The sequence below is a fragment of the Psychromonas sp. genome (assembly GCF_047632995.1).
GTDB lineage: Bacteria > Pseudomonadota > Gammaproteobacteria > Enterobacterales > Psychromonadaceae > Psychromonas.
Genome location: NZ_JBLIEK010000002.1, coordinates 1 through 57671 on the forward strand (window position 1 = coordinate 1; position 57671 = coordinate 57671).

The 57671-nt window shown below is 41.4% G+C and carries 49 protein-coding genes (1 of these 49 running past the window's edge); 14 read left to right on the plus strand and 35 right to left on the minus strand.

Annotated features, from left to right (window positions below; all coding sequences use genetic code 11):
* The 3 genes from ACJAT7_RS00655 to ACJAT7_RS00665 form a co-directional block, all read right to left on the minus strand.
* The coding region (locus ACJAT7_RS00655; RefSeq protein ID WP_415224867.1) for an AMP-binding protein at window positions 1-1139 on the minus strand (1139 nt) is incomplete at its 3' end.
* Between the two features lie 314 nt (window positions 1140-1453).
* The gene (locus ACJAT7_RS00660) at window positions 1454-2623 is read right to left on the minus strand and encodes an HD-GYP domain-containing protein (RefSeq protein ID WP_415224868.1); all 1170 of its coding nucleotides are present in this window, start codon (window positions 2621-2623) and stop codon (window positions 1454-1456) included.
* 105 nt (window positions 2624-2728) lie between these two features.
* Complete coding sequence (locus tag ACJAT7_RS00665) at window positions 2729-3679, minus strand: LysR family transcriptional regulator (RefSeq protein ID WP_415224869.1); 951 nt, start codon at window positions 3677-3679, stop codon at window positions 2729-2731.
* Between the two features lie 146 nt (window positions 3680-3825).
* Here ACJAT7_RS00665 and ACJAT7_RS00670 point away from each other — a divergent pair, with 146 nt between their 5' ends.
* Window positions 3826-4461: a carbonic anhydrase gene (locus ACJAT7_RS00670; RefSeq protein WP_415224870.1), complete on the plus strand. Its 636-nt coding sequence runs from the start codon at window positions 3826-3828 to the stop codon at window positions 4459-4461.
* A gap of 384 nt (window positions 4462-4845) precedes the next feature.
* Here ACJAT7_RS00670 and ACJAT7_RS00675 read toward each other — a convergent pair whose 3' ends face one another.
* Together ACJAT7_RS00675 and aspS are read right to left on the minus strand one after the other, a co-directional pair.
* A complete protein-coding gene (locus ACJAT7_RS00675) occupies window positions 4846-6012 on the minus strand; it encodes an HD-GYP domain-containing protein (RefSeq protein ID WP_415224871.1) in 1167 nt (388 codons plus the stop codon).
* A 437-nt stretch (window positions 6013-6449) separates the two neighbouring features.
* Window positions 6450-8225, minus strand: a complete 1776-nt coding sequence (aspS, locus tag ACJAT7_RS00680; protein WP_415224872.1) for an aspartate--tRNA ligase — start codon at window positions 8223-8225, stop codon at window positions 6450-6452.
* 235 nt (window positions 8226-8460) lie between these two features.
* On the opposite strand from aspS, the gene cmoA reads away from it, so the two are divergent.
* Both cmoA and cmoB read left to right on the plus strand, forming a co-directional pair.
* Entirely contained in the window at window positions 8461-9192 is a 732-nt protein-coding gene (cmoA, locus tag ACJAT7_RS00685; protein WP_415224873.1) for a carboxy-S-adenosyl-L-methionine synthase CmoA, read from the plus strand.
* A 32-nt stretch (window positions 9193-9224) separates the two neighbouring features.
* Entirely contained in the window at window positions 9225-10211 is a 987-nt protein-coding gene (gene cmoB / locus ACJAT7_RS00690; protein WP_415224874.1) for a tRNA 5-methoxyuridine(34)/uridine 5-oxyacetic acid(34) synthase CmoB, read from the plus strand.
* Here the strand turns inward: cmoB and ACJAT7_RS00695 are convergent.
* The 5 genes from ACJAT7_RS00695 to ACJAT7_RS00715 all read right to left on the minus strand — a co-directional run bounded on the left by ACJAT7_RS00695 (window position 10173) and on the right by ACJAT7_RS00715 (window position 18059).
* Window positions 10173-10337: a flagellin gene (locus tag ACJAT7_RS00695; protein ID WP_415224948.1), complete on the minus strand. Its 165-nt coding sequence runs from the start codon at window positions 10335-10337 to the stop codon at window positions 10173-10175. The genes cmoB and ACJAT7_RS00695 overlap by 39 nt on opposite strands.
* 209 nt (window positions 10338-10546) lie before the next feature.
* Window positions 10547-12652 (minus strand): EAL domain-containing protein, encoded by a 2106-nt coding sequence (locus ACJAT7_RS00700; RefSeq protein ID WP_415224875.1) that lies wholly within the window; start codon window positions 12650-12652, stop codon window positions 10547-10549.
* 11 nt (window positions 12653-12663) lie between these two features.
* On the minus strand, window positions 12664-15450 hold the full coding sequence (locus ACJAT7_RS00705; protein ID WP_415224876.1) for a response regulator: 2787 nt from the start codon (window positions 15448-15450) through the stop codon (window positions 12664-12666).
* Between the two features lie 5 nt (window positions 15451-15455).
* Window positions 15456-16010, minus strand: a complete 555-nt coding sequence (locus ACJAT7_RS00710; protein ID WP_415224877.1) for a YfiR family protein — start codon at window positions 16008-16010, stop codon at window positions 15456-15458.
* An 18-nt stretch (window positions 16011-16028) separates the two neighbouring features.
* Window positions 16029-18059 (minus strand): TonB-dependent receptor plug domain-containing protein, encoded by a 2031-nt coding sequence (locus ACJAT7_RS00715; RefSeq protein WP_415224878.1) that lies wholly within the window; start codon window positions 18057-18059, stop codon window positions 16029-16031.
* A 453-nt stretch (window positions 18060-18512) separates the two neighbouring features.
* Here ACJAT7_RS00715 and ACJAT7_RS00720 point away from each other — a divergent pair, with 453 nt between their 5' ends.
* A complete protein-coding gene (locus ACJAT7_RS00720; RefSeq protein ID WP_415224879.1) occupies window positions 18513-19106 on the plus strand; it encodes a CoA pyrophosphatase in 594 nt (197 codons plus the stop codon).
* Between the two features lie 652 nt (window positions 19107-19758).
* Complete coding sequence (locus ACJAT7_RS00725; protein ID WP_415224880.1) at window positions 19759-20334, plus strand: hypothetical protein; 576 nt, start codon at window positions 19759-19761, stop codon at window positions 20332-20334.
* 417 nt (window positions 20335-20751) lie between these two features.
* Here the strand turns inward: ACJAT7_RS00725 and ACJAT7_RS00730 are convergent, their stop codons facing one another.
* Entirely contained in the window at window positions 20752-20949 is a 198-nt protein-coding gene (locus tag ACJAT7_RS00730; protein WP_415224881.1) for a DUF2892 domain-containing protein, read from the minus strand.
* Window positions 20950-21139: 190 nt separating this feature from the next.
* Between ACJAT7_RS00730 and hflX the strand changes: the two genes are divergently transcribed.
* Window positions 21140-22480: a GTPase HflX gene (hflX, locus tag ACJAT7_RS00735; RefSeq protein ID WP_415224949.1), complete on the plus strand. Its 1341-nt coding sequence runs from the start codon at window positions 21140-21142 to the stop codon at window positions 22478-22480.
* 73 nt (window positions 22481-22553) lie between these two features.
* On the opposite strand, the gene ACJAT7_RS00740 is transcribed toward hflX, so the two are convergent.
* The 4 genes from ACJAT7_RS00740 to ACJAT7_RS00755 all read right to left on the minus strand — a co-directional run bounded on the left by ACJAT7_RS00740 (window position 22554) and on the right by ACJAT7_RS00755 (window position 25604).
* A complete protein-coding gene (locus ACJAT7_RS00740) occupies window positions 22554-23102 on the minus strand; it encodes a DJ-1 family glyoxalase III (RefSeq protein WP_415224882.1) in 549 nt (182 codons plus the stop codon).
* 98 nt (window positions 23103-23200) lie between these two features.
* Window positions 23201-24226, minus strand: coding sequence for an acyltransferase (locus ACJAT7_RS00745; protein WP_415224883.1), 1026 nt, complete (start codon window positions 24224-24226; stop codon window positions 23201-23203).
* A gap of 160 nt (window positions 24227-24386) precedes the next feature.
* Window positions 24387-25412, minus strand: coding sequence for an adenosine deaminase (locus ACJAT7_RS00750; protein WP_415224884.1), 1026 nt, complete (start codon window positions 25410-25412; stop codon window positions 24387-24389).
* Window positions 25413-25604: a hypothetical protein gene (locus tag ACJAT7_RS00755; RefSeq protein ID WP_415224885.1), complete on the minus strand. Its 192-nt coding sequence runs from the start codon at window positions 25602-25604 to the stop codon at window positions 25413-25415.
* A 429-nt stretch (window positions 25605-26033) separates the two neighbouring features.
* On the opposite strand from ACJAT7_RS00755, the gene ACJAT7_RS00760 reads away from it, so the two are divergent.
* Window positions 26034-27863: an ABC transporter ATP-binding protein gene (locus ACJAT7_RS00760; protein WP_415224886.1), complete on the plus strand. Its 1830-nt coding sequence runs from the start codon at window positions 26034-26036 to the stop codon at window positions 27861-27863.
* 167 nt (window positions 27864-28030) lie between these two features.
* Window positions 28031-28789 (plus strand): substrate-binding periplasmic protein, encoded by a 759-nt coding sequence (locus ACJAT7_RS00765; RefSeq protein ID WP_415224887.1) that lies wholly within the window; start codon window positions 28031-28033, stop codon window positions 28787-28789.
* A 162-nt stretch (window positions 28790-28951) separates the two neighbouring features.
* Here ACJAT7_RS00765 and ACJAT7_RS00770 read toward each other — a convergent pair whose 3' ends face one another.
* From ACJAT7_RS00770 to ACJAT7_RS00820, 11 genes are all read right to left on the minus strand, one after another.
* Window positions 28952-29743, minus strand: coding sequence for a M48 family metallopeptidase (locus ACJAT7_RS00770; protein ID WP_415224888.1), 792 nt, complete (start codon window positions 29741-29743; stop codon window positions 28952-28954).
* A 549-nt stretch (window positions 29744-30292) separates the two neighbouring features.
* The gene (locus ACJAT7_RS00775) at window positions 30293-30850 is read right to left on the minus strand and encodes a hypothetical protein (RefSeq protein ID WP_415224889.1); all 558 of its coding nucleotides are present in this window, start codon (window positions 30848-30850) and stop codon (window positions 30293-30295) included.
* A gap of 81 nt (window positions 30851-30931) precedes the next feature.
* The gene (locus tag ACJAT7_RS00780) at window positions 30932-34060 is read right to left on the minus strand and encodes an efflux RND transporter permease subunit (protein ID WP_415224890.1); all 3129 of its coding nucleotides are present in this window, start codon (window positions 34058-34060) and stop codon (window positions 30932-30934) included.
* On the minus strand, window positions 34057-35499 hold the full coding sequence (locus ACJAT7_RS00785; protein WP_415224891.1) for an efflux RND transporter periplasmic adaptor subunit: 1443 nt from the start codon (window positions 35497-35499) through the stop codon (window positions 34057-34059). The genes ACJAT7_RS00780 and ACJAT7_RS00785 overlap by 4 nt, the downstream gene beginning before the upstream one ends.
* 9 nt (window positions 35500-35508) lie before the next feature.
* A complete protein-coding gene (locus ACJAT7_RS00790; RefSeq protein ID WP_415224892.1) occupies window positions 35509-36807 on the minus strand; it encodes a TolC family protein in 1299 nt (432 codons plus the stop codon).
* 176 nt (window positions 36808-36983) lie between these two features.
* Window positions 36984-37343 carry a hypothetical protein gene (locus ACJAT7_RS00795; RefSeq protein WP_415224893.1) on the minus strand — a complete coding sequence of 120 codons (360 nt, stop codon included), beginning with the start codon at window positions 37341-37343 and terminating at the stop codon, window positions 36984-36986.
* A gap of 226 nt (window positions 37344-37569) precedes the next feature.
* A complete protein-coding gene (locus ACJAT7_RS00800; RefSeq protein ID WP_415224894.1) occupies window positions 37570-37944 on the minus strand; it encodes a DUF3316 domain-containing protein in 375 nt (124 codons plus the stop codon).
* Window positions 37945-38208: 264 nt separating this feature from the next.
* A complete protein-coding gene (locus ACJAT7_RS00805; protein WP_415224895.1) occupies window positions 38209-38538 on the minus strand; it encodes a c-type cytochrome in 330 nt (109 codons plus the stop codon).
* 331 nt (window positions 38539-38869) lie between these two features.
* A complete protein-coding gene (locus ACJAT7_RS00810; RefSeq protein ID WP_415224896.1) occupies window positions 38870-40240 on the minus strand; it encodes a heavy metal sensor histidine kinase in 1371 nt (456 codons plus the stop codon).
* Entirely contained in the window at window positions 40237-40923 is a 687-nt protein-coding gene (locus tag ACJAT7_RS00815; protein ID WP_415224897.1) for a heavy metal response regulator transcription factor, read from the minus strand. The genes ACJAT7_RS00810 and ACJAT7_RS00815 overlap by 4 nt, the downstream gene beginning before the upstream one ends.
* 190 nt (window positions 40924-41113) lie before the next feature.
* Window positions 41114-41581, minus strand: a complete 468-nt coding sequence (locus ACJAT7_RS00820) for a plastocyanin/azurin family copper-binding protein (protein WP_415224898.1) — start codon at window positions 41579-41581, stop codon at window positions 41114-41116.
* A gap of 480 nt (window positions 41582-42061) precedes the next feature.
* Between ACJAT7_RS00820 and ACJAT7_RS00825 the strand changes: the two genes are divergently transcribed.
* The 6 genes from ACJAT7_RS00825 (at window position 42062) to ACJAT7_RS00850 (ending at window position 46760) form a co-directional block, all read left to right on the plus strand.
* On the plus strand, window positions 42062-42412 hold the full coding sequence (locus tag ACJAT7_RS00825) for a P-II family nitrogen regulator (RefSeq protein ID WP_415224899.1): 351 nt from the start codon (window positions 42062-42064) through the stop codon (window positions 42410-42412).
* A 156-nt stretch (window positions 42413-42568) separates the two neighbouring features.
* Window positions 42569-42706 carry a hypothetical protein gene (locus ACJAT7_RS00830; protein ID WP_415224900.1) on the plus strand — a complete coding sequence of 46 codons (138 nt, stop codon included), beginning with the start codon at window positions 42569-42571 and terminating at the stop codon, window positions 42704-42706.
* 247 nt (window positions 42707-42953) lie between these two features.
* A complete protein-coding gene (locus tag ACJAT7_RS00835; protein ID WP_415224901.1) occupies window positions 42954-45491 on the plus strand; it encodes a heavy metal translocating P-type ATPase in 2538 nt (845 codons plus the stop codon).
* Window positions 45492-45500: 9 nt separating this feature from the next.
* A complete protein-coding gene (locus ACJAT7_RS00840) occupies window positions 45501-45869 on the plus strand; it encodes a cupredoxin domain-containing protein (protein WP_415224902.1) in 369 nt (122 codons plus the stop codon).
* A gap of 57 nt (window positions 45870-45926) precedes the next feature.
* Window positions 45927-46292 (plus strand): cation transporter, encoded by a 366-nt coding sequence (locus ACJAT7_RS00845; protein ID WP_415224903.1) that lies wholly within the window; start codon window positions 45927-45929, stop codon window positions 46290-46292.
* 78 nt (window positions 46293-46370) lie between these two features.
* Complete coding sequence (locus ACJAT7_RS00850; RefSeq protein WP_415224904.1) at window positions 46371-46760, plus strand: MerR family transcriptional regulator; 390 nt, start codon at window positions 46371-46373, stop codon at window positions 46758-46760.
* A gap of 246 nt (window positions 46761-47006) precedes the next feature.
* Here ACJAT7_RS00850 and ACJAT7_RS00855 read toward each other — a convergent pair whose 3' ends face one another.
* The 9 genes from ACJAT7_RS00855 to ACJAT7_RS00895 all read right to left on the minus strand — a co-directional run.
* Window positions 47007-47450 (minus strand): DUF411 domain-containing protein, encoded by a 444-nt coding sequence (locus tag ACJAT7_RS00855; protein WP_415224905.1) that lies wholly within the window; start codon window positions 47448-47450, stop codon window positions 47007-47009.
* A 50-nt stretch (window positions 47451-47500) separates the two neighbouring features.
* Window positions 47501-47818 carry a hypothetical protein gene (locus tag ACJAT7_RS00860; RefSeq protein WP_415224906.1) on the minus strand — a complete coding sequence of 106 codons (318 nt, stop codon included), beginning with the start codon at window positions 47816-47818 and terminating at the stop codon, window positions 47501-47503.
* 228 nt (window positions 47819-48046) lie between these two features.
* Window positions 48047-48400, minus strand: a complete 354-nt coding sequence (locus ACJAT7_RS00865) for a DUF4405 domain-containing protein (RefSeq protein WP_415224907.1) — start codon at window positions 48398-48400, stop codon at window positions 48047-48049.
* 197 nt (window positions 48401-48597) lie between these two features.
* On the minus strand, window positions 48598-49854 hold the full coding sequence (locus ACJAT7_RS00870; RefSeq protein WP_415224908.1) for a sensor histidine kinase: 1257 nt from the start codon (window positions 49852-49854) through the stop codon (window positions 48598-48600).
* A 2-nt stretch (window positions 49855-49856) separates the two neighbouring features.
* The gene (locus ACJAT7_RS00875) at window positions 49857-50531 is read right to left on the minus strand and encodes a response regulator transcription factor (protein WP_415224909.1); all 675 of its coding nucleotides are present in this window, start codon (window positions 50529-50531) and stop codon (window positions 49857-49859) included.
* On the minus strand, window positions 50525-53680 hold the full coding sequence (locus ACJAT7_RS00880) for an efflux RND transporter permease subunit (protein ID WP_415224910.1): 3156 nt from the start codon (window positions 53678-53680) through the stop codon (window positions 50525-50527). Before ACJAT7_RS00880 ends, ACJAT7_RS00875 begins: the two co-directional genes overlap by 7 nt.
* A gap of 5 nt (window positions 53681-53685) precedes the next feature.
* A complete protein-coding gene (locus tag ACJAT7_RS00885) occupies window positions 53686-54882 on the minus strand; it encodes an efflux RND transporter periplasmic adaptor subunit (protein WP_415224911.1) in 1197 nt (398 codons plus the stop codon).
* On the minus strand, window positions 54879-56237 hold the full coding sequence (locus ACJAT7_RS00890) for a TolC family protein (RefSeq protein ID WP_415224912.1): 1359 nt from the start codon (window positions 56235-56237) through the stop codon (window positions 54879-54881). The genes ACJAT7_RS00885 and ACJAT7_RS00890 overlap by 4 nt, the downstream gene beginning before the upstream one ends.
* Window positions 56238-57035: 798 nt before the next feature.
* A protein-coding gene (locus tag ACJAT7_RS00895) for a cation-transporting P-type ATPase (RefSeq protein ID WP_415224913.1) crosses the window boundary here: on the minus strand, window positions 57036-57671 show its 3' end. 2058 nt of this gene lie beyond the right edge of the window; 636 of the gene's 2694 nt are visible here — the last part of the coding sequence; its start codon lies beyond the right edge, outside the window; the stop codon is at window positions 57036-57038.

A 57671-nucleotide genomic window follows, 5' to 3' on the forward strand; every position in this document is an offset into this window, starting at 1 on the left:
CCGGGGGTATTGTGACCCGGATAGTTAGCGGTTAACACGGGCGATGTTTCAGTCAGTCCATAGCCCTGATAGACATCCACTCCGGCATTGATAAAAAAACGACAAAGAGCCGGATCAAGTGCGGCTCCTCCGACTATCACGGTCTTTAATTTTCCTCCCATACCTGAACGGATCTTTTTAAAAAGCAGCGAGTCTGCGATTGCCCGGCTCAGGCGAGGGGGATTACTCTCAAGGCCGACCCGACAGCCCCACTCGCCGAGTATTTTGATAGGGGTTGTCGCGTGCGCAATCTTCTCCTGCAATTTGGCAAAGATCTTCTCCAAAACACGCGGAACCATACTCATCACAGTGGGCTGAACTTCGGGAAGGTACTCTCTTAACTTTTGTATATCATCTGCAAAATAGACAGGGATCCCCTGGCAAAAATAGGTGTAGACCACAGTTCGTTCAAAGCAATGTGCAAGCGGCAGCGCACTTAGGGCGCGATCCTCTCCATGATCCAGTGGATAACGTTGTATCGCAGCAGCGATTTGACTGCACAGATTGCGGTGGCTAAGCATAACGCCTTTCGGGAAGCCGGTGCTCCCCGACGTATAGATAAGTGTCGCGATATCATCGGCTTGCAGGGACTCACAAAGGTGACGGTATAATAACGGCTGATCAAGCGACAATTGGTCACCTTTTTTAAGCAGCTCGTTAAAAGTAAGTATGCCCTTTTTTTGGCTATGCTCAACATCCCGCAGGATAACCTTTATATTAGAACAGGCCGTTTTGGCAAAGGTCCATAACTCTTGCGTATCAATGTAAACAAAACGGCTAGCGGAATCTTTGAGCTGGTAGACTAAGTTTTTTTTACTAATTTTTGGAAAGACAGCACTACTGCGCCCTCCCGCCAGCATAATCGCCAGATCAACCATCAACCACCAAGGACTCGAAGGCGCAATAATCGCCACCACATCACCGCGTTTTAAACCGAGCGCGCGCAACCCTAAGGCCAAACGGCGAATAGTCTCTAAAAACAGCTCTGACGAGAGTGGTTCAAATCCATCGCCTCTGCGATAAAAAAAAGCGCCACTGCTACGAAAGGTAGTAAAACATTGATCCACAAGCAACGGTAAAGTTGTATCTGCTTTAACCATAAAAATCCCCATAAGTTTTATAGCCGATAGCCAATCCACTTGAAAATATCTATTTTATAGTTCGCTTTATTCTGATATTCGGGCGAGCATATTCAGGTAGTTTGGGTATAAGTATAGAGCGGCTTTGCAATTGGGCAAACATCTGATCAAGTAATTTTACAGCTAATAAGAGTAAGATTTAACAAGGTTTTTTATCGGGGCAATAAAGGAGAGTGACTGTCTGCCCAGTAAATAGAAGACCGCCGATTAGCCGCTCATTAACAAGGGATGAACCGTTATTAGGCACACGGACCGCTGTAATAAATTAGTCCCAGTTAACCTTCATGGGCTAAAAATTCAATAATCAACTCCATATCCAAATCAAAATCATCCGCGCGTACACATTTTACAATCTGCTCATCTTTGCTTATCGATAAATCAATATCTTTTGCGGCTGTAAAATATTTCGGCTGTAAACAGTAAAAGGGTTTTACTTTCGGCCGGATCGGATCTTGGCGATTCTGACTTTCAACAATAGCCAATCTATTTGAATCAAGCTGTACCAGTGCCCCAACAGGGTAAACCCCCATGCACTTGATAAATGTATCGACTAACAGGGCATCTAAGTGCTTATTCTCTGCGAGGGCGCGCAAAATAGTGAATGCTTTAACGTGAGAATAGCCCTGTTTATAGCAACGGTTTGATGTGAGTGCATCAAATATGTCGCAGATAGAGATCATTCGTCCATATCTTGATATTTTTTCTGCTTTAACGCCAGAAGGATAACCTTCCCCATTAAGTTTCTCATGGTGTAGCCTCACCACCTCTAAGCTCAATGCACTGATCCCCGGGCTCATTTTAACTATATTGATAGAATGGGATGCATGCTCCTTCATTATTTCAAATTCATCATCCGTTAATTTACCCGGTTTATTGAGTATTTGATCGGGCGTTTTGATCTTACCAACATCATGCAGAAATGCGCCAATGGCTAATTCTCTTACTGTCTCTTTTTCTATCTGCATGTAAAAAGCAAAAATAGTGATCAGTACAGATACAGCGACAGAATGCTCTAATAAATACTCATCTTTTCGACGAATATTGATCACACAGGCAAGGGCATCGGGATTATTAAAGATAAGATCAATCGCTTCATCGGTTATCTTTCTGACTGGTTGCAAATCGAGAGGCGCGCCGTTTTGGGCATCATGAAACACTTTTTTTTGAATGTTCTTCGACTCATCAAAAACACTTTTTGCTCTAATAATCTCTTCCTGGAAAAATTTCCGATCCGGATCTGTTCGCCACGACACTGTATCAAGTGAAATTCTTTGCTTGCTGGTATCAATCAGCATGCGTTCAATGCCTTTGTTTATAAACCCCTCAATGATTTTTTCAGTTTCTACCCAGCCAGGCTTAATAATATGAAACTTGCCTTTGGGCGCGCTAATCTCCAAGAGATACATACCAACACGGAGATCTACTATACTCAGTTCCACAATCATAAATCAAAACCCCACTTGGCAAAAAACAGCTGCGCACAGTCCCTTCTCTTCTTTAACTGACATCTTTGCTGTGATAACGCAGATAATATATAGCACTTTTTATCTTTAATTATGATGATCTTTCTCTACAAAATGTCTTTCTAAGAAACGATTACATAATCCCGCGACATTTTCTTCGGGTGATAAGGCAAAACTGATAAATGCTTGAGCGATAGGCGATAAATGCTTGCCCTCATGATGTACTAGATACCAGCTTTTCAGTAAAGGGAACGCCTCAATATCCAACTCTACCAGACAGTTTGTTGCAAGCTCTAAGGTTACACTATGGCGAGAAAGCGCGGAGATCCCTAAATCCGCCATCACCGCCTGCTTGATCGTTTCACTGCTGCCTAAGACCATATTGGGTTGCAGCGTTAACCGATGCAGTTGCAGAAAATCTTCTAACGCCTTGCGCGTACCCGAGCCCTTTTCCCTGAAAATAAAGGGATGCTGCGAAAGCTCCCCTAACTTAATATTTTTTTTACCTGCTAACGGATGGTTGGGACTGGCAACAATCACAATCGGATTATCCACAAACGGATGGGCGATGAGCGACATAGAATTAGGTACTAACCCCATAATAACCAGCTCATCTTTATTTTCCTGCAAACGCTGAATCATCTGCTCGCGGTTCACTATATCCAAATCAAGATTAACTTTCGGGTAACGTTTATGGAAAGCCCCCAAAAGATGCGGGGTAAAGTATTTGGCACTGCTTACTGCTGCAAGGTGGAAATCGCCTTCTAGACTCCCTTTCAATGCGCTTAATGTCATATCCATACTGTCGAATCGGGCAAACAGCTCATCACAAAAGTGATTTAATGCTTCTCCGGCGGGCGTCAAAAAAAGTTTTTTGCCTATTTTTTCAAATAGGGGTAAGTCAATATTACCCTCAAGCTGTTTAAGTTGAATACTAACGGCAGGTTGAGTCAGGCCTAACTGCAGGCCTGCTTTGGTGTAATTCATTGTCAAAGCCACTTGTCGAAAAACCTTTAACTGGTGTAATGTTGCACGCATAACCAATGACCATAAATAAAAATTATGGTTCAGATAATATATATTAATTTTTATTAATACAATTATTCTACTATTATAGATTAAGTTTATCGGCAGTATTGATTAATAAAGATCAGCATCTATGTCGATTCAAAAAGGAAAGAATCATGGCAGCAACAGACAAGTTAATTGCGGGATACCAACGTTTTAGAGAGGGTTATTATGAGCAGCACAAAGCCCAATTACAGACACTGGCCGAGCAGGGACAATTCCCTAAGATAGCGATTGTAAGCTGTTCCGACTCGCGGGTTGATCCGACAATTATTTTAGACTGCGCACCGGGCGATCTGTTTGTTATCCGGAATGTCGCCAACTTAGTTCCCCCGCTCGAAAGCTGCGATAGTTTTCACGGCACCAGTGCCGCGCTGGAGTTTGCAGTTAATGAGTTGCAGGTAGAAAGTATTATTATACTCGGGCATACGCATTGCGGCGGCATTAAAGCCTTGATGGATACCGATCCGACGGCGCTGCCGCAAACATTTATTTCAAAATGGATGAAGCAGCTGGAAAATGTCCGCAAGGAGATATTAGAGAATGAAAATTGCACAACGAAAGAGCAGCATTACCATCTCTGTGAGCAAAAAGGGATAGTACAGTCTCTGGCTAACTTAATGACCTTTCCCTGTATACAAAAACGGGTCGCAGCAGGCACTCTCAAACTGCACGGTTGGTGCTACGACTTAAATAGTGCGGAGCTGTTCGCGATGCAGCAAGGCAGCGGTGAATTTCAAAAAATAAGTTAAAGCAGATACGTTAAAACAGACAGTCATCTTATTCTTAAAAGAGTGACTCTATACCCAAGCTACCTCAATATGCAGATTCAGAGCTTCGCCCGGATGCTAGAGTAAGGCGCAACATGATGACCTTTCGAGCGATTAACTGCGTTAATCCTCTATCGGTAGATGTTAAATGCAAGCATTTAACATCTTGAATGGTTATTCCCTTTTCAAGTGTTGCAACGCAGCACTAGCTTTCGGACGAAACTCCCGAAGGGCAAGACGATAAACGATGATCTTCGTTGTTAGAAGGCTTTGATTTAGAATAACTAGATCATCAGCCTTCTGCCTAGAATTCCATCATTTATCGTCTTGCTGATTCCTGCATCTTAAAATAGTTTGGGTATATGCTTAACCTTGATCGGCGAGGAACGCAATAATCTGCTCCATATTCAAATCAAAATCATCAGCGCGTACACATTTTACAATCTGTGCCTGCGTAATAGCGGATAAATCAAGATTGTCTTCCACTGCAAACTGGTTCGGCCCGAGACTGTAAAAAGGTCTCACTTTAGGCCTGATTGGATCTAGACGATTTTGACCTTCAACAATAGCAAGCTTATTGGAATCAAGCTGCACTATGGCGCCAACCGGATACACCCCCATGCACTGGATAAACTGCGCAACTAACTGTTTATCGAGATGGTTGCAGTCGGCTAAGCTGCGTAAAATACTGAACGCTTTAACTTGGGCATAGCCCTCTTTATAACAACGACTGGAGGTGAGCGCATCGAAAATATCACAAATCGCAATCATTCTGCCGTAGCGCGATATCTTCTCCGCCTTAACGCCATTAGGGTAACCTTCCCCGCTCAGTTTTTCATGATGCAGAGCGGCGACTTCTAAACTTAACGGGCTTATTTTCGGTGTTTTTTTAATAATCTCAATGGAATGAGAGGCATGTGACTTCATAATTTCAAATTCAGAATCGGTCAGTTTTCCAGGCTTATTGAGAATCTGATCCGGAACCTTAATTTTACCAACATCATGCAGAAAAGCGCCAACCGCTAATTCTCTCACTATTTCTCTATCAATTTTAAGATGGGAAGCAAACATACTGATTAATACCGAAACCGCGACTGAATGCTCGAGCAGATACTCATCTTTATTACGAATATTGAGCACGCAGGAGAGAGCGTCAGGGTTATTAAAGACAAGTTCGATAGACTGATCTGTGATATTGCTGACCGACTCTAAGTCCAACGGGCTATTATTTTCAGCAGCGTGAAATAATTTTTTCTGAATGTTTTTTGACTGATCAAAAACGCGCCGAGCTTTAATAACTTCCTGCTGAAAAAACGTGCCTTTTGTTTTTATGCGCGGTTTTTCTTGAGGCTGTTTTACACTTTTACTTAAATCTATCAATACGCGCTCAATGCCTTTTGCTTTAAAGCCCTCAATAATAGTGCTGTTTTTGATGATGCCCGCTTCAGTAAGTTGAAACTTACCCTTTGGCAGGGTGATCTCCAACAGGTACATACCAATACAAACCTCTGAGAGATTTTTTTCCACTATCATCTATTGAAACTCCACTTATACACTCTATCAACACTAGTCTGGCAGATAATAAAACTAGCGTGACTTTTTATGCGCGTATGATTTTTTATTTAAATCGTGACCCTTTAAAAACTTAATGTGTGTTTACAGTTTTCAAAATGATGCCATCAGGATATTAACCCTAATTGATAATTTATAACATTAGATAAGGTAAAACCCATTGGCATTGATAATAAAAATCGCCATGTCGCTCACAAACTTATACAAAATTAAACGCTTTCTCTGAATATTCGCTCTATCGACTCATACTCTTAGAATTTTTTTAATCTAAAGGGATAGATGCAGAGGCAGGCGGTTTCAATGCGACTATTAAAAACGGGTTTTATAAAAAAAAGACGCCGGCGAATGCCAGCGTCCTTTTTGATACATTTATTGCTATTTACAAGCAAATAACTGTTTTATGCTTGTTGTTTTTTTTCTTCTTTCACAACCGCAATATTAAGCTCTGCCAATGCGGCAGGATTGGCAAAGCCGGGGGCATTCGTTAACGGACAAGCCGCTGATGCTGTTTTCGGGAACGCAATCACTTCACGAATTGAACTGGTGCCCGTCATTAACATAATTAAACGGTCTAAACCAAACGCTAACCCTGCATGCGGAGGCGTACCATATTTTAGCGCTTCGAGCAGGAAGCCGAATTTATCTTGTGCTTCTTCATCGCTGATATTTAAAATACGGAAAATAGCCGCCTGCATATCCTGTTTGTGAATACGCACACTGCCGCCGCCCAGCTCACAGCCGTTTAAGACCATATCATATGCGTTGGAGATGGCGCCAACAGGATTGGCTTCAAGCTCTGCAACGGTCAAACCGATAGGTGCGGTAAAGGGATGGTGCAGCGGTGTTAATGCACCGTCTTCTAAAGGTTCAAACATTGGGAAGTCGATCACCCAAAGCGGTTTCCACTGATCCTTAATTAGGCCAAGATCTTCTGCCACTTTCAGACGTAAGGCACCGATCGCCTCGCTAACGATATTGGCTTTATCAGCACCAAACAGGAGAATATCGCCATCTTGTGCGCCGGTACGCGTTAGGATCTCAGTAACAATCTCTGCACTTAAGAATTTAGCTATCGGTGATTGCACACCTTCAAGCCCTTTAGCAGCCTCATTGACTTTCATCCATGCCAGTCCTTTAGCACCGTAGATAGTGACATATTTACCGTACTCATCAATATTTTTACGGGAAAGCTTAGCTCCGCCCGGCACACAGATAACGGCAACACGGCTGTCTGCATCATTAGCTGGCCCGGAGAAAACTTTAAATTCAACCTCTTTCATTAAATCAGCAACATCAAGCAGTTCAAAATCGATACGCAGATCCGGTTTATCACTACCAAAACGGGTCATTGCATCAGCGTAAGTCATTTTCGGGAAGCAGCCTAAATCAACATCAAGCATCTCTTTGAAAAGATTAACGATCATCTCTTCCGTGATTTCCATCACTTGATCGGCTGACATAAATGAGGTTTCAATATCGATTTGGGTAAACTCAGGCTGACGATCAGCACGTAAGTCTTCATCTCGGAAACATTTAACGATTTGGTAATACCTGTCCATACCCGACATCATCAATAACTGCTTGAACAGTTGCGGAGATTGCGGCAGCGCAAAGAACTGACCTTTATGCGTGCGGCTTGGCACTAAATAATCACGAGCGCCTTCCGGTGTCGCTTTAGTTAAAATCGGCGTTTCCACATCTAAGAAACCATGGTCATCGAGGAAACGACGCACAAAACTGCTAACTTTAGCGCGGAACTGCATACGTTGTGCCATTTCAGGGCGACGCAGATCCAAATAACGATAGCGTAAACGCTGCTCTTCAGAATTCTTCTGATTACTATCCAGCGGCAGAGGCTCGCTGCGGTTTAAAATTTCCAGCTCCAGACCCAGTATCTCTATCCCACCCGTGGTCATCTCTTTGTTCACTTGACCTTCCGGGCGCGCGCGAACTAAGCCTTTAATTTTAATACAGAATTCATTACGGATAGTTGTCGCAAGCGCAGTAGTTTCAGCTGTATCCGAGTCAAAAAACACTTGTACTATGCCCGCACGATCACGCATATCCAAGAAGATAACACCGCCCAAATCACGCTGTTTGTTCACCCAACCTACTAACTCAACTTCCTGACCAATGACAGCTTCGGTCACTTCACCACAATACATAGTGCGCATTATCGATTCCTGTTTTAAATATGAGATAAAATAATTGCGCGCATTATAACCCTAAGCAACCTAAAAATGCGAGTTCGGCGCATCTCAAGGCGCTTAAAATAGGGCTTATTTACGCTTCACCGAGCGCCTAATTTTAAAGTGACGATTACTGTTAAATAAAATACTGATCATCTCGACTAATTTGCGTAAAATACGCACTCAAAAATGCGAAGACAGAAATCAGCAGGCAATTCACATGAGTAAAACAGACAATATCTATAACCAACCGCTTGAACAGGTCGGAGGATTTACCTTCGATGAGCAGGTTGTGCAGGTGTTTCCGGACATGATCAAACGTTCGGTACCCGGTTATGAACAAATCATTCAGACGATAGAGATGATCACTGAGCGCTGCGCAGTACAAAACAGCAACCTCTACGATCTAGGCTGTTCGCTTGGGGCGGCAACATTGTCGATGCGCCGCGGCCTTAACAATAAAAACGGCTGCCAAATTATTGCCGTGGATAATTCAGAGGCGATGGTCGAACGCTGTCAGCAATATATCCACGCTTATAAATCAAAGCAGCCCGTTTCTGTGATCTGTGCTGATATTTGCAATATAAAAATTGAAAATGCTTCTGTGGTTGTACTGAATTTCACCCTGCAGTTTTTAACCCCTGAAAAACGGTTAAAACTGTTAACTGATATTTATAACGGTTTGTTGCCGGGCGGTGTATTAGTGCTCTCTGAAAAGTTTGTCTTTGACGATCCGGTCAGCCACCAGCTTTTAATCGATCTGCATTTAGACTTTAAGCGCAGTCAAGGCTATAGCGAACTTGAGATCAGCCAAAAACGTTCTTCACTGGACAATGTATTAATTGCCGATACCGTTGAGCAACACTACCAGCGTTTGCAACAAGCCGGCTTTATGCACAACAATCTCTGGTACCAGTGCTTTAATTTCGGCTCAATTATTAGCATCAAGTAATCAGTATCAAATAATCGTTCACAAGGTTCACCATGATTGACTTTACCAATTTCTACAGCAGCATAGCTAAAAACCGTTTAAGCCACTGGTTACGGGTGTTACCGACACAGCTTTATGAGTGGGAAAATAGCCATGTACACGGCCAACTGAGCAACTGGATTAAAATATTAAATAAATTTCCAGCGATCAAAACAGACCATATAGAACTCAAAGAGCGCGTTGCCATCGGCAGCGGCAATGAGCTTTCTGTGGGGGAAACAAAAAAACTTGAGAGCCTGCTGCAAAAATTTCATCCCTGGCGCAAAGGCCCGTTTGATATTCATGGTATCCATATTGATACCGAATGGCGCAGTGATTGGAAATGGGATCGAGTATTGCCGCATATCAGTCCGCTTAAATACCGCTATGTCTTAGATGTGGGCTGCGGCAGTGGTTATCATATGTGGCGTATGCGCGGTGAAGGCGCGCAGTTTGTCGTCGGTATCGATCCCAGTGATCTTTTTTTATGCCAGTTTGAAGCGGTGCGCCACTTTGCTAATAACGATCAGAGCGTCAATCTGTTACCTTTAGGCATTCAGGAATTACCCAAACTTGAAGCCTTTGACACGGTATTTTCAATGGGCGTTTTATACCACCGGAAATCCCCTATGGATCATATCACCCAGCTGCAGGACCAATTAGTCGAAGGCGGCGAACTGGTGCTGGAAACCTTAGTGATTGCAGGGGATGAAAACGCCGTATTAGTGCCGCAGGACAGATATGCAAAAATGCGCAATATCTGGTTTCTACCCAGTGCTAGCGCATTGAAACTTTGGCTGGAAAAGTGTGGCTTTATCGATGTCCGTATTGCAGATATCAACGATACCTTAACCGGCGAGCAGCGCAGTACCGCCTGGATGACCAATGAATCATTAGAAGATTATTTAGATCCCAATGATCCGACAAAAACAGTAGAGGGCCATCCCGCCCCAAAACGGGCGTTACTGATCGCTAAAAAAGCGTTTAAATCGCTGAGTTAATACCGACGATGTTGACGCATTGGCCTGCGTCATCACAGTCATGCTGACCTGCTGTAGAATGTGTAACTTGAATATTTTAATCATTTTAAAAGGTAAATCGGCATCGTTAATACCGGATCGACTGATATTCGCGACGCAAACAAAGAAGAGATATCAGTAACAACTGAATTAGTCATTTATAATCCCTTTAATTCATCAGAGCACAGTTCCCGTATTGGTGGGTTATCAGAGACTATTGGGAAATCTTTATAATTAATTATAAAGTAGGCCAACTACCGCAATGACAATCAACAAAATAGTCTCCAGCAGGAAAAAATAGCAAAGATAAACAGCTCTTAATCTAAGTAAATAATTTTACAATCGTCGACATCTGATTTAAATATAAGTTGATTACCTTCGATCATAGATTCAATTTTTTCTGCTGAAACAGGTTCAGAATAGTAATACCCTTGTATCAAATCACAACCATAACTACGGATACAGGCAAGCTGTTCAAACGTTTCAACGCCTTCGGCCACAACTTCTAATCCAAGATTTTTAGCTAGGCAGATAATAGATTTAATAATGGCAACATCTGGTTTGTTTTCAGGAATATGTTCGATAAATGATTTGTCAATTTTTAACGTAGAGAGCGGCAGGTTTCTGAGTTGTGAAAAAGAAGAATAGCCCGTACCAAAATCATCAATGGACATTTTGATACCCAGCTCACTCAATCTTCTCAATGTTTCTTGAGCGTTTCCGTCCTGATAACTTGGCACTAAATGATCTTCAGTGATCTCAATTTCAAATAGAGTCGCGCTAACACCTTCTTGCGCTAATACAGTTTCAACGTAATCCGTAAAATCTTCACTGTAGAGCTGTTTTCCCGATACATTAACGGCAATAGTCAAATCTTCACAAGCTGTATTTTGCCATTTGCGTAACTGACGGACCGCTTCGTAAATCACCCATCGACCTAATGGAATAATCAATCCCGTTTCTTCCGCCACGGGAATAAACTCGCTTGGAGATACAGACGGCTTATTGCCCCTATTCCAGCGGATTAAAGCCTCAACTCCAGAGACCTGTTCACTATTAGCGCGCACCTTAGGCTGATATACAAGGGTAAAGTTGTTATTTTCCAGCGCATCATGCAACTCGTTTTCCAACGACCAACGCCTGATACTACTTTCTGTTAACTCTTTGCAGTAAAAAGCAAACTGATCTTGGTCAGAACGCTTTGCCTGATACATTGCGGTATCTGCATTGCGTAATAGCTCTTCCGTATTTTTGCCATTATCAGGATAAATACTAATGCCAATACTGGCCTCTATATAAATCATTTTATTGGCTAAATAAAATGGCTTTTCAAAAAGCATCTGCAATCGACGAATAAAAGAAAGCACCTGTTTCACATGTTCAACAGAGTCAATAATAATAGCAAATTCATCACCGCCAAATCTCGCCACCAGATCATAATTACGAACCTCCGTACTGAAGCGATCGGCCACTTCACACAACAAAACATCCCCAACATCATGTCCTAATGAATCATTAATATTCTTAAAGCGATCCAGATCAATAAACAACAGCCCCACCTTAAGTCCACGACGATCAGCTCGCTGTATTGCACGCTCTAGTTGTTGCTGGAATAAGGTGCGATTGGGTAGATTGGTAAGTGCATCATGATGAGCAATATGAACAAGTTGTTTCTGTGATTTTTTAAGCTCAGAGATATCCTGCATGATGCCTGACAGTATGCCCCCCTCCAATAACTTTCCTTGCAGATGCACATATAACATAGTTTTATTAGCTAATCGGATACTTACATCAAGGCTAAATGCTTCTTTGTTGATAAATGCCTGTAGCATTACATACTTTACATATGAGCGTTCCGCGGGATGAACAAGTGCCAGCAAATGCTCAAGACCATGCTCAAATTGTATTGCAGATAAATAGAGCATTTTTGATAACTGTCGAGACAGCAACAAACGCCCTTCGGCACCATCTAACTCCCAGTGCCCTAATTTAGCGATCTGCTGAGCATGCTCCAGCCGAGATTCACTTTTTTTTAAGGATTCAAGATAACTGCTACTGCGTAAGACATAGCGTAAGTGATGCACTATCAAAGACCAGTTAATCGGTTTTGCTATAAAATCAGTTGCCCCAAGACGATAAGCCTTATCAATTGATAAAGTATCATCCATACCAGTGATCATGACTACCGGAACATTATTCCCCGGCCCAGATTCACGTATCAGCTTACAGACTTCAAAGCCGTTTAATTTCGGTAATTCAACATCTAATAAGACTAAATCAGGCAACTGCTCATTAAACAAAGCAAATCCTTGTGCGCCATCTTTCGCCTCGATGATATCGAACATCTCAGATGATAGCACTTGGCAAATTAATAACCGGGTCATCTCATCATCATCTACTACCAATATCGTTTTTCTGTTCATAAAACCTCAAATTAGACGCTACGCCTAAACTCTGTTTCTGCATAAAAATAACGTTTCACCAAGCAAGACTCCTGCTTAATATTAGTAATAAGATCTGGTATTAAAGATAACATTTCTGCAATAACGGCCTGCTCTAACTGTTTGCATAGATCCGCTAACTGATAGGCGCCTACATTTGCGCTGCTTGATTTTAATGTGTGAGCCAGTTTCCGTATGCTGTCAAATTGTTGAGATGGATTAGCTAACTGCACTAAACTCTCTTCTAACGTATCTAAAAACAGATGAATAACCTTATTAACCAAATAGGTTGACTGTTCAGGACTAAGTGCGGCAATTTTTTCCAGCGCACTAGGATCTACAGATGCGGCAGTTTCATCTTTTATGATTTCTAAATCATCATCATCATAATCATAATCCTGATCATCTTTTATAAAATCAGTCAACGCGCTCTGCCGTGGCACATTCAGCCACGGAGTTAATGACTCATAAAGATCAACGGCTGAAAAAGGTTTACTCAAATAACCGTTCATACCCGTTTTCAAGCACAGCTCCATATCTCCATCCATGGCATTTGCAGTTAACGCAACAATAGTTATACCTGCAGCAAGTTTGCCTGTTAATTCCATTTTCCGGATCCGGCGAGTTGCCTCTAATCCATCCATCTCAGGCATCTGCATATCCATTAGGATAAGATCATAGGTCTGCTGTTGAACAGCAGCAACCGCTGCTAAACCATGTTCGGCTATATCAACTTGCAGACCAAACGATTCCAACATGATTAGAGCGACTTCCTGATTAACTTTGTTATCTTCGGCAAGCAAAATTCGGTATGGATAGTCGAAATGAAGATCTGGATACTCAGAATAAACCTCTTTTTCATCTCCTTTAATTTCTACTTGAAAGGCTTGCATTAAGCAGCGGTAAAGATTTTTTTGTAAAACAGGTTTATTAAGAAAACAGCTAATACGGTTATCCTTTAATGATCTCGGATCTGCATCAACAGAGCTCAGCATGATTATTTCAGGCTGCCGCCAAGATAAATTTTGACGAATTTTATGAGCTAATTCTAAGCCATCCATATCCGGCATATCCATATCTAATATAAGCAGATCATAAGACCGTTTCTCAATATCAGCAGCTTGCATCATCTGCAACGCTTGCTGACCACTATCAGCTAAATCACAACTGATATCGATCGCCACCAGCTGATCCTTAAAAAGCAATCGATTAGTCTGGTTATCATCAACAACAAGCAAGCGTTTATCCTGCACAACAGATAAATCAAACGGCATTATCGAATCAACAGATTGCAGTGGTATTAACGCAAGCGTAAACGTAAAGCAACTTCCTCGTGCAATTTCTGATTTTACGCTAAGCTCTCCGCCCATCATCTCAACGAGTTGCCGTGCAATCGGCAGACCTAATCCTGTTCCACCATATTTTCGCGTAGTTGAACTATCAGCCTGGGAAAACGAGGTGAAAATATGCTCAATTTTATCTTCTTTAATACCTATACCTGTATCTTCAATTGCAAACGTCAACCGCCCTTGTGACTCAGTAACTTGCAATAATACCTGTCCCTGATCTGTAAATTTAAGCGCATTACTCAGCAAGTTACTCAGTACCTGTCTGAGTCTTACCGGATCACCTTGATAATTGTTTGAGAAACGCGGCGGAATTGCAAGTACAAGCTCCATGTTTTTACTGTATGAAGACTCCGCATACAAAACAGCAAGCTCTTCAATCAACTCTCGCAAATTAAATTCAATGGATTCGAGCTCCATTTTTCCCGCTTCAATTTTGGAAAAATCTAAAATATCATTGATGATATGGAGCAGACTTTTACCCGATTGATAAACCGTTTCAGTAAAGCGTTTCTGTCGATCATTGAGCTTGGTCTGAAGTAACAGTTCCGTCATGCCCAGAACGCCATTCATCGGCGTGCGGATCTCATGGCTCATAGTAGCTAAAAATTCACTCTTAGCTTTGCTCGCCGCTTCGGCATTCTCTTTCGCTAAGATTAACTCCTGAGTTCGTAGGGTGATTTTTTCCTCTAAGCTATTTTGATAATTTTCCAGCTCCTTATCTCGCGCTTCAACCTGCTCTAACATCATATTAAATCCCAGGATCAGCGAACCGATTTCATCATAACGCTCACCGGGAATACGGATATGGTAGTTTTTCTCCTCTGAAACCTGCTCCATCACTTGTCTCATATCCAACAAAGGCTGCGAAATAAGGCGCTGCATGCGCGCAGAGAGCAAAAAAGCCAGTAAAGTGCCAAGCATCAAAATAAAAGGAGCAAATATAGCCTGTCGCCATAAACGCTCACGCAGCAGGCTAAGATCATCCATCAGCAGCACATTACCCAACGCTTTACCCTCGAAGCTAATCGGCTCAATATGGTAAAGAATATTATCAAATCCACTTTGTTGTAATTCTTGCAAATTCATTTGCAAGAATCTGTTATCCGCATGTTTAGCAAAAAAGGGGTGAATATATTCAGCCAGTAACAGATTATCGTTATCGTAAATCCTAGCAAGCACAATTTCCGGCTTGGCCTGCAGACTATCCAAGCTTTCTTTGGCCGCCTCTTGATCACGAAAAGCCAATGTAGCGGTGTTCTGTGAAGCCATTAATCTGGCCAATGTCTGCAACTGATTTCGTGCATCAAGATGGCTGTAATGGTATTGCATAACGCCAATTAAGATCACTATTGTCAAGGCTACCAAAGCGCCGGACATCAAACCGATCGAGGTTAACTGACTACGTAATGAAAGATGCTTAAGTTGTATCATTAAAATCACCTCGGATTATCAACTAGGATCGCCAGCTTAAGCAGCTTAGAGCTAAATTGCAGTTCAGAGCGGACGAGTTGCAGCCTATTCACTTGAAAACGCAGGCGCTGATCGATTTCAACCAGATTAATAAGTCCGCCAGAATCAAAAAAAGGACTGTCATCACTGATAATTAGCACTGTTTTCTGATTTATTAATGACAGAATATAACGGTAACGATTGCGTTCACTGGTATTAATATAAAAAACATTGCACTGCTGAAAATCAAGCTTACTTTCTGGTTGCAGCAGTACAATCGGATGACCGCTAATCTCTTTTTGTTGTAACGTCTGCAACTCCTCATCCATGCGGTCCTTACTATAGAAGCAAAGCTGAAATGGCGCGGTAGGGCTGTTCCAGGTTGCATCCGGCCAACGGGTAAACTTGGCAATATTATATATATAGGCCACTTTTAAAGAATTTATAGCGCGCGGCGTAGCTGATGCGAAGCACTCTTCATATGCCATCACTAGCGGGAAAAACAGCAGTAAGCAATAACGTAACCTAAAAGTTGTCACCATTACACTCTCCAATAGCAATCACCAGCTCAAGATAGCTTTGATAAAGACGCTGCGTTCAATGCGTGAGGGGGATGACCAGGATTCAGTTTGAAACTGTTGTTTGTCTGAATTTAGCAGATGACGTCCCACTAGGGATAACGCCAATGACGGCATCGGCTGCCAAGCAAGGCGCAGATCACCATCAATATTGTTCTTAATTACTTCCGGAACCGCGTTAGACCAAGAGCGCTGACCTGTGTAATAAAGGCGTAAATCTAATTCCACTGTTTCGCTTAAATTAAAACTGCCCCACAAGGAAGCCTGATGCGTAGATGAGCGGTCTGCCATCAAGGAGAGCAGATTTTCACTGTACATATTAGGCTGAGTATCCTCTAGCTGTATATCGAGCAGGCTATAAGAGAGACGCAAACGGCTGTGGGGAGTGGCTTGCCAAGTTGTTAACAGTTCCAAACCGCTACTGTGTCCCTGAATATTATTGTCAAGGTTAAGCGGCACCACGGCAAACATATCGCCATTGACAAACTGCATATTCGCATTGCCTAAATTATAACTACGCAGATTTTTATAATCATTATAAAAAGTAGCGATATCCAGCGCTAGTTCAGGGTGAGGCATCCAGCGAACACCTAACTCATAGGCGTCTAATTGTTCAGATTCAAAGCCTTCATTCCCTGTAATCTGCAGCATAGTGGGTAGCGGATTATTCGGATCCTCCGCAAATGGCGGTACAACGTAAATATTAAGCACGCCTTCGTTTTCCACGCGCGAAGGCGTACGCATCGCACGCGATACAGCCCCCCACCAAGTCACCTGCTCACTAGGCACCCAGCTCATGCGTAAGTTAGGTTGCACTTCGGTACCCGTATAACTGTTACCTTCAAACTTAGTGCCTAAGGTCAGAGATATATTTTGCTCAGGAAAACGTAACGTATCCTGAATAAACAGATTCCAGATTCCACTGTATTCCACAGCTTCAGAAACAGAAACAAGCGATGAGGAAGTGAAATCATTTTTACTCCAGCGGTAACCGCCCCCCCAAACTAACTCATGATCTGCAAATGGCGCAAACTGATGCTGCAGCTCAAAATCCAAGGTATCACGATGTTCACTATATTTAAGTTCCTGGTGATCATAAAAATCATAGTTAAAACTAGCACTTAATTCTGAATCAAGGCTCCTGATCTGGCTCCAGCGAATCCCTAAGTTCCCCCCTTTAGCTTCGACATCGCCATTCACAACTTGATCCATATACGGTGCCTCAAAGCTAGGAACTTTATGCTGCTGCTGTAGAGAGTCACGATACAGATCTCCTTGAAAGGTCAGTGATTGATCTTCACTTGGTTGCAGATCCAAACGTAAACCCGTCTGCAGATAATCTCCGCCGTTATCCTGCCCCGTAGCAAACAGATCGTCAGATTCATCCAAACGTCGTCCTTTGGCATAAACACGTAGCTGTGCATTTTCAGAAGGCGCAAAGCCCTGACGTCCCTCAACCAGCTTTAATTCATTACCCGCAGCCAGGGCAAGCTGCCCACCTTGGGTGTCAGCGGCTTCCCGCGTAATAATATTGATAATACCATTCACCGCATTGGCCCCCCACAGAGTGGCACCGGGACCTCGGATCACCTCTATACGCTCAATATCCGGCAACAGATAATCAAGATATTCCCAGTAAACGCCAGAATGTGTTGGCGTATAAACACTGCGACCATCAATTAACACTAATAATTTATTAGCAAAACGGCCATTAAAACCGCGTATACTCACAGCCCATTTATTGGGATCAATCTCCGCGACATCAACACCTGGAACCAAGCGTAACGCCTCAGGAATAGATGTCGCACCGGAGCGGCGGATCTCATCCTGAGTCACCACATAAACTGCAGCGGCAGCTTGCGAAAGTTTTTCACTTTTTTTACTTACCGAGGTAACCTCCATCTGCATTAGTTCATCAAAACCGAGTTCAGACAGATCTTGTGATGGACTGTCAGCCAGTATCAGGCTAGGAAACAAAGTAAAGATCCCGGCTAAATAGATTAATTTTCCCATCTCTATTAATCCTTTATGTGAGGTTTTAAGTAAAAAAGTCAAAACAACCCGCCGATAGCCACTTCGGATAGATCCGTCAGTATTTATTAGCCATCACTAAAGTGGCAAAAATAAACAACACGGCAAGAGTCACAAAAAAATCAACGGTCATGAGGTTATCAATAAAAAATAGCACAACAACACAAATCAGCCAGAACAAAGTTCACAAAAACAAAGGGGAATATTTCCTGTTCATCACATAACAGAGGCCGACTGATCTTTTATATTTATAATTTGAGCGATAAAATCACCTTTATTAAAAGAATGATTTCTACAATCGCTAACCAAGGGAGTTTTAATCTTGAAGTGGTTTTGCTACATAAGAGAGTTATCACTCTCTGTTCACTTATTTTTGTGACTCTTTAAATTGCTGTTATGATTAATTAATCATTTTGGTTAACTTCAGGCAAGTCAATGGATAAGCAAGTTTTTTTAAATCGCTTTTTTTTTCATAATCAGCCTATAAGCACCGATTTACGCGCAGCTGAAAAGTCACTGCTTATAAATAATCACAGCTTAAAAAAAGCAGCGGTGTTAATCCCTTTCGTAAAACGTGCTAATGGATTAAATATAATCTTCACCGAGCGCGCTTTACATCTGCGCCATCATCCGGGGCAAATCAGCTTTCCCGGCGGGAAGCAGGAACAAGGCGACAGCAGTCTGAAACAGACGGCTCTGCGTGAGACAGAAGAAGAGATTGGCATTTTGCAAGATCAGATAGCTATTTTTGGCACATTGCCTAAACTGCCGACAGTAAGCGGCTTTGTGGTCTATCCCTATCTGGGATTTGTGCAAAGTAATCACACCCTGCAAATAGATGAGCAGGAAGTTAAAAGCATATTTGAAGTACCGCTTACGTTTGTTCTTAATAAAAAAAACTATTATCTACAGCATTTAACCGCCAATAAAAAACGCCATTTCACCTACTGCATCCCCTACCAGAATAGGATGATATGGGGCGCAACCGCGCAAATGCTTTATAATTTACAGCGTCACTTAAATGATTAAGCACCTTTGATTCTTAATAATCTACAAATGCATTTAGTATAGGGCCGTTGCAAGTTAGCTTCCTAAGTTAGAAAGGGACATATAGCGACTTAGAGATTTTGCACTATTTATCTGTTGTGAGTCCCTCATTTACGCTCGCTTTCGCCCCCCATGGCGAACGAATGTGCCTAGAAAGATCAGATGCAAGAATGCTGATCACTTGATCATTAACAACATATTTCTATTTGAGATTTATTTCGGAAGCCCTTTTAGATTTAGAACCTAGCCCAAACTTTATGTGGGTACTTCAATGCCGAACTTTTAATGATATTTAAAAAAACTTGCTCGAACTGAAAAATAGATCATAATCCTCGACCTTATCTAGAGTTAAGAATTAATTACAAAGTTGCAAACTTCCCTAGTTTTGATAGTAATATCCATTCAAATAAGAGAGGTATTACAAGTGTATTGATTACACATTAATGTCAACTACATTACTGAAAATATTGGTTTTTTGGCCTATAGATAAACGTACAACAAAGTTGAAGATCTATTTCTTGTGGTAAATTTCTGGCTGAGTTTGTTAACCTTAGTTGGTATTTAATTTTTTTAGTCTGGTTAAGTAAATTTATTAGTCTGCTGACTGGACGATGATAAATATTGGATGTATTAAATGTTAGAAGTCATCGCATATTTTGTAATACCCTTTTTAGTTATACTTGTCATTGCCTATTTTTATGTAGAAGCGCAGAGAAGAAAGGTCGAAGAGGAAAAGAAGAGAGCCATTTTTTTACGTATCGCTACAATGAAAGCTAATTTCAAGGCTGAGTTGAAACGACTAGTTGAACAAGAAAGATTAACGATAAGAGAACAGGAATCGATCTATCGCATTGCTAATAACTTTTTCGTTTTTCAACCAGTTACAATTAAAAGTATAAGTTATTGTGAACAATTGCTTAATAACGTTATCAGCGCAATGCCAACTGGTGGTCCCGATAGTATTAACTTCGATCTTATACAAGAACAAGTTAGCTCATTTGTACATTCATTACCTGCCGCCGCGCGTGACCATAACCCCGCCTTTTACCGCAATAAACTTCCAGAGTTAATTAAGCAGCTAATTGATTCTCAAGAATATATATACGAAACTGAGAACGAAAATAGCAACGAAGAATCACTGGCCCCGGTGTCTGCGGCAATAACTACTTACTTGCCAACTCCCCCTACCGTGACTGTACCACTCATGTGATCTTTGAGCCGCTGGCTTTTATCGCCCGTTTAGCGGCCTTGGCACCTATGAGTAAAAGGCGGGACACGAAAAGGCGGGACATCCAAACCTTTTATTCTTTTAAAACATTGGATGAAAAAACACACCAGACTCGACTAAACTCTAAAAATATTACACTGCTCAAAAGGCGAGTAATACAAGTCGGTATTGGCTGATAAAATTGATATTAGAGAATAAAAAGCTGCGGCTATATGCCTCCAATCACCTAAAATAGTGGAAATGTAAGCTATGACACGCTCGCTTTTCCCCGAGCGCGAGCAAAGTAGTGACCAAGTAAATTTGGCTTTTTTTTAGTTTTGTAAGTCGCTATGGGCGTTTGCGACTTAGCTTTATTTGCTGATTCTTCATTATGTTCAGCATTATTGAAAATTCAGAGACTTACTCTTCTTTTTTATCACAAGCACAGCTCGATATGCCGAAAGGTAAATAAGCCGGGCACCAGCCCATGCTGCCAGTTAACAGCGGAATTAACCCCACAGCGCCCCACCAGCTTTGAAAATAGAAACCTGCAGCAATAATAACGAGTCCAACAATAATACGCAGAGCACGATCAAGACCACCAACATTATTTTTCATAATCCAACTCCTCTGACTTGCTTAAAATCAAACCATAGACCAATATTCTTCTTTAATACAGGACGTTGTAGCTCTCACGTTTAAATGCGCAATTAAACATCGCCTTCGAAATAATGTGCAGATGAAAGTCAATGACAAAAGCGTAGGATTCAAACCAGTAAACACCATCACCCTAACCTTGAGCGTTATTATGCCGACTACTATTGAACAGCCGATCACCCGTGCTTTATTAATTTCCATTCGCACTCCGCATGTCACAACCGAGGAAATTAATGAGTCGTTAGCCGAATTAGAGCGTTTAGTCAGCACCTTGGGGTTTACTGTTTTTGCGACGCAAACCCAGAGGCAAAACTCGACTAAACGTTTGTCTGTATTGGGATCGGGTAAACTCGAAGAGCTAGCTCGTATGACAGGAGAGATAAATAGTCTCGATTCGGAAGATGCTCTCGCTAATATTGATGAACACGCATTGAACGACTTTTTAAGCAGCTCGAAGGCTAAATCACATGCCAATGTAGTGGTTTTTGATTGTGAACTCAGTCCAATGCAATTACGTAACGTTGAGGATATATTAGGCGTTAAGGTATTTGATCGCACGGGCATTATTATTGAAATTTTTAGCCGTCATGCGCATACACGCAGCGCTCGGTTACAGATTGAGCTGGCACGGTTAAATTATTTAACCCCAAGATTACGCAGTGACCATAGCGGCAATAGTGAACGTCATAGCGGGCGTGGCAAGGGTGAAACGATATTTGCCATTGAGCGCCGTAAAATTCGCGACAAACAAGCAGAGCTCAGACGTGAACTAAAAAATGTACAAAATGAGATGCAAGAACAACGTAGCAGTCGCGCGCAAGAGCTGTGTGTAGCATTAGTGGGATATACCAATGCGGGTAAATCCTCCTTGATGCGCGCCTTAACTGGGGCCGAAGTATTAATTGAAGACAAACTATTTGCGACTCTAGATACGACCGTGCGGGCCTTATCACCCGCAACGCAACCCAAAATTTTAATTTCCGATACGGTCGGATTTATTAAAAAATTGCCCCACGATTTAGTCCCTTCATTTCATTCCACATTAGAAGAAGCAAAAGATGCAACGCTCCTCTTATATGTAGTTGATGCTGCAGATCAAAACTTCCGCGCTCAACTCGCAGTCGTTGAGGATGTTTTACAACAATTAAAGCTTGCTAGCACTAACCGTTTATTACTGCTGAACAAGGTTGATTGCTTAACACCCGCTGAGAAACAAGCATTAACCCTTGAGTATCCTAACGCATTACAAATCTGCACGCGTAATGCGCATGACATTGCAGTTGTACATCAAGTGATTCAAGACGTTTTAGCAGAGCAGATGTGCACTGCTTGTTTTAATATCCCTTACACCGCCAACGGTATTATGGGGGAGATCCACAGTAAGATGCAGGTGCTAGAAGAGCAGTATCATGAAGGTGGAATAAGAGTAACGGTTAAGGCAAGCAATGTCGCACTGGAACGATTATATAAAATGTTACAACAATCATTTTAAAAATAGGGCATGGCGAAAATCTGGCCTCAGTGTGATTCTCAGATTGCGCCATAGCAATCGCAATAATTTCTGCTTAGAAATTTTGCAGCGTGGCTTCTTTAACCGCTGTGGCTGTCTCTTTATCGAGCAGATATTCAATCAGAGCAATCGAAAACTCAGCAGCCGTTCCCGGTCCGCGACTGGTTATCATATTGCCATCTTGAACAACCCGATCAGTACTAAAATCGGCACCCGTGATCGCATTTTCAAAACCGGGATAACAGGTAAACTTTCGTCCTTCAAGCAGTCCCGCCTTTCCCAATACCACCGCAGGGGCAGCGCAGATAGCCGCCACTAGCTTATTGTTATTATCTATTTTACGCACTAACTTGATAAGCGCTTTTGATTGGGCAAGATTTGATGCGCCGGGCATTCCTCCCGGTAAAATTATCCCATCCAAATCATCGTCTAGTGCATCAAGGGTGATATCCGCAGTGATCTCAATATCATGGCCACCAATAACGTTTAACCCCCCAATACTGGTGAGAATAACCTGTATTCCTGCTCTGCGAAGAAAATCGGCAGGGGTAATAACTTCCACTTCTTCAAACCCATCCGCTAACAATATGGCTACTTTTTTCATCTTTATCTCCTTAAAAAATCATCTGAGTTAAAAATAGGATGCGCAAAGCTTATCCGATCATCACATTAAAGAAGAAGTTTCATTATTTCTCCTTTTTATTAAGGTACTAAAGCTTTAAGAAACGGAATTTTAGCTAATGAGATAGTGCAGAGCAGCGAGATAAACAAAATGGCGATAGTAATAACCGGAATCGCCAACCAGTTTGAAATAAACGCACTGTAAAAACCGTTATCTAAATTACGAACAGGAATCAACAGCAGAGGGTGTAGCAGGTAAATACCTAAACTGTATTTTGAGATAAGTGTAATTAAAGCGCGCAATTTCCCCTCAATTTTATCACCATAAGCTTGTGCGCAGACAAATAACATACCCGCAATAATTACCGTATTAAGCGTTTTATAGCCCATAAAGAAACTACTGTATTTACCGCTTTCAATGGCCAACTGCCATGAACCAAAAACATTCAACAGCAACATAGATATGCCTGCAATCAGCCAATATTTTAGCTGCCGGCTGTTATCACGGTTAAAAAGATACCAGCCGAGCATTAAGTAACCTGTATATAAAATAATATTTTGCTGTAAAAAGCTTTCTACTTTCAGCCAATGCATTAAAAACAGCAGCGTCCAAGTAATAATCAACAGTTTAATGAATTCGGGCGAGGTTTTTTTTAGCAGAGGTATTAAAAATGGAATAACAAAATATAGGGGGATAAAATCATAGAAAAACCATAAATGATACCAAACGGGCGTATTACCTGAATTTTCAATGATTTTAAGGGTCTCAACAGCTGACCATTCTGCCTCAGTAAAACCGCCGATAAAGGCATAAATTAGCGTCCAGCAAATAAACGGAACTGCTACTTTTGCTACCCGTTTGCGCAGGTAATCTTCGCAGTTAAAGGCGCGCTCACTGGAGAGCAATAACGCGCCGCTGAGCATAATAAAAACAGGCACAGCCCAACGCGTTACACTGTTAATAGCGGTTGCAGCTAACCAATCAGAATCGGGGATTTCACCATAAAGGTAACGGAACGGCCCTAAAACATGGATAGCTATCACCGCAAATGCAGCCATGAAGCGCAGTAAATCGATGTAAAAAATAGCGGGTCGAGGCTGGCTCATGATTTATTTTCTTTTATAACGTTTTGATACAAAAAAGAATAACCTGTTGCTTGGATAATGGCAATCTTGGCGAATATACCCATGTTACTTCAAGATGCAAAATCAGCATCTTGAAGTAACATTGTATTGAATAAACAACGGCATCGTTATTGATAATCAGTTATCGGTAATCGCTGAGCTGCACCAGCATTTTCTGTTTACTCTTTTGGGATACAAAACTGCCATTGATACTATTGGCCACTAACTGCTTTGCCTGTGTTTTATTAAGATTCAGCGCATCCACCAAAGCCACAAAGTTTTCGGTCATATAACCGCCAAAATAGGCGGGATCATCGGAATTAACAGTCACACAAACGCCATCAGCTAACATCTGTAAAATAGTGTGATCAGACATATCAGCAAACACTTTCAACTTGGTATTGGATAGGGGACAAATTGTTAACGGCATCTGTGTTTTAATGAGCTCAGCCATCAGCGGCTGATCAGAGATAGCACTCACGCCGTGATCAACACGCGCCACCTGCAAATCATTAATCGCAGTCCAGATATTACCTGCGGGTCCCTCTTCACCCGCATGGGCAACCGTGAGCAGGCCAAGCTGACGCGCCTTTGCAAAAACGCGACTAAATTTTTCAGGCGGATGCCCTTTTTCAGAACTGTCCAGCCCCACTGCCCTGATTTTATCTAAATAGGGAATCGCTTGCGCTAATGTATTAAATGCATCTTCTTCACTGAGGTGACGCAGAAAACAGAGTATCAGTTTGCTGCTGATCCCAAGTTTATTTTTACCATCAATTAATGCCCTTTCAATCCCCTCAAGCACAGTGGCAAACGGGATCCCCCGCGCGGTATGCGTTTGCGGATCAAAAAACGGTTCGACATGAATAATGTTCTGCTCTTTACACTTGAGCAGATAGGCCCAGGTTAAATCATAAAAATCCTGTGCAACGAGCAGCACCTCTGCCCCCTGATAATAGATATCCAGGAAATCTTGCAGATTATTAAACTGATATGCGGCGCGCAGCTGCTCAACAGATTGAAATGGAATGGTCACTTGGTTACGCTGCGCCAGTTCAAACATTAATTCCGGCTCTAGAGTTCCCTCAAGATGCAGATGCAGCTCAACTTTAGGCAGTTTATTTAACCAATCAAAACTTATCTTTTCCATCTCTCTTTCCTGTGTCATTTACAATCCTTGTGCTTTTAATTGTTCTTCTTTTTGCTGTTGCATTTTCAGCAGTTCATTTTCTAGGTTTTTAGCTTTATCCAGCGCCTGCAACTGCGCCTGCGGAATAATCACCTGTTGCTTTTTTTCTGCCCCGCAGGCCGTTAATAAGCCGCATAAAATAACTAAGAGTAATGTATTAAATTTATTCATCTTATTGCCTCATCTGTATTGAATTAACGAGTGATTTACAGTGTAATACGAGCAAGCCGCTTCGTTTGTTTATTGATACGCGTAATAGCAAATATTATCAACTGATACTCATCCGTTACACTTTTTACCGATACCCATGTTACTTCAAGATGCAAAATCAGCAAACCAAATTGGGCTTAGCTGCTAGACATAAAATTGAAGTATAGTTATTCTACATTGATGTTTTATAACAACGCAGATGAGTGCAATTTGGCTTGCCCTACGGGGGCTTCGCTCGAAAACCAGTATTGCGTTACAGCATTCGATAAGGGAACAACCATTACCTTCATGCTGCGCCTTATTCTGGGCTCCGAGCGGAGTCCTGATAAAGCACCTTGAGGTATCATGGGTATATACACAGCCGCATAACAAGTCGCCAAAGGTCAGCAAATGTTTAAATTTTTTGAAAAATTAGTACCCGCACTTAACGATGCAGAGCCCACGCAGCCCCCGAATACCTTGCTCGCGTTTTGCCTTCATTATACTCAGGATTACAAAATCCCGCTGATCATTATGACGATTCTTACTGCTGCATTAGCTATTCTGGAAGTCTCACTATTCGGCTTTATGGGGCAACTGGTTGATTGGTTAATCACTAAAAACCCTGAAACATTGCTACAGGATGAAGGGAAAACGCTGATACTTATGTCAGTTATGGTGCTGGCTATTATTCCACTATTAACCCTGCTGCATTCATTAATTGTACATCAGGTTTTATTGGCCAATTACCCGATGTCGATTCGTTGGTTTGCACACAGGTACTTGCTTAAACAGAGTGTCTCATTTTACCAAGATGACTTTGCTGGCCGTATTGCCACTAAAGTGATGCAGACATCACTTGCTGTTCGTGAAACTGTAATGAAGTTGCTCGATGTGATGGTTTATGTGCTGGTCTATTTTATTTCTATGATAGTCATGATAGCAAAGGCAGATATTCGTTTAGCTATCCCTATGCTGGTGTGGTTAGTCATATACATTATGCTGCAATATTACTTTATCCCACGTTTAAAAGCGGTTGCCACTGAACAAGCGGATGCTCGTTCCACTATGACTGGCCGCATTGTCGACAGTTATACCAATATATCGACCGTTAAACTGTTTGCCCATACCGATTCAGAATCTCAATATGCCAAACAGGGGATGCAGGCATTTTTAGAGACTGTTTACAGACAGATGCGTTTAGCCACGGGCGTTAATGTCTCAGTACAAATTGCCAACTATATTCTGGCTTTTGCCATTAGTGCATTAGCGATTGCGTTATGGATGAAAAGCGCGATTAGCGTCGGCGAGATAGCCATTGCGATCAGTTTAGCGCTGCGTTTAAATGGTATGTCACAATGGATAATGTGGGAACTCACCTCCCTGTTTGAAAATATCGGCACAGTAACGGATGGAATGGCAACGCTTGCCAAACCGAATGTGATTGAAGATCAAAAAGATGCACAACCATTAAAGGTCACAAACGGAGATATCGTGTTTAATAACGTGAGTTTTCACTATGGTGAAACGAAAGGCGTTATCGACTTCCTAAATCTGCACATCAAGGCGGGAGAAAAAATCGGTTTGGTCGGTCGCTCTGGAGCGGGAAAATCCACTCTGGTTAATCTGTTATTACGTTTCTACGATGTCGAGCAGGGCAAAATTGTGATTGATGGGCAAAACATTAACCATGTTCAGCAAGAGAGTCTGCGCTTAAAAATTGGCATGGTGACGCAAGACACCTCTTTATTGCACCGCTCGGTACGCGAAAATATTCTTTATGGCCGCCCCGATGCGACTGAAGAGGAGATGATCCAGGCAACCAAACAGGCACAAGCACACGAGTTTATTTTAGGGCTGAGCGACAACGTGGGCAACACAGGTTATGACGCTCAAGTTGGCGAGCGCGGCGTAAAACTCTCAGGCGGACAACGTCAGCGTATTGCGATTTCACGCGTATTACTTAAAGATGCCCCGATCCTTGTTTTGGATGAGGCCACATCCGCACTTGATAGCGAAATTGAAGCCGCTATTCAAGAAAGCCTGTACAAGCTGATGCAGGGTAAAACTGTGATTGCGATTGCACACCGCTTATCCACCATTGCCGCGATGGATAGGTTAATTGTTTTAGATAACGGTAAGATTGTCGAACAAGGCACACATCAAACATTAATTGAAGATAAAGGGATCTATGCACAGCTATGGGCGCATCAAACAGGCGGTTTTTTAGGCATGGATTGATAAGTGAAGATCTTGGTGGCTATTTAAAATGCAAAACGAGCCGAATAGCCAGCAAGGCAAATAATGTGAACAGCATTCATTTATAGATTTATAACGGTAAACTAGAAGCAAAAAGCCCGAAAGACGCTATAGTGAACTGATTATTCTAACATTTTAGCGGAAAGTTCATGATTCGATCGTTTTTTATCTCATTGTCTATCTTACTCCTCGCAACGAAGCAACTGCTTGCCTGTGAAATTGATATTTATGCGAATGCCCATATGAAACCCAAAGCCTATATCGAAAACGGGCAGCCGAAAGGTATTTTAATTGAGATGATGGACTATATTGGCGCAGATATAGGCTGTAAATTTACTTACCACTTTTCCACATGGGCACGTGCCTATAAAAGCATGTTAGACGGTAAAGGCGGCGCTATCGGCCTTTCTACCACCCAAAGCCGCCAGAGTATTATCGATTTTTCCGATACCATGTATAACGAGGAGGTGTTATTAGTTACCAATATAAAAACCCCTTTCACTTATACGGACGTGCAGGATCTAGCGGGTAAAACGGTCAGTACATCACGCGGCGCCCTCATTGGCGATGAATTTGAGAGAGGCATTAGAGAGAATATCTTTACCTTTATCGGCGATAATGGCGATCCGGCTCACCGTTTAAGATTAGTTGCCAAAGGACGTTTAGATGTCGCCATCATTAGCCCGGGTTTATACGCGTTTAACAATGTTTTTACAGAGCACCCGGAATTACTTCCTATCAAAGAGCAGCTTTATATTGTACCAACCCCCTTTACTATCGATTCTAATCATCTTGGTTTTTCCAAACAGAATGACCATAAAGATTTTCTAAAAAAGTTTAACCTTTCAATAAAGAAAGCCCGTAAAAAGGGCGTATTTCAAGCAATCGAAAAAAAATACCAGCACTAAACTTAACGGGCTTTATTAAAATTAATCTACTGATTTAACCCATACAGGCTTAATCTTAGTTTTTTTGTTATGAGATCTGCTATCCATAGCCCATTACTCATTACCCATTACCCATTACTCATTACCCATTACCCATTACTCATTACCCATTACCCCTTACCATCACATAATACAATTTTGTCGCGGCACATTGATTGCCGGCAATTTTGCAATCTGTTTTTGTAACTCCTCAATACGTGTTGCGTGCGAAGGATGGGTTGATAACAGTTCGGGCGGCTGGTTACCACCTGAAGCCTTGGCCATATTTTTCCAAAGTTCAATGCTTTGCTTGGGATCAAAACCGGCTTCAGCCATCAAACGTAAACCAATAATATCCGACTCGGACTCTTCAGCTCGTCCGTAAGGCATTAGGATGCCATATTGCACACCTAACCCAAGCCCCGCCATCGCTATATTTTGATATTCACTGCCATTCATTGCCATATTTGAAAGCTGTAAACCGGCATTGGCTAACTGGCTACGAGAAAGCCTTTCATTACTGTGTTGCGCCATGACATGACCTATTTCATGGCCAATAACTGTCGCCAGTTGATCCTGATTCTTAGCAACATTAAGCAAACCTCTATAAACACCGATTTTACCGCCAGGCAGTGCGAAGGCATTCACTTGCTCACTATCAAAAACCACCACTTCCCATTCACTAAAATCAGGCTGAGGCCCCAAACGTGCAGTAATAGCGTGGCTAACACACTGTACATATTGATTGATTTTAGGATCGTGATTAATCTTCTCCTGTTTTTTTAACTCCTCAAATGATTGCGCGCCCAGTTGAGACATATCATTGCCGGAGAAAAGCAAAACCTGCGGCCGGCCTGTGGGCGAGCTGGAACAAGCAAAAAGAGTTAATGAAGCGGCAAGCATCGCTACCGCTAAGCGAGAGTGTTGTAGCTGCATATAGGATTCCTATTCAGAGTGATTATTGTTCCCCCGTTGTACTGCAAAAAAGTTTAAAAACAGACTTAGGGATTAAAAAGATAAACTGTAACAGTTTTATACTAGGAAAATTAAGGCTGATTAGCGAATCACTAATCAGCCTTATCTATTAAAAAAACGCATTTATTGAAGGATTAAATTTTACCTTTATTGGCTTTTTTCTCCCGTTTCTCATTGCGCTTTTCTTTCATTGTTTTTTCAGATTTTTTCTTCTCTGATTTTTGCGAATCTTGTCCTTTAGCCATGATCTTATCCTTTATTACCGTTAGATATATTGACTGGATCTGTTTCATCACACACTCAAAGTGCAATCATTAGCGCCGGATTTATCCTCTTTGACTAACACACTTAGCATACGCCAAATAAATACAAACGATAGATTAAAAGTACTTTATTTTAACAAATACTTTCACTTATTATTAGGGACCATTGACCTTTCGCGTTTATTTTTAAACGAGGGAAGTCAACAACCCCTAGATTTCAAAAATCAGAGAATAAAGAAGCGAAAAATCAATCACAATCTTGACGGAAGCTCTGATGACTTTTTCTGATGTGGGTTTTAAGCTGCCCCAAAATTGCTTTAATCTCGTCTTTATCTTGGGTGTTAGCCAACGACTTAAATAGATCTTGAAGCTGATTAATCCCCTGCATATATTGCATATGCAGGGAATGCTGGGCACTGTTCATCCCTTCCATACCTGCCATGCCAGACATATCATGGTCGCTGCTATCCATGTCCATATCACCATGATCCATATCAGACATACCCATCTCTTCATTTACCATATTGTCTGCATGCATACTTTGAACTTTCAGTGGAGTTTGCTCTGCAGCGATTGCGCTGAGCTTTAACAACCCATTCATATGGTCCTGCATCCTTTGTGAATCATCATCTTTAAAAGCTTTTACATAACCCCGCAGAGAGCTTTTCATATCTTTCATCGCACTTCCCAACTGGGTCTTTTCAATATCACAATGTTTTTCATGGGCGAGTGCGCTGGCAAATGGGGTGGCTAAAAAGAGTAATCCACCGAGTGCTAATGCAATTTTACTTTTATTAATATTCATACTTTTCCTTTGATTTATTTACTGGGGTAATTTTTGATAAAATAGTTAACCCTTTACAGATAAAGGGTTAACCTGTTTGTCTTAATTCATATTGAATTTTTTACGCAAGCTGATTTTTTTCCATTGGAAATAGACCGAAGGTAAAATAAGCAAGGTCAAAATAATTGCGCTGACCATGCCGCCGATCATCGGTGTTGCTATACGCTGCATTACCGATGATCCCGTTCCATCCCCAAACATAATAGGGACTAAACCCATCACCACAACGGCCACTGTCATCATCACGGGTCGCACACGTAACCCTGCCCCTTCCATTACCGCTTCTTTTAAATCCCTGACATTAAAATGCTCAAGACGTTGCATCTTTTTAGCTTCTAAGGATTGGTTTAAATATAAAAGCATAATGACGCCAATCTCTATCGAGACACCGGCAAGTGCGATAAAACCGACCCCGACCGCAACCGAGAAGTTAAAACCAAGCAGGTACATCAGCCAAATCCCCCCCATTAAAGCAAATGGCAGTGTGGATATAATCAGCAAGACCTCCCCGACGCGGCGGAAGGCTAAATACAGTAGGATAATTATGATAGCGAGTGTCACCGGTATCACTTTTGCCAAACGTGCATTGGCTTTTTCCATATATTCATATTGTCCAGACCAGACGATTGAATATCCTCCCGGTAACGTTAGTTGCTCATTAACAATCTGCTGTGCATCTTCAACATAAGAGCCCAAATCACGATTTTCAATATCAACAAAAATCCAACCATTAAGACGCGCATTTTCTGTTTTTATCATCGGCGCGCCCGCTTCGATATAAACATCCGCGACATCAGCTAAGCTGATATTCATTTTGCTTGGCGTGACAATCGGCAGACTTTTGAGTGCGCTTACTGAGTCGCGATAATCATTCGGATAACGTAAATTGACCGGATAACGCTCCAGCCCTTCAATGGTTTCGGTGATATTTTTACCGCCAATAGCAACCGCAACCAGTTGCTGTATTTCGGCAATATTTAGCCCGTAACGCCCCGCTTTTGCACGGTTAATATCGACTTTCACATAACGACCACCCGTTACTCGCTCTGCGTATACTGAGGCAGTACCCTCTACATCTTTTAAGATAGTCTCAATCTGCTTACCAATTTTTTCAATCTCACCTAAATCCGCGCCCGCTATTTTGATACCAATCGGCGTTTTAATACCCGTTGCTAACATATCGATACGCGTTTTAATCGGCATCACCCAAGCATTAGTTAAACCGGGGAATTGAATCAGACTATCGAGCTCTTCTATGATCATTTTTTTGGTCATGCCCGCTCGCCATTGATCTTTAGGTTTGAATTGAATGGTGGTTTCAATCATAGTCAGAGGCGCAGGATCGGTAGCGGTTTCAGCGCGGCCAATTTTCCCCCACACGGTTTTAACTTCCGGTAGCGTTTTAATCAGTTTATCGGTTTGCTGTAATAATTCACGCGCTTTACCAATAGAAATCCCCGGATAAGTGGTCGGCATATACATCAAGTCGCCTTCATCGAGCGGTGGAATAAACTCACTGCCGATTTTACTCACCGGATAGAATCCAACTAATAAAACAGCTAATGCAAAGCTAATAGCCAACTTTGGAAAACGTAAGCTCAACGCCAACACAGGGGTATATAAAGCCACCAGAAAACGGTTTAATGGGTTTTTATGCTCAGGTAATACTTTACCGCGAATAAAATAGCCCATTAACACCGGAATTAAGGTGATTGCCAAACCCGCTGAGGCGGCCATTGCATAGGTTTTAGTAAACGCCAGTGGCGAGAACATCTTGCCCGACTGCCCCTCTAAGGCAAAAACAGGCAAGAAACTAAAGGTAATAATCAGTAATGAGAAAAACAGTGCGGGGCCAACCTCAAGGGTCGCTTTACTTATCACCTGCCATCGATTTTCATCGGTAAGCTCTGTTTTCTCCATATGTTTATGGACGTTTTCAATCATCACTATCGCGCCATCGACCATTGCACCAATGGCGATAGCGATACCACCAAGCGACATAATGTTGGCGTTAATTCCCTGCCACGACATAATAATAAAGGCGACAAAAATCCCTACCGGTAAACTTAATAACACCACTAACGCAGAGCGGAAATGGAATAAGAAAGCTGCACAGACCAAAATCACCACGACAAATTCTTCGAGTAATTTATGGTAAAGATTTTCTACGGCATTACCAATTAACACTGAGCGATCATAGGTGGTAACAATTTCCACCCCATCGGGCAAGCTTTTTTGCAGCTCATTAAGTTTGTCTTTAACTGCGGCAATCACCCCCTGTGCATTCTCGCCATAGCGCATCACAATCACGCCACTGACTACTTCACCTTCACCGTTAAGTTCAGTAATGCCACGGCGCATTTGTGGGCCTAAGTTAATGGTCGCCACATCCCCTAATAAAAGCGGAGTGCCTTTGCTGTTCACTTGTAATGGAATAGATTTGAGATCAGCAATTGAGGAGATATAACCCGAGGTGCGCACCATATATTCGGCTTCGCCCATCTCGATAACACTGGCCCCACTTTCTTGGTTGGCATTTTGAATCGCAGTGCTGATTTTATTAAGCGGCAAGTTATAAGCGCGCAGTTTGTTCGGATCAACACGCACTTGATACTGCTTAACCATGCCGCCGACGGTCGCCACTTCCGAGACACCCGCAACGGTTTGCAGTTCAAATTTTAAAAACCAGTCCTGCAAACTGCGCAGCTCACTTAAATCATGTTTCCCGCTTTTATCCACCAGCGCGTAACTAAAAATCCAGCCCACGCCCGTTGCGTCCGGTCCTAATGCCGAGCGTGCCGCCTCCGGCAGATCCGGTGCAACTTGCGACAAATATTCTAAAACACGAGAGCGCGCCCAGTAGATATCGGTATTGTCATCAAAAATGATATACACATAAGAGTCGCCAAAAAATGAGTATCCTCGCACCGTCTTTGCGCCCGGCACCGACAGCATAGCGGTGGTTAACGGATAAGTGACCTGATCTTCAACCACTTGCGGCGCCTGCCCGGGATAGCTGGTTTTAATAATAACCTGCACATCAGAGAGATCGGGAATAGCGTCGATCGGTGTTTTCTGCAGAGAAAACACCCCGTAAGCGACAATCGCAACGGTTATCAACAAAACCATAATACGGTTTTTAATAGACCAATTTATAATTTTCGCAATCATAACGTCACCTCTTGAGTGACCCTGCCGAAATGAGGGCTATCAGATAAGCCTACATCCAGCCAATCCAAATCATCCTCGGCCAGGCTCGGGTCGTACTCCGGCTCAAGCGCTTGCTTTTCATCCCGCTTTGACATGCGCTCAAAATCAGCGCTAATACTGGACTCAGAATCTAACAGGAACTGCGCAGAGGTAACGATTTTTTGCCCTTCAGTTAAACCCGATAAGACTTCCACCGAATTTTTATTTTCCAGCCCTAAATGAACAATCACAGATTTAAAATGACCATTACCTTTAGCGAGCACGACTCGATTCATGTTACCGGCATAAATTACCGCTTCGCGTGGAATCTGCAGTGTGCGTTTCTTCATTTGCGGGGTTAGCGTGACACTGGCAAACATATTAGGTTTTAATTGTGCTGCCGGGTTATCGAATTGCACACGAACTCGTAAGGTACGATTACTGGCATTCATCTCAGGGTAGATAAAATCAACCTGTCCGTCCCATTGCTTTCCCGGAAAATAATCTAACGTCATAGAGGCTGAATCGCCAAGCTTAACTAATGATACTTGTGCCGCAAAAACTTCAACGTCCACCCAAACCGTATCTAAATTAACCGCTTCAATCACCACAGTAGCAGGTGAAATAAACGCCCCTTCATTTAATTTCAGTTCCGAAATGGTGCCTTTTTGCGGCGCGTAGACAGTGATATTCTGCAATACTTTTTTATTTCTGATTATCTTTTCAATTTGTCCATTACTTACCCCTAATGCATTTAAACGCGTTTTTGATGCACTAATCAAAGCGCTACGATTTAAATTAAGCGCATTAAACAGTGACTCCTGGGCTTTTACCAACTCAGGGGAATAAAGTTCAAACAGGGGTTGCCCTTTTTTAACTTCAGCGCCCACCGATTTGACATGAAGTTTTTCAATCCACCCTGAAACACGGCTATTGATTTGCCACAACTCATTGTCATTGGCCTGCACTGTGCCTAATGTATTGATGGAGATATTTAATGGCTCATTAACCACCAAACCGGTGCGTACGCCAAGGTTATTTTCAACAGCAGCGGAGATAGTCACCAAACCAGCTTCAGACCCAGCCTCTTCATATACAGGTACTAAATCCATTCCCATCGGGGATTTACCCGGTTTGTCTCTTTGATAATTGGCATCCATCGGTGCCACCCAGTACGAAATTTTAGGCTCTGCTTTTTGCGCATTTTTCACTTCGGCATAAACAGCCACTAAATCCATTCCCATGGGGGATTTTCCCGGTTTGTCACGCTGATAATTGGCATCCATAGGCGCAACCCAATACAGGATTTCTGGCTCTGCTGTTTTTTCTGTTGAGGTAAATAAAGCATTGATTTGCGCGCTCGTCGCTACGAAGAAGCCAATCAATAAACCGACAATTAACACTAATAAATAACGCATCATAATTTCCTATTAAAGTGCCTGAAAATAACGGATTTTAGACAGGCTTTTCAGACCATCGAAATACAGTTGTTGATATTCTAAAGAGAGGTTCTGTTCGTGGATGTAAGCATCAATCACATCATTAAAGGAGCGTGTATTAGACTGGTAACTTTCCTCCAGCAACTTAACATGCAGTTTCGCCTGTTCCAGAAGACTCTCTTGGTAACGGGTTATCCGTTCTTGTAGCTGCTGATAATTAACAATTTCGGCCGTTAACAGGGTATTTAACTGGCGCAGTAACAGACGCTGTTGCGCTTGTTTCTCTCCTTTTACTTGCTGTGCTGAAATGAGTTTTTGATCTTGGCGCTTATCGGTAAACAGCGGAATATCCATCGACACAAAACCACTGAGCAGATCCGACCTAGGTTCGCCCATCTCGGTTTCACTTAACCTATGCCCGTAACCCACTTCCAGCTTAAAGCTGGGTTTGTAATCCTGTTCGGCAAGCTCGATGCGGTTATCTGCCAGCAGCACATTTTGCGCCAACAGTTTGGCTTTAGGGTGGCCACTGAGCAGCGTGTAATGATCCTGCTGTTTGCCATTGGCGAGATTTACATAAATGCGGGTTTCTGACCACTGCGGAATATCACTAGGCAGTGGCTGATAGGCGTACTGACCAATCCACTCGCTTAACAAACTGCGGTAATTAAGCGATTGCTGGGTTAATCCGGCAATTTTATCATCGAATTTATTAAGCTCAATTTCAGCCGCAATCAGATCCTCACTCTCGCTAAGCCCCAGTGAAAATTTGGATTGTAGGTCGCGATAAAAAGCAGAAAAAAGCGCTCTATTTTCGCTTACCAAATCCTGCGACTTTTCAACAAAAAGGATGCTAAACCACAGCTGCTGTACGCTTCGTTTCACCATCAGTTGGCGATCTGCCCCCTGCAACACGGCAAGATCGGATTGCTGGTTAAAGCCTTTTTGGGTCAATTCACGTTGCGAACCACGACTAAATTGTTGCGATAACCCCACGGTGAGTTGCGTCATAGGATCTTTGTCTAATTGAAAACTGTCTGTCGGCACGTTGGCCACACCCAGTTTTATCATAGGATCGGCCAGCGTCGAACTGGCAATGCCCTGTGCTATCAATGCAGCTTGTTGGGATTGATATATTTGCTGCGCAGGATCTGAGGCAAGCGCCATCTGCTCAGCTTGATCAAGGCTAATACCTTGCGCAAAGAGGTTAAAACTAAGCAAAAACGTAAAACCAAATAGGCTGTTAAAGCGCAAACGCTTGCTTGATATAAAATATTTAGTGATGTTCATCACCACACTCCTTTATTACAATGCCTGCTATTGCCACCTTTTCTCTTTTCTAAAAAAGTAACAAAGGGTAAACAGAGGCATTAAGTAAAATTAAATTAATCTATTTATTGATAAATAAAGTCTAAAAAACAAAAAAAATCAAAGTGTTACTTCAACTAAAATGAAGCAAAAAACAGTTAACTTAGAAAGGGGGGCCGATATAAAGATTCAGGAAAGTAATAGGGGGAGGCAGCGTTACCAGTTGGGTAAGTAAGCAGTAACGGAGGCTGATAAAGATGTCGGTGTGGGTCAATAAAAGAAAGCACCGCAGGCACAGTCATAAAATCACAATCGCCTTGACAGTCCATGGTATGAGACATTCCATCACCACAATCTGTTCTACTCATATCCATCTGCGCTTCATTGAAACCCATAGAGATGGGACAATTCACCATCGAAGCCGTTTTATTTTCTAATAGAGGTGCAAACGCCGTGACTTTCTGAGTGAAAGTTAGCAGAGTTGTAAGCATCAAAATTAACGTAATAAATCGTTTCATATTTCAAATCGACAGGTGAAGGAATAAAAGTATATTAGGCTATCCCCTAGGGGTAAGGTCAAGTTTTATGTAATACTTTTTTGTTGTTTGTGTGAGCAAAATAGTCTAGGAAATTGGTCTCAAATTTACATTCAAAGCAATGCCCAAATTTATGTTGCAGTATTAAGCATTCATAAAAGTGGGGGATAAATGACAGCCCACTCTATGCTTCATTTAGATAAAAAAATTAACGATTATTACTCGCCCTTTCTTGGTAATGATAAATCACATTAACAGCACTTACATATTCGATCTCCCCCTCCGAATTCATTTTTTCTTGTACTGTTACATAGCTTCCCTCTTTAAGATGGAAGCTATTCTGATACCACACAGCAGCATTTAGTTGTTTCTTAAGTTCTTTTGCAGTACTGCTTTCAAGGGTATGTAATTTATCCAAGCCAAGCAGATAAGATTCTTGTTTATTTTGAGTCGCTTCAGTGTATATAATTGTTGCATGGCTTTGTCTCACATCACGACCATTATATTCACCTGATTGCGCCACCGCCCCTGCACTAGCGAAAACGAGGGATGTAACAAGCGCGAAAGTTTTTATAGTATTCATGATTGGTACCTCTAAGTTTATTAGCTTGGATGCATGATACGGTAAGCAAATTGACAAAGACCTGTCGCCAAGATTACATTTTTGTAACCAACCTCAGCTCGGGATTAAATTTCAGTTTAATTAAATATGAGCATAAGCGAATTCATGAATTTATTTTGTTGACACAGAAGTTCAAATGGGTTGATGATTATAAAGAAAAAGATGAGCGTAGAGGTAAAAGTAATTTGCATTGGCAATGCTCAAAATTCCTACAACAGTATTGTATTACTTGTCTTTCATGGTTGCATAAAAAGCAGCAATATCTGCCATATCTTGATCATTTAATGCAGACAACTGAGTGCGCATCATTTCAGCAAGGCCTCCTTTTCGATCACCATTTTGGTAAGCTTTCATTGCATTAAATAAATAACGCTCATTTTGACCTTGTAGATTGGGATAATTTGGCATGGTAGCAATACCATCAATACCATGACAAAAACGACAACTTGGCGTCTTAAGCGGGCCTAAACTAGCATTTCCTTGATAGGATTCCCCTAGAGCATTAAAAGTTGCTAAAGAGAGAAGACTAAAAAAAATGAACCCTGTTTTAATCACTATTGAATTCCTTATTTGATATGAATGAGAAATGCTAACACCTGGAATATGAATACGCAGCCTTGCAACATAAATCCCCTCGCTGTTATATTTGCACCGAAAACTAATCTCCTCCCTGATGAGCCGTATAGTGACTCTTTAGGGCTAGCTGCCCATATATTTGGATTAATAAGTGGCTAACCTACTGCTTAAAATGGGAAATAACCAACCGTACACAAGCAATACCTTGTCAAACATGGCCTAGCGCTTCAATATCGAGAGGTGTAGCATCTAAATTCAATGAGATATAGCGATAAACAGTTAAAAGTGTGCGCTGATATTGCCTTTAACCTTATTTACATTTTATTGTAAATGAAAAAAGGGTTCTGCCATTTGCAGAGCACACTCGTACATCCCCGCCATGCATTTTGGCGATAGATTGTGTTATCGCTAATCCTAGTCCGACTCCTTCATGCTTATTATGTGTCCTAGATTTATCGGCTCGATAAAATCTGTCAAATAAATGCGGTACATCGTCAGGAGAAATTGTATCGCCATAATTTTCAATCGCGACGGTAACGATATCTTTCACTGTGGATATACTAATTGTTATATCACTACCCGCTAAACTATGCCGCATCGCATTCGAAATTAAGTTACTAAATGCACGGCGCAACATAAGTCTGTCACCTTTAATAGTTGCTTGACCTTGTGATTTCAGCTTGATCTCTCTTTCTTCTGCTAAGGCGTCGTAAAACTCGAATAAGTTTGCTATCTCTTGCTCTAACGCTATATCTTCAGCAGAAACTAATATAAGTTCATTGTCAGATTTAGCTAAAAACAGCATATCCGAAATCATCCGAGCTAATCGTTCAAATTCTTCTGAATTTGATACTAAAATTGCCAGGCATTCATCAACAGTCCGAGGTTGTGAAAGACAGACCTGAGTTTGTGTCATCAGATTATTGACAGGTGTTCGTAACTCATGAGCAATATCGGATGAAAAATCAGATAATCTATTAAAAGCATGCTCAAGGCGTTCAAGCATATTGTTCAGCGTAATTGATAAACCGGCAATTTCGATTGGTAATTTTTCTACTGGCATACGTTGTTCAATATCCTTCATAGAAACTAACCTAGCATGTTCTTTTAATATTTCGAGTGGACGCAATCCCTGACGAGTTACAAACCACCCAAAAACCCCACTGAGCAGGCCTGAAAGTACGATAAATTTAACCAATGTTTTTTCAAAACTGATGAGAAACTGTTGATGATGATTAATATTGATAGCAATAGTAACGATTAATAATGAATGTTCAGCATCTCCAAGTGTTAAATCAAATTGTTTTCCACGATATAGATTCTGATTATCTTGCCATTGAAATAGGTCGTCTTGTTTCAGTTGCTTCGCTAGTAATGTATCGCTGGGGAATTGTATACCGCCTGATGAATAAACTGTTGTTTGCGGATTTTTGATATTTACTATTAACCCATTATGCTTATCAACTTCATTTGCTATTTTTGAAAAGTCATTGTTGAAATTACCCGCTAAAATGACAGATTTAACGACATGAGTTTTATTGTTCAATAAAATTCGGTCTTGATCTATGAAATGATTTTCTACTGCGTTATTTATAAACCAAGATAAACCGGTTATTACAATCATTGTCGCGATGGAAAAGAAACAAGTTAAACGAAGTGTTAATGACCGCCGCAGTATCATATTTCTTCCGGGAGTTCTAATACGTAGCCCATACCACGAATGGTCTGGATAAGTTTGGGTTCAAAATCCACATCAATTTTATTGCGTAAACGACGTACAGATACATCAATAACATTAGTGTCACTATCAAAATTCATATCCCATACTTGAGATGCAATTAACGCTCTTGATAGCACTTCGCCTTGGCGTCGCATAAAAAGCTCCAGTAAAGAAAACTCTTTTGCAGTTAAGGTGATATTTTTCCCCGAGCGAGAGACGCGACGTCGAAGGAGATCAAGTTGTAAATCTGCAATCACCAAATTGGTAGATTCCGGACTAGCAAAATGACCCCGCTTGAGAATTGAACGAATTCTGGCTAACAATTCAGAAAAAGAAAAGGGCTTAATTAAATAATCATCAGCCCCCAACTCAAGACCTTTTACTCTATCTTCCACTTGATCTCTGGCAGTTAAAAATATAACCGGCGTTTCATTTTTGTTCTTTCGCAAGGTTTCCAGTATTTGCCAACCATTTAGTTCTGGTAGCATTACATCCAATATAAGTAAATCGTACTCATTAGAAAGAGCATGGTATAAGCCATCATTTCCATTGGTAGCCAAATTTGTAATAAATCCTGATTCTGTCAGACCTTGTTGCAAATATTTCCCGGTCTTTGGCTCATCTTCTACAATTAGTATTTTCATCTTTCAACCTTTATGGGAAGTCATTACTCACATTGGAAAATGTTAAACCTTAAATGAGACTTAGCAACAAATAATACTTATACCACTTGGATAGATACATGAGTTTTTAGTTAAACTAACACGAGGATTAATCCATGTGAAAAAAATAAACGTTACAGGATATAGATAGCTTACCCCATAACGTTTTAAATCACTTTATTTCAACTTTACCCTTCATTCCAGCTTCCCAATGACCGGGTATTAAACAGGCAAAATCAACGTTACCTGCTTGACCGAATGTCCATATAATATCGCCTGCTTGCCCGCCTTTAAGGCTGACCATATTGGGTTCTTGATGTTGCATGTCAGGCATTTTACGCATCATCTGTGCGTGTGCTTTAAGTTTTTCAGTATTACCAATAACTAATTCATGTTGCAATTTCCCTGTGTTTTTAACAGAGAAGCGGATCGTTTCCCCTACTTCAACTTTAATCTGACTCGGAGAAAAACGCATAGTATCGCTCATTTCAACCTCGACGGTTCGGCTAACGTCGGCGGAATAACCAGGCGTTCCCGCACTTAGCGCTTTTTCCTCTTCGTTATGGCTACCATGATCTCCCCCTGCAAAACTTAGGCTCGGCAATAGACTCAGTAGTAATAATGTAAGTATCTTTTTCATATTAATATTCCTTGTAGAATTTTTTTCTTGTTAATTAAAATCATAAATTTTTCGTTCCATTATCGTCTTGCGGTGTATTGACACCTTAAACTCGGTATACATAACACGGCTGCTAATAGGAGTTTCAATCTCTAACGCCAAGCCTACAGCACCGTTTCTTTCTGTAACATGACAGGGACATTACAAATCTGTCATCTTCCTGTATTTGCAGGCTTGAACTGTAAATACAGGAATATAGTGAGCTACAATTTGAACATAGATTGTGATTAGCAAATTGGGTAAATACAAGAATGGTGCTAGATGAATAAGAAGTGCTAGCTTGTGCTAAATATTAAGACTCATATTCCGGACTTATCAATGTAAATAGACCATTTAATAAGTTAATACCGGTTTTAATCTTCCTGATAATAAAGGGATATATTTATTCCATCGTCAGGTGCAAATGTATTCTGGCACGTTAAAAATCGAGTGAGGTAAATTATGTCGTTAAAAAAAGTAACTGCTATTTTTAATGAGTTAAAACTGAATGATGTAGAGGATGCACTGCGTAAACATTCAATCACGGGATACACCATTCATAAAACAGAGGGACGAGGACATTATGTTGATACCTACAACAAAAATCATCTTTCACCTCATATTCAAATGGACATTTACACCAGTGAAAAATACGCCTCTAAAATGGCTAATATAATTATTGATGCGGCACATGCCAATACAGAAGACGAAGGCCTAGTAAGTATTACACCTGTCGATGATTTATTTTGGATACACACAAAACGACTTGCTCAAGAAGATAAATTTACAATGCTAGAGCTAGAAAATGACTAAACATCGCTGCAATTTTGGGCTACTCCAACAGGTTGGAACGCTCATTTTCGTCATCCTCTGTATGCTGCATTCACCATGTTCATGTTTCCAAATTTAATAACCCAATATCATAAAATAACTAGGAGAATCTAATGATGATGGGGGAAATGATGGAACATGAGCGAGCTAGAACGCCATATTGGTGTTAAAGAAGTCAATTTAGCCCTTAGTAATAGAAGTTACACCATGTTAATGACGATAACAAATGACTACTGTTTAATGAAATTGTCCCTGTTTTTTTGGGGAGCAGGTTAAAAGGAAATTAGTAAATTGAATTATATTTCGACAATAGATTACTATTGGCTGACAGCACAAACACAAAGTCATATGTCGCTTAACGCATCAAATCTCACCTTAACTACTGCAACAGATTGTTTTTAAACAACGATAATCATTACCGCCATCACATTAAATTAAAACAGCAATCAAGTTGACCTTACCCTAGGGGTAACGACTAAGCTAATCATTAGGATTACAGTCGTAAACTGAATAAGGAGGGTGTATGTCTTTATCCGCAAACTTAAAGTTGCCTATCTATGGTATGACCTGCACGGGTTGTGCGAGTCGATTGCAAACCGCATTCAATGCAATAGAGGGCATTCATGCTGAAGTTGATTTTGCATCAAAGAGTGCAGAATTTACTATTGACGATAGCCTAGATCATGACGACGCTTTAAAATCAATTCTGATTTTGATTGAACAAAAAGGCTACAAAACAGCGTTATCACCTGAAGATGATGCAATACATCACGGCCAGTCAGCACAGACTCAATCATCAACAAGTAAAGATTCTCATTCATCCGGCGTTAATACACAAGAGTTACTTCTAGAGGGCGTGACCTGCGCAAGCTGTGTCAGCAAGATAGAAAAAGCCTTAAATGCTTTGCCTGATGTTCAACAAGCGCAAATAAACTTTGCCCTCAGAACCGCATCTATTACAGGTGATGTTGATACAGAAACGCTAATAAAAACCATTGAAGCGGCTGGATATAACGCTAAAAGTACAGACAATGCCAGTGACGAGATGCTACTCGATGAAAAAGAGAAAGCGGAACAAAAGTATTATAAGAAACTGATATTGCAGGTGTGGATCGGCTTAGGTTTAGGGATTCCATTAATGGCATATGGCCTTATGGGCGGACCTATGACCGTCAATTCCCCCATAGAGCGTGCTGTTTGGTTGGTCATTGGTCTTATCTGTGCTGCCGTAATGTATTTTGCGGGTAAACATTTTTATATCGGCGCATGGAAATCTTTTATTAATCATAACGCTAATATGGATACCTTAATTGCATTAGGGACTGGCACTGCATGGTTATATTCAATGCTTGTGGTTATCTATCCACTGGCTTTCCCCGAAATGGCAAGACATGTCTATTTTGAAGCGACCGCAATGATCATAGGTTTAATTAATTTAGGGTTAGCGCTTGAAGTCAAAGCGCGTGGTCGTACCAGCGAAGCGATACAGCGATTAATTGGCTTGCAACCGAAAACCGCACGCGTTATTCGTGATGGCAAGGATATTGATATTGCCATTGAACAGGTCTTATTAAATGATCTGGTTCGCGTTCGCCCCGGTGAATGTATTCCTGTCGATGGCGAAGTTAACGAGGGGAAAACAACGATTGACGAGTCGATGCTAACTGGCGAGCCAATGCCGGTCAAAAAAACACAAGGTGATGAGGTTGTTGCCGGTTCCATTAATAAAAGTGGATCTATTGTTTTTAAAGCGACTCGCGTCGGTAAAGATACAGCGCTCGCGCAAATAATTAAGATGGTTAAACGAGCACAAAACTCTAAGCCGCCCATCGGACGATTAGCTGATATTATCGCTTCCTATTTTGTCCCGGTCATTATGATTATTTCAATTACCAGTGCCCTGGTCTGGTTAAACTTCGGTCCGGAGCCCAGCATTGCTTTTGCCGTTGTCTCAGCAACAACCGTACTTATTATTGCTTGCCCATGTGCATTAGGGCTGGCAACACCTATGTCGGTGATGGTTGGTGTGGGTAAAGCGGCGGAAGCTGGCATCCTTATTCGCAATGGTGAAGCGCTACAAAACGCTTCAAAAATCACCACTATGGTCCTGGATAAAACCGGCACTATTACCTTAGGAGAGCCTAAAGTAACGGATATTTATCGCGTTAATTCAATGGACGACAATCAAATCTTACAATTAGCGGCAAGTTTAGAAATTGGCTCTGAACATCCACTGGCACAAGCGATTGTAGAATCCGCAAATGAACGAGGCTTGCAAACAGATAAAGTCGAACATTTTAATGCTATTGCTGGCCAAGGCGTAGAGGGACAAGTTCGCGATAAAGGTTTACTTTTTGGCAATCAAAAACTAATGGTTGAACAAGGCATCAGTATTAATAAAGAAACACAGGATGTTAGCCTGAAAATGGCAGGCGAGGCTAAAACCCCTATATTTTTCGCTATTGATGGTCATTTAGCAGCGGTTATCGCCGTTGCCGATCCGATCAAAGAAGATTCTATTTCAGCTATCAAACGGCTACAAAACAATGGTATTCGAGTAGTCATGCTCACTGGTGATAATCAGGCAACGGCAAAAGCTGTGGCGCAAAAAGTAGGTATAACAGATTTTTTTGCTGAAGTACTACCAGAAGAAAAATCACAAAAAGTGGCTGAATTACAGGCGCAGGGTGAAATAGTCGGTATGACTGGAGACGGCATTAACGATGCCCCCGCACTTGCGCTTGCTAATGTTGGCTTTGCAATAGGAACCGGGACGGATGTGGCGATAGAAAGTGCCGATATCACATTAATGCGCGGCTCTTTACATGGCCTTGCCGATGCAATCTCCGTGAGCAAAGCCACCTTACGTAATATCAAACAAAATCTAGTGGGTGCCTTTATTTATAACGCTGCAGGAGTTCCTCTCGCCGCGGGGGTTTTATTCCCATTATTTGGCTTGTTACTTAATCCTGTTATTGCAGGCGCTGCAATGGCATTTTCATCTTTAACCGTGGTCAGTAATGCTAACCGTTTACGTTTTTTTAAACCACAAGATCACTAGGAAAAAATTATGTTAGTTATTAACCTTGTTGGAATTGCTTTAATTGTTTTAATTATCTGGTGGTTTTGGCTTTACTCTCCAAAGAAAAAGCAAAAAACATCAGCAAATAAAAGCAATGGAGGGATAAGTGTTGTTGTGCAAGATGGTGTTTATCAACCATCAACAATAGTATTAAGCACTAATACAGCCACTACACTTAAATTTACACGTAAAGATCCTAGCCCATGCGCTGAGATGGTTATCTTTCCTGATCTAGAAATAAGTGCAGAGTTACCGTTAAACAAAACTCTTGAAATTCCACTGCCCAAGATGAAAAAAGGGAAATATGTATTTCACTGTCAAATGCAGATGTACAAAGGTTATCTAGTCGTTGAGTAAATAATCTTGCAGATCTTCATGTTTAAAAATGCAGCCGATATAAGTACGGAGGAAGTTATGAATAATATCGAGCACCGAATCGGTGTTACAGAAGTTAATTTAGTTATCCGAAAACTTCAACTAACAGGACTAACTGAATTTAACCGGGCGAAAATCATCTCTGAAATAGATGCAGCTTTTGGCATTGATAACGTAACACTTGATATTAAAGACGGTCTACTGCAGATGGCTTATGATGTCACTCATCTGAATTTAGATGCCATTGAACTCATCGTACGTAAGCATGGTGCAGATATCTCTAGCAGTTGGTGGAACCATTTAAAAGAAGGTTATTATAAGTTCGTTGATCAAAATATGCTGGAAAATATCAAACATAAGCCATCTTGTTGCAGTCGACCACCTCAAGGCACGAAACACAAATAGCGAATAGGTTAATCGTGTTTTGTAACATCCCTAAAAATCAGCATTTAAAAAACGCAAGAATTTAAAGGAAAATTAGTCATGTTAACTATCAGCCAAGTAGCTAAAGAAACGAGTTTATCTGTTAAATCTATTCGTTATTACGAACAGATAGGTTTAACCAGTGCACCACCTCGTAGCGAAAATGATTACCGCTATTATCCAAGCGCTTTAATCAAACAACTACATTTTATAAAAAAAACCAAAGACGCAGGCTTTAGTTTAAAAGAAAGTAAAGAATTATTAGCGTTATCTGAAAATAGCGGTAGAAGAAGTGCCGATGTAAAAGCGCTTCTATCTCAAAAAATTGAAGAATTACAAACAAAAATAAATCGAGAACAAGAGCTACTAGAGAGATTGAAAAACATCACCCAAAAATGTTGTGGAGATGAAAAACCAAATTGCCCAATTATTGATGAATTTGCAAATTAAGGGAGAGGTGAAATTCCATATGTTTTCCAAATTTAGGGTTGCAGCATAATAAAAGATATATTTCGCTCCTGCTTTTTAAATAATAAAAGCCTTTTTTATGCCAACCTTCCCTTTAATGTTGGTGTTTTTTCACGCGCATATTTAAAGCACGTCACTATCGCACTCTATCAGCCAAATTCTTAGTCACCTATAAATGAAAACAGCGCTCTCAGCGCTGTTTATATGAAATAACCAGTTCAACCACTATTATTTATTGGAAACATGATATTCGTTATACACCATCGTTTTTCCGTCTTTTCTAAAAGCAATGACTTGATACGGATCCGTATTGTTAGGTACGTCCATTCCAAGTGATGAAGCAGGCATACCCGGAACCGCTATTCCTGTAATGCCAGGTCTCTCTTTTAATAAGCGTTTTATATCAGCAAGCGGAACATGCCCTTCCAGCACATACCCGTCTACCGTTGCAGTATGGCAAGCTGCAAGATCGGGTGTGATTCCATAAGCTTTGTGCTGTTGATTATTATTGGCTTGCTCTATCACTGTTACTTCAAAACCCGCTTTTTCAACGTGTTTGGCCCACGCTTTACAACAACCGCAATAAGGTGATTTGTATAAGGTCATTTCGGTTGCAAATGCACTGCCCGCGAAAAGAGAAAGGCTAATAAGAAGTGTTTTAAATTTATTCATAATATTGTCCATTTTTGATTGTCAGAATAAGTTGTTTATAGCGTAAATTATTAAGTCAGAACATGGATAATTGGAGGTCGAAATAGACGCGAGCTATGTTGGCTGAGTCGATCTCTTTTATAATCAAAAAAGTCTAACCGCGCAAAAAATAGCGTTTCATTTAAATAATTTAATTGTTGATCTGCAAAAGATAAAACAGAAGCGGTTGAACAACAGTTATTCGTATTCTTATCAGTGTTCTCATTATCATTACTTATGCAGCTTTCTATGGCAGACATAGAAGGATCCGTTGCTAGTTCAGCTTGCGCTGAAAACACACCGATAAATATTAATGATATTATTAAGAAAATATTTAAGCTTAGTTTCATAAACTTGCACAATTAGGTTAGATACAAAAATAATAAACCATCCCCTTAGGGTAATGTCAAAGATAAAGTTAAATTTTTCGTGAAATAGACCCTGCGCCTGCTCGCTAATGGTGTTGATTATTAACGAGTGTTTCGCCCTGACGGCATATGATGATAAGAAACCAAACGCAGTTTGCTGTGAACGTTTGGTTTTAGAAAACCGCGACACCCGTAATGCATTCGCTACTTTTATTTGTTATCAACACTCTGTGCTTCTACTTCAGCTGCTAACTTATCCATGGGGATTGCGATTTCTGACGGAACTTCATTATTTAAGGCGACACCATAAAGAAGCACCAGCATACAAACCATTGATGCGCCAAATATTGCAATATTTCGATTCTTTAGGTAATTGACTATCGACTTTAAATTGGAGAACAGATGCCCTATAACTGCAAGTATCATTATCAAACCAAAGAGCTTATGCACAGGGTGCATTTGAATAGTAAAAGATGGCCTCTCTATAAAAAACATCATCAACCCTGACGTAGACATGGCGATAAATGAGACAAATAACGCGACTGAAACAATTTTTCTGAACATATAAAATCCTCTTTTTAGTTCTTTTGCTATTAACCGTTTTATAGATCTCGCCGCCACGTAAAAAGCGTTATGATCTGAATTAAAAGGTGGGAATACCCATTTAAATCAACAGTTGAATAATTTATGACTATTTTACAATGTGCTCACTTAATTATTTCTTTTGGAATTAGCCGTAGTAGATCAATCTGCCGCTTTTTTTAAAAGTTAATTTTCACCTGATAACTGGATCCTTCAATCTTATCCCAATAAGACCAGTTATAGTTGGCTGCTAGTTTTTTGGTTAGACGCAGTCCCAAACCAAACCCCAAATCGGAACTATCAATAACCTTATCTTCACTGGCATTAACAATTGACACACTTCCTTTAACTTGAGATATACTCACTTTGCCTTCAATCGTATGTTGAAAAGCATTACGAATAAGATTAGCCAGTATGATCCTGCAGGGAATTGCAGCCACATTAATGGTATAAGGCGCTATATCGACTTCCAGCTGTATCTGTTTATTTTCCAGTAAGTAACCAATTTCCCCGACTAACTGCTCAATCAATTGCGCAATATCTACTTTCTCATTAGCAGGCAGATTAGCATCGTCTCTGCTCAGCCATAATAATGTTTCAGTTAAATTAGTCATGGTTTTGCCAGCACGATCTATTCGCTCTAACACTGCAAACTGTTTTTTTGTGCCCCCCTCTTTTTCATGTAACTTTATAAGCAATTCGGTATTAGCCCGAACCACACTGATCGGTGTCCTCAATTCATGGCTGGCATAAGAGAGGAACTGCAATTCCCTGCTGAGTGTTTCCTGAACGGAGTCCAAGCTGGAATTTATTATTTCAGCAAGGGTATTAAGTTCACTATATTGAAAATCAGGGATAGGCTGCGTTAATTTATCTTCATCTAAAGATTTAGCCCAATCTTTGAGCGATTCCACCGGCTTTGCCACTTTACGAATAATAAAAAGAACAACTAATAAGAAAAGCCCGATTGCCGCGATAGCAAAAACACCTATCCATGCAATATGGGGGATACCATGATGCTTTCCGGGCCGCACATCCGCTTTATTAATAATTTTTGATATATACCTTAACTGTCCTGCTTTATTAACCGCTTTAAGAACAAAATAGATCTCTTCTGGTGGCCTAAACAGACCTGAGCTGACCGCTCTTTTTTCTAGGGTGTAACTTTCTACTGGCGGGGTATTATCGAAGATCTCTTTTACTCGGTTTGGCACATCCTCCCAGGAACTGGCGATATGAAATCCGAGGAGCAACACCGGCTTGCCTTTTTGGCTGCCTTGAATTTCAGCGGCTTCCATTAAGGATTGTTTAATCCCTCTATCCAGCCCTTGAGTGAAGTAATTAAGTGTTAACGCTGAAAAAGAAACGGTCATAACAAAGCCAAGCAATAACATGGCTACTGTAAAGTAAATTTTAAGACTGGGCTTTATTTTCATCTCTATGACTCAATATCTTCGATAGAAAAACCAAAACCAGTAACAGTATGAAGAAGAGGTTTGCCAGCAACTGAATCTAACTGTTTTCTTAGGTTAAAAATATGCACTTTTAAACTGTTACTTTCCGGTTTATCGTTCCCCCAAACCTGCTGCGCTATTTTTTCTCTTGTGACCGGATTGGGGCTCTCTCTTAATAACAGTTCCAATATTTTCAATGCAGTCGGCGAAATTTTTAATTGTTGTTCATTAACAGACGCTTGCCTTTTATCTAAATCCAACGCGATACCCGCCACCTTTAATAAGCTTACCTGACCGCTACGCCGCCTGGACAGCGCTTGAACTCGTACGATAAGCTCTTCCATCGCAAAAGGCTTAATCAGATAATCATCAGCGCCTTTGGAAAACCCAGCCAGCTTATCCTGTAGGCTATCCATGGCGGTTAACATCAATACCGGTGTATCAATTCCTTTATTGCGCATACTTTCACAAACGGTTAAACCACTCATTTTAGGCAGATTCAGATCTAAAATAATGGCCTGATAACTGTTTTTTTCAATAAGATGTAAGCCAACCACACCGTTAGCTGCATGATCACATTGAATATCCTCTAATTCCAAATAATCGATCACGGCAGTAGCCAGATCGATATCATCTTCAACTAACAGTAGATTTAACATTCGTTTAGCAGTTCCTTTTGCGGCTTAAACTTATTAATGACATTAACACAAAGGCTATTTATTTCATGCTGAATCAGTAATAGTGATGGAATAAGTATAAGCGTGATCAATGTTGCAAAGAGTATCCCATATCCCAGAGATGCCGCAGCCGGAATTAAAAACTGAGCCTGTACTGATGTCTCACTGAGCAGTGGCGCTAAACCGGCAAAGGTTGTAAATGAGGTTAGCAGTACCGCCCTTAAGCGGCTTGTACAAGCTTCAAATATGGCATCTTTAACGGCCATGTTTTTTTCTCTTAGCAGTTCATTAAAGCGGGAAACCAGTAACAGACTGTCATTTACAACCACGCCACTTAACGCTAGCACGCCATTTAAAGAGAGAATACTGATGGTCAGATCGTTAAACACGTGCCCTAAGATAGCCCCGACAATACCAAAAGGGATCGCCATCATAATCAGAAGGGGTTGAATATAAGATCTTAACGGTATCGCCAACAAAGCATAGATAGCAAGAAGTGCGATCAAAAACATATTGCCCATTGAGCTTGTGGTTTCTTCCTGATGAGCGGCTTCGCCCCCAAAATCTATCTGCAGATTAGCATACTGCTCCATCAATTTAGGGACCAACTGTGTTGTTATCTGCGCGACTAACTCATTAGATGCGATCACCTCTTTATCAACACTTGCCGTAATATATACCGCTCTTAAATTATCGATCCGGGTAATTTCAGAGGTTTGATACTCGCTATACACTTTAGCAACGCTGCTTAAAGGCAGCACCGTGCCATCTGGGGTTCTGATCCGCGCGTCCATAATATCAGCGAGTGTTTGTCGCTGCGTTTCCGGATAGCGAACCTTTACTTTCACTTCATTTTTATCTCTTTGGAAACTCTGCACCGTTGATCCGCCAAACGAACGTAAGATCTGTGCAGCCAGACTGGATGTTTCCATTCCTAATGATCGTCCCTGCTCCGTCAATTCAAATCGATACTGTGGCTCACCTGGGCTCATATTATCATCAATCCCATTCACCCCTTTGATGCTTTGCAGTTTTGCTTTCATCGCCTCTCCGGCGGCAAATACCGTTTCGCTGTCCCATCCTTTAATTTCTGCTTTAAAATTATCTCCCATCGATTTTTTAGCTTCAATCTTGAGCTTTTTAACCCCTTCGGGATTTCCCGCTAAGCGAGTCCACTCTTTAACCAGTTCAGCAGATCCATAAGCGCTGTCACCATTAAGCTCAATCATTATATTGCCGCTACTATCACTTTCAGCAATAAGCTGTAAGCTTAATATTTCACTCTTTTGCTCTCCGTACTTGGCAATAAGATTAGTGTCGGCTTCTATTACCATTCTTTCTAGAAATAATAAACTCGACTCTGTTTGCCCAAAACTCGCATCATCATACATAGCAATTTCACCGCGCACCGTATCACCAGTAATATCAGGAAAAAATGACACACGAACCTTGCCGGTCAACGGCAGACCAACAACCAGTACAAAGACAGAAAAGAATAAAATCAATACCGCATAGCGATATTCCAGCGCCAACGTTATTACTTTTCTGTAGATCTTTGTGCTAAACCATTGCAGTCCGGAATCAGCACCGTGCTGAATACGCGACCAAAAACCTTTCCCGGGTACGCGATGTGTATTGAGATGGGCAAGATGAGAAGGCAGAATAAGTTTTGATTCAATCACAGAAAGCAGCAGGCAGATCATAACAACGGTCGCAAATTGGGCATAAATTTCACCTAAACGGCCCTCTACATTTGCAACTGCGACAAATGCAGCGACGGTTGTCAGCACACCAAAAATGGTCGGTACTGCCACTTTCTTCGTTCCTCGGACAGTGTTACCGATGCTGTCGCCATCTTCCTTGCGTGTTGAATAGATACTCTCGCCCACTACGACCGCATCATCAACCACAATACCTAAGGCCATAATAAAACCAAAAGTGGTCATCTCATTAATGGTTAAAGCGGCATAACTGTCGGTCATAAAATAGAGGGTGCCGAAAAATACAAACGGCAGACCGGCTGCAACCCAAAATGCCACTCTTAAATTCAGAAAAAGTGCCAGAATAATAAAAACCAACCCAATACCTGTGAGCGCATTTTTCATTAACAGACTGAGGCGATCTGTTATCATGGTACTTGAGTCATACCAGGTAGTAAGTTTTACATTTTCAGGAAGATAATGACTGCTATTCCACTTATCAACAACCTGATTGGCCTGCTCAACAATTTTTGTTATATCACCATATTCATCCATTACAATTTCAATGGCCATGCCGCTTTGCTGGTTATAACGCGACAGGGTAAAGGTGTCATCTTCGAATGTTTCTTTTACGTCAGCAACATCACCCAGATAGATATTCGTACCATCAGCCAGGGTTATCAGGCGGATATGGGCAAATTCCTGCTGCTGATACCCCTGCTGAGATACTTTCAGACGAACCGCTTTTTCACTATTGCGCAGACTAGTAGTGATGGCACTCGAAGATTCAGCATTAATAGCATCGGAGACATCAGATAAGGTCAAACCATACGCCTGCAGCTTAGCTTCATCGACTTCAACTGCAATCATAGGATCGGCCTTTGCCTTGATCGAAAGTTCGCGAATAGCCGGTTTAGTCAGTAGATCAGATTTCAGCTTTTCAGCCAGAACTTGAAACGTGGATCTATCGGCATCGCCATAGAGCTGCACCCAAATCGCATGATCCGCTCGGGTTGCTTTTTCAATAACGGGATTGTCCGCATCTGACGGAAAGTCATTGATTGCATCGACTTTAGTTTTAATATCACTAAAAAGTGTCTCTAATGGGTAGTCGCTGTTTTTTTCGACAACAACGTTGCTGCCTTTGGCATCTGAGGTTGAGGTGATAGTATCAATACCGGTAACGCTTTCTAATGCTTCCTCTATTTTTATCGCTATCCCTTCTTCAGCCTGCTGTGGATCACCACTGTCATAACTCACTGAAACAGTAACTCTGTCTGGCGCCATACTCGGAAAGGCCTCTTTGCGAAGTTCATTGACCGACAAAGCGCCTAATACAAGGGTGATGATTAAGAGCAGATTAGCGGCAACAGAGTTGCGTGCAAACCAGCCGATAATACCTTCATTAAAATCTAATTTTGAATTGTGCATATTCATTACCCTTCAACTTTAGGAACAACAAGCATGCCAACAACATAACTGCTTAAGGGTCTTTTAATAATTTTAACGGATGCCAGATTCTCTATCGGCGTAACATAAACCGATTCTGCTTTTTCAAAGAGCTTGTTTGCCGCCACTTTATTTAACTGATTATCCTCAGTGATAAACCAGATATCTCCCTGCTGGGAAATCGCAGATGCGGGCAGTTCCCAAGTATTATTAAGCTCAGCCCCTTCGATATGCGCCTGAACAAAAGTGCCGGGAAATAATCCCACATCCTGAGAAAAGGGATGAACAACGGCAACAATCAGAGAACGCTGACGGGATGTTGAATCCAGATGCTGCTCAATACGGATAACATAACCTTGCCAACTCGTGTCACCGTCAGTGCTATAGAGCATCACCGGCCATTTTTTCGCATTTTTGTGTGACAATTCTTTATTGCTCAGTTTAGGCAAATTTGCCCACTGCTTAGCTGAAAGCGGGATCTTAATTTCAACGTGATCTGTACTATAAAGCTGTGCAACAGAGCTGCCGACCTGAACATAACTTCCCGGCTGAATATTCCGCTCGATAACAAGGGCATCAAAAGGCGACCTGATAACTGTTTCTTCAAGATCCTGCTGCGCTTTTTTCAGGCTGTATTTGGCGTTTTTTAATAGCGCTTTTTGTACTGCCAATTGTGGTGCACGTAAAACTAATGGCGAGTTAGGCTCACCATTCAGACCGGAACGTTGCCACTCCAAACGAGCCTGCTCTCCTGTTCTCTGCTCTTCAAGCAGATCCAGCTCTGCTTGCGCTAGAGAAGAGTTAGCCTGCGCTACTGCCTGTTGGTAGGAAATATTTTCAAGCTTTGCAAGAATATCGCCTTTTTTTACAATCTTACCCGTTTCAAATCCCGGCATTAATTTGTCAACTCTACCACTCACTTCGGCAGCATAGGTGATGGCATAATGCGGCGCCGCTTCTCCATAACCTTTGACTAGCGCTTTATATCTGTCCGGTTTAACTTCAATAACCACAACACTCGGCGCCTGAGATGCCCGAATTTCTGATTTAACCTTTGCTGAAATTTTCTGGACAGATTTCCCATTCTCAGCCTTCATCTGTGAGGCGTTATAAGTAACAGCCCCCGCTAAAAAAACAATAGATCCCAAAGTGATCAAAATTGACAATGATGGTTTAAATTTCATAGTGAGACTCCCAGGCCTAGTGCCAGACCTAAATCGATTCGGTTTACTAAGCGGTTATATTTAGCTTGAACAAGCTTTGTTTCAACATCAAAGCTACCGGTTTGTACAGTAATCAGATCCGAGATATCCACCAAACCTTGACGATATTTTCCCTGATAACTGGATAAACTGCGTGCAGCGCTATCGCGTGCATCCTGTAGATGTTTTTGCTGTAATGTTAATGATTTTTCCTGACCAAGCGCATTTTCAACTTCATTTACCGCCGTTAATAAGGTGTCCTGATAATTCCAATAAGCGCTCTCGGTTGTCAGCTCAGCAATTTCAGCTTTTGATCGCAGATAACCACCATCAAAAAGCGGTGCGGATAACTGCCCCAGAACACTCCAAAGGGGGCTAGTTAATAGCGCGGCACTTGGTGAATTTGCTACATCTGAAAGGGCTATCTCTAGACTTAGAGAAGGAAGTCGTGCCTTGTAGGCAGCTTTGGTTCTGAACTCTTCCGCCTCTATATCAAAGAGCGCACTTTGCAGATCCGGTCTTCGAGAAAGATCTTGTTTGGGCAAAGACACAAGAGGAGTCAACACTTGCGGGAATTCAGCGCTGACATTAAAGCGTTGCTCATCACCGAGCAGCCCTAACAGCAAGGTAAGGCTGCGCTGATTTTGCGCTAGCGTTTCATTATATTCTGCCAAGGTTGAACGTGAATAAGCACTATCTGCCTTAGCCGTATCCAAATCTTCTAAATCTCCCAGCCCGGAACGATATTTTTCTAAGATCATACTTTCATTACTTTCCAGGACAACTAAACGTTTAACTTCAATATCAAGCAGTTGTTTCTGCAGACTGATTTGCAGCCAGCCGCGCATAATATTGGCAGCGAGTGTATCTTTGGTGCTTTGTAAGGTAGCAATATTACTGGCAATATCTTTATCTGCGGCACGAGTGCTGTTGCCGATTTTATTCCACAAATCTAATTCCCAGCTGACAGTCAAATCTGTGTTGTAAGCGGTATCTGAACTTTCCTCTTTATTCCCACCAAAATTTGCGCTTAATTCTGGAATACGATCGCTGTTAGTTGCAGTGCGCTGTGCATAAAGCATTTTCAACGCCATTAACCTTTGCTGCAAACTAGGATTGTTTTTCATGGCTTGCTGAATAACAGCATTTAATGCTGGAATGTGTATTAGGTCGGTCAGTTGAACAACATCTACCGCCGCAGTCTGCTCGCTATGCCAATTAACCTGCTGTTCAAGGGATTGTTTTGCAAGTTCTTGAAAATCTTTATCTGATGATGAACTGCATGCCGTTAAGCCGAGTATGGCTAAAGTAAGCAAACTAGGTCGATAAAAAAGCATCTTCTCTCTCCTGGTTTAGACAAACCAATAATATAAGAGTGCAGGTTAATGATGGGTTAAGGATGAGTTAAATTAACTTTTTTTATTTATATAGATCCATTAAATGCAGCACAGCAGAGAATACAGACTCATTTATTATTAATACCAGTCTGATTAAATTTATGATCTATTTTAGGAAGTGTGACTTCAGCCACGCCAGTGGTATTGCGCCATTGATGGCGTGTGTCATTTGTTGACGTCCTATCAATTACTTTGATTGCAGCAAGACAAGCAGAATAGAAAGGTTGAACACTCACTTTATTTTTGTAATAAATTCAAAATACTAGTGCTACCAAACCAATGCGTCTGGGAAATTTCCGTTTACGTTTTTCTTGCTAAATCAATTCCTTTAGCAAGTGGAAACATGGAGCGAATTGAACGCCAGTTTAGGTTTATGAGAAAGAATAAAGGGATTTATCAAGATAAAAACGTTCGGAACAGCAACGATCAAAGATACAAAATCAGCGCGCAGCGAAAGCCTACAAACAGCTAGGTTACAAACTCATTAAGATTCTCGAGAATGACGATAAGGGAAACAATTCAGGGGGATCCAAAACTTTTATTGATCATGACAAATCAATTCAGCTATGTGTCCCATCCATTTTTCTTTGGCTGTGCAAAGGCATGACTTTTTTGAATCGTGCAACTGCATTTCGGTTTTCCTCCTCTACTCGCCATCGAAGCGTCCCTATATGGCCTTTCTTTTTTGCCCCCAATCGGGACCTTATACTTATTTAAATCAAAATAATTGCTGCACTATTATTTAATAACCTTGCCGCGACGCATAAAATACTTTTCTATCTCTACCAAAAATAACACAGATGAAGCGACGAGTAATATACGCAGCCATGTACTGAAGTTAATGGCTGTAGTACCAAATAAAGAGTGCATCGGTCCAAAGTAAGTGAAAACTAACTGCAAAATGATAAGTACTGTAATCGCTATAAGCACATAACGGTTCCCTGTTAATCCTGCCCAATTAAATATTGAGTCTTTAATATAGCGGGAGTTAAATAAATAAAATATCTCAAACAAAACCAAAGTGTTTACTGCCACTGTGCGTGCATGCTCAACACTCATGCCTTGTTCCATCTCCCAAATAAACAAACCAAATGTTCCACTCATCAAAATAACCGAGACAAAGGCAACACGCCAAATAAAATGGGGCATCAGCATCGGTTCATGAGCATCGCGGGGCGGACGCTGCATGACATTCTGTTCGGGTGGTTCGAAGGCAAGCGATAGCGCCAGCGTGACAGCCGTAACCATATTTACCCAGAGAATTTGCACAGGCAATAACGGTAGCTGATGAAAACCAAACAAAATAGCCGCCAGAATAATCAGTGCCTCTCCACCATTGGTTGGCAGAATAAAAAGAATCGATTTTTTGAGATT

Coding starts and splice junctions, on each gene's coding strand:
- ACJAT7_RS00840 (WP_415224902.1), top strand. CDS start 45,501: ATGTTAGTTATTAACCTTGTTGGAATTGCTTTAATTGTTTTAATTATC.
- ACJAT7_RS00815 (WP_415224897.1), bottom strand. CDS start 40,923: ATGAAAATACTAATTGTAGAAGATGAGCCAAAGACCGGGAAATATTTG.
- ACJAT7_RS00890 (WP_415224912.1), bottom strand. CDS start 56,237: ATGCTTTTTTATCGACCTAGTTTGCTTACTTTAGCCATACTCGGCTTA.
- ACJAT7_RS00710 (WP_415224877.1), bottom strand. CDS start 16,010: ATGGTGACAACTTTTAGGTTACGTTATTGCTTACTGCTGTTTTTCCCG.
- ACJAT7_RS00880 (WP_415224910.1), bottom strand. CDS start 53,680: ATGCACAATTCAAAATTAGATTTTAATGAAGGTATTATCGGCTGGTTT.
- cmoB (WP_415224874.1), top strand. CDS start 9,225: ATGATTGACTTTACCAATTTCTACAGCAGCATAGCTAAAAACCGTTTA.
- ACJAT7_RS00845 (WP_415224903.1), top strand. CDS start 45,927: ATGAATAATATCGAGCACCGAATCGGTGTTACAGAAGTTAATTTAGTT.
- ACJAT7_RS00765 (WP_415224887.1), top strand. CDS start 28,031: ATGATTCGATCGTTTTTTATCTCATTGTCTATCTTACTCCTCGCAACG.
- hflX (WP_415224949.1), top strand. CDS start 21,140: ATGCCGACTACTATTGAACAGCCGATCACCCGTGCTTTATTAATTTCC.
- ACJAT7_RS00720 (WP_415224879.1), top strand. CDS start 18,513: ATGGATAAGCAAGTTTTTTTAAATCGCTTTTTTTTTCATAATCAGCCT.
- ACJAT7_RS00745 (WP_415224883.1), bottom strand. CDS start 24,226: ATGAGCCAGCCTCGACCCGCTATTTTTTACATCGATTTACTGCGCTTC.
- cmoA (WP_415224873.1), top strand. CDS start 8,461: ATGAGTAAAACAGACAATATCTATAACCAACCGCTTGAACAGGTCGGA.
- ACJAT7_RS00785 (WP_415224891.1), bottom strand. CDS start 35,499: ATGATGCGTTATTTATTAGTGTTAATTGTCGGTTTATTGATTGGCTTC.
- ACJAT7_RS00750 (WP_415224884.1), bottom strand. CDS start 25,412: ATGACACAGGAAAGAGAGATGGAAAAGATAAGTTTTGATTGGTTAAAT.
- ACJAT7_RS00780 (WP_415224890.1), bottom strand. CDS start 34,060: ATGATTGCGAAAATTATAAATTGGTCTATTAAAAACCGTATTATGGTT.
- ACJAT7_RS00800 (WP_415224894.1), bottom strand. CDS start 37,944: ATGAATACTATAAAAACTTTCGCGCTTGTTACATCCCTCGTTTTCGCT.
- ACJAT7_RS00835 (WP_415224901.1), top strand. CDS start 42,954: ATGTCTTTATCCGCAAACTTAAAGTTGCCTATCTATGGTATGACCTGC.
- ACJAT7_RS00875 (WP_415224909.1), bottom strand. CDS start 50,531: ATGTTAAATCTACTGTTAGTTGAAGATGATATCGATCTGGCTACTGCC.
- ACJAT7_RS00850 (WP_415224904.1), top strand. CDS start 46,371: ATGTTAACTATCAGCCAAGTAGCTAAAGAAACGAGTTTATCTGTTAAA.
- ACJAT7_RS00870 (WP_415224908.1), bottom strand. CDS start 49,854: ATGAAAATAAAGCCCAGTCTTAAAATTTACTTTACAGTAGCCATGTTA.
- ACJAT7_RS00830 (WP_415224900.1), top strand. CDS start 42,569: ATGAGCGAGCTAGAACGCCATATTGGTGTTAAAGAAGTCAATTTAGCC.
- ACJAT7_RS00820 (WP_415224898.1), bottom strand. CDS start 41,581: ATGAAAAAGATACTTACATTATTACTACTGAGTCTATTGCCGAGCCTA.
- ACJAT7_RS00865 (WP_415224907.1), bottom strand. CDS start 48,400: ATGTTCAGAAAAATTGTTTCAGTCGCGTTATTTGTCTCATTTATCGCC.
- ACJAT7_RS00740 (WP_415224882.1), bottom strand. CDS start 23,102: ATGAAAAAAGTAGCCATATTGTTAGCGGATGGGTTTGAAGAAGTGGAA.
- ACJAT7_RS00885 (WP_415224911.1), bottom strand. CDS start 54,882: ATGAAATTTAAACCATCATTGTCAATTTTGATCACTTTGGGATCTATT.
- ACJAT7_RS00855 (WP_415224905.1), bottom strand. CDS start 47,450: ATGAATAAATTTAAAACACTTCTTATTAGCCTTTCTCTTTTCGCGGGC.
- ACJAT7_RS00790 (WP_415224892.1), bottom strand. CDS start 36,807: ATGAACATCACTAAATATTTTATATCAAGCAAGCGTTTGCGCTTTAAC.
- aspS (WP_415224872.1), bottom strand. CDS start 8,225: ATGCGCACTATGTATTGTGGTGAAGTGACCGAAGCTGTCATTGGTCAG.
- ACJAT7_RS00700 (WP_415224875.1), bottom strand. CDS start 12,652: ATGAACAGAAAAACGATATTGGTAGTAGATGATGATGAGATGACCCGG.
- ACJAT7_RS00755 (WP_415224885.1), bottom strand. CDS start 25,604: ATGAATAAATTTAATACATTACTCTTAGTTATTTTATGCGGCTTATTA.
- ACJAT7_RS00665 (WP_415224869.1), bottom strand. CDS start 3,679: ATGCGTGCAACATTACACCAGTTAAAGGTTTTTCGACAAGTGGCTTTG.
- ACJAT7_RS00725 (WP_415224880.1), top strand. CDS start 19,759: ATGTTAGAAGTCATCGCATATTTTGTAATACCCTTTTTAGTTATACTT.
- ACJAT7_RS00825 (WP_415224899.1), top strand. CDS start 42,062: ATGTCGTTAAAAAAAGTAACTGCTATTTTTAATGAGTTAAAACTGAAT.
- ACJAT7_RS00810 (WP_415224896.1), bottom strand. CDS start 40,240: ATGATACTGCGGCGGTCATTAACACTTCGTTTAACTTGTTTCTTTTCC.
- ACJAT7_RS00795 (WP_415224893.1), bottom strand. CDS start 37,343: ATGAAACGATTTATTACGTTAATTTTGATGCTTACAACTCTGCTAACT.
- ACJAT7_RS00730 (WP_415224881.1), bottom strand. CDS start 20,949: ATGAAAAATAATGTTGGTGGTCTTGATCGTGCTCTGCGTATTATTGTT.
- ACJAT7_RS00770 (WP_415224888.1), bottom strand. CDS start 29,743: ATGCAGCTACAACACTCTCGCTTAGCGGTAGCGATGCTTGCCGCTTCA.
- ACJAT7_RS00675 (WP_415224871.1), bottom strand. CDS start 6,012: ATGATAGTGGAAAAAAATCTCTCAGAGGTTTGTATTGGTATGTACCTG.
- ACJAT7_RS00660 (WP_415224868.1), bottom strand. CDS start 2,623: ATGATTGTGGAACTGAGTATAGTAGATCTCCGTGTTGGTATGTATCTC.
- ACJAT7_RS00760 (WP_415224886.1), top strand. CDS start 26,034: ATGTTTAAATTTTTTGAAAAATTAGTACCCGCACTTAACGATGCAGAG.
- ACJAT7_RS00670 (WP_415224870.1), top strand. CDS start 3,826: ATGGCAGCAACAGACAAGTTAATTGCGGGATACCAACGTTTTAGAGAG.
- ACJAT7_RS00715 (WP_415224878.1), bottom strand. CDS start 18,059: ATGGGAAAATTAATCTATTTAGCCGGGATCTTTACTTTGTTTCCTAGC.
- ACJAT7_RS00860 (WP_415224906.1), bottom strand. CDS start 47,818: ATGAAACTAAGCTTAAATATTTTCTTAATAATATCATTAATATTTATC.
- ACJAT7_RS00705 (WP_415224876.1), bottom strand. CDS start 15,450: ATGATACAACTTAAGCATCTTTCATTACGTAGTCAGTTAACCTCGATC.
- ACJAT7_RS00775 (WP_415224889.1), bottom strand. CDS start 30,850: ATGAATATTAATAAAAGTAAAATTGCATTAGCACTCGGTGGATTACTC.